This is a genomic window from Crocosphaera watsonii WH 8501, from assembly GCF_000167195.1.
In the GTDB taxonomy this organism is placed as follows: Bacteria; Cyanobacteriota; Cyanobacteriia; order Cyanobacteriales; family Microcystaceae; genus Crocosphaera; species Crocosphaera watsonii.
Map to the genome: position 1 here is coordinate 1 of NZ_AADV02000010.1, position 45,810 is coordinate 45,810.

Genomic DNA, 45,810 nt, shown 5'->3' on the forward strand with positions numbered 1-45,810 from the left:
TTTCTCATTGACGTCTTATGGTTTATAAAGATTATCTATTATTATTTCTGTCTCAATTCTGGCTTGATTTAATATGCCTAAATCCGTTGGGTATTTGATGTCTGCTGGCGCACAAGTCGCATCTAAAATTAGTTTACCTTTATTTTTTATTTTTTCTCCTTTTTCTTGGAGACAATCCTTTTTTTTTACTTCTTTATCACTCTTGTCTATTTCTCTTTTTACTATTTTTTTATTGATTTTGTTTATCAATTCTCCATCAATTCTTTTCCTAAAATGAACTAGCATTGAAGATTCCAGTGGTGGCTCTTGTTGATAACAATTTAAACCTATAAAGTATTGTAGATAAGGATTTTCTCTAATCTGTTCTATAGTTTCTCTATCACTTGTTCCTAATTTTTCCTTAATAATTAATGTCCCTAATGCCATTCTAAATAGTTTGGCTGGCGCACCTTTTTCTGCTGAAAAAAGTTTAGCATATTCTTCCTCAAAATCATCCCAAGGTATCAACTCTGCCATGATTACCCAACGATTATTGGGGGACAATTTGCCCTCGAAAGGTAATTCAAATTTTTCTGGGGGCGGTAAAGGTTGCTCCTCTTTTCGATACATTTGTTCTTGACCAACAACTGGGAGGTGTTTCTACCAATTATAGCGGTTTGTAGCCGACAAAGCTGATCTTTTTTGCGATCGCGAATATGGGTGTAACCTTTTAAAGAATAGGGTTTTGCTTTTATTCAGCAAACCCTACATAAAGTTATACACGAAGTTATACATTGCGTTTACATGAAGTTATACATCCAATGGATAAACTGTAGTTAAGTACATATACACAACATTGAGGAGAATCTTCAAAATGAAAAAAGTTACTTTAGGTCTTATGACAGGCATCGGCTTAATGGCTGCTGCCGCCTCCCCTGCACAAGCTGCATTTTTCGATTTATCCATCCAAAATGGTTTATCTTCTGGTGGTGGAACTATGACAGGGACTTTTACTTATGATAGTATTAGCAAAACCTACAGCAACTTTAATATAACAGTTGACCCTGACGCTCTGAGCAAGGCTCCGAATCCTTTTACATATAGTCCTAGTAGTTCTAATTCTGTTACCGCACCCTTTTCTCCTCCTGAGCAGAATTTTCGCGCTTCAGCTAGTAGTGCCACTTCCGGTGTCCTAGAGTCCGATGAGTTCCGTAACCTACTACTAAGATTTGATGCTGCCCTTGATAGCCTTGCTATAGGAGACGAAACTAACTTAGTTGTCAATCTAACTCCAGGATCTGCTGCTTTTGGCTCCAATGACACTTTTATTGAAAATGGTGTTGAGCAAACTGCTTCTGTAACGGGCGGTCTTGTCCGAGTAGAAAACATTCGACCAGTTCCTGAACCTCTAACCATTTTAGGTGCAGGTACAGCCATTGGCTTTGGTACAGCGTTTAAGAAAAAGTTAGGTAAAAACAAAAAGAACAAATAAGTCTAAGTGGCATATATAATGCTCACGAAGGAACTTTAGTGGACTTAAAGGGAAGATATTGGGACTAAACTCAATATCTTCCCTTTTTAGCTTAAGATATATGGGTAACAATTGTGATTCTAGAAGCAAAACTATGCACACCATTCAAACCAAAGTTGAGGTCGGTCAAGACCATATTTTAAATATTGCTTTACCCCATGACATTGCAGAAGGCACTTATCAGGTGGTAATTGTGATGAATTCCCAACCGGAAAACGAACCTGACGACAATGATACTCCTGATGAGGTAATCGTAGAAGGAATTAGAGAAGGACTTAAACAAGCTTTTAGCGATCAAACCATTCCTATAAGTCAAATGTGGGAAGGAATTGATGTCGAATAAATCCCAACCGATTTCAATCTACTTAACATCTCGTTTCAAAAAAGACCTAAGTAAACTAGCAAAACGCTTTCGCTCAATTCGTCAAGACTTAGCACCTCTCATTGACCAATTACAAGGAGGAGAAACCCCAGGTGATCTAATTTCGGGAGTTAAATACCAAATTTTTAAAGTACGTCTGAAAAACAGTGATATTCAAAAAGGTAAAAGTGCAGGTTATCGAATTTTATACTACGTTAAAAAAGAAACTAAAATTGTGCTATGGCAATCAGTTATCAGTTGTGAGAATTAAGTGAATTCTGATCCCCCCTAACCCCCCTTATTAAGGGGGGAACTGAAGGGGGGATCTCGAAGTTCTCATGAATCATTCCTGATTGCTATAGTTACAATTTACGCTAAATCCGATCAAGCAGATATTGATAATAAAGTAATCGAGTCTATTATCGAACAATTTGAACAAGAAAATTAAATTATTTTACTGTTCAATAATACCCCCACCAAGAACAATCTCCCCATCATAGAAAACAGCAGCTTGTCCTGGGGTAATACCAAATTGAGGCTCATTAAATTGTAATTTTACCCGATGATCTTCCAGAGGAATAATAGTCACCCGAACGGCTTTAGAACGATAACGCACCTGTACCTCTGCCGTAATAGGTGAAGCAGGTTCTGGGATAGAAACCCAGTTTAACCGTCCTACGGTACAATCAGAACGCCCTCCATCGGCACGGTTGCCCACAATAACCCGATTCATCACTGCATCTAATTTAACCACATATAAGGGTTCTGGGGCAGCAATACCTAACCCTCTACGTTGTCCAATGGTATAGTGATGAACCCCTTGGTGAGTCCCTAAAACTTTGCCCTCAAGATCCACAATTTCCCCTTCTTTGGGTTTAATATATTGATCGAGAAAGGTGGACATGGAGCCATGAGCTTCAATGAGACATAAATCTTGACTTTCTGGTTTACTGGCAGTTTTTAGGTCAAATTCTGCGGCAATACGTCGGGTTTCTTCTTTGGTTTGTTCTCCCAAAGGAAAAATAGTTCCTTTTAAGATATCTTGAGAGAGATCATACAAAAAGTAAGATTGGTCCTTGTTGCGATCAACTGCTCGTAATAGTTGATAGCGTTGGGTTATCTTATCATAGTCAATCCGCGCATAATGGCCAGTGGCGATGCGATCGCAATTTAATTCTGCTTGAGCATAAGCTAACATGGGGCCAAATTTCACCGCACGGTTACACTGAGAACAAGGTAAGGGAGTGACACCAGACTCGTAACCGGAGACCAAATAATCAATAATATTCTCTGTAAATAAATCTCTGGTATCGACAATATGATGAGCAATACCCAACTGTTCACAAATAAAGGCAGCATCTACCATTCCCTCGGAACAGCATTGCCCTTTACCTTTCATTAACCAGAGGGTCAACCCGATCACATCATAACCCTGATGCTGTAAACTAGCAGCAGCAACAGAACTATCCACACCACCCGATAAACCTACAACGACCTTGTTCATCAAAAAATTGGGTTTGAAACCCCGTCCTTCTTGCTCCGTCCCTATGTCTGAGGGAAGCTCAGACGAGGCGGTGCGCTTTTAGGACGGCTTGACCGTTTTAGTCTAGCATACTGATAGGTAGCAACATTATACCTGAAACTCCGTCGAGCGAGAGATAGCCAGTCCGTTTTAACGGCTGGCAGTGGAGCGAGATGATGGTTTTAACCATCAGTATTTAATTTAAGCTTATCAATACACTCCTCTAAAACTTGCGTCATAGTTTTGTCTTTTTGTTGGGCATAAAGTTTTAGTTTAGCTAACCTTTTGTCACTCAATCTAATTGTAAAGTTTTTCTTTACATATTGGCATTGCCATTGCAGAATGCTATAATCATAACATGAAGTATCAAACCCAGAAAATATTGTTAACAGGGAATATAGATGATGAGACTCACGCTTATCTTTTATGGTGTTGTGAGCAGTCTAATAAACTATATAACTCTGTTTTATTTACAATTCGTCAAGATTACTTTGAAAAATGTAATTACAAAACTTGGTTTGACAAAAATGATAATTACAGAAGAAGTCCTCGTTTAAGACGAGTTAAAATCAGTTACGCTCAACTCTGTAAGGATTTCAAGGATGACGTTCATTATCAAGCAATAGGAGGACAACAAGGACAACAGACTATTAAATCAGTAGTGGAAGCCATTAAAGGATATAACAAGCTTCTGCCAATGTGGTTTAGTGGGGAATTAAAAGATACACCTAGAATCCCAAGTTACCGTAAAAGAGGTCTTTATCAAGTTGCTTTTACCTCTCAAAATATTCGTTATGAACCATTAGAGGGAATTTGTTATTTACCTATTCCTAATTCTCAAAGAAAAGAATTAGAAACTCCATCAATTATTATTCCCAGTGGTGTTAATTTCCAATCTGAAGATATAGCAGAGGTTAGGGTTATTCCGAGCAATGGTAAGTTGTGGGCGGAATATGTCTATAAAACCCAGTTGCTTAAAGCTTCTAACCTTGATTATTCTCAGGGGCTAGGAATTGACCACGGTGTTGATAATTGGCTCAGTTGCATATCAACAAAAGGTAAATCCTTTATTGTTAATGGCAGAAAAATTAAGTCAATTAATCAACGGTATAATCGTTTAGTTGCTAAACAGAAACAAGGGAAAAGCCAAGAGTATTGGGATGAAAAATTAGACCAAGCTACCCATAAATGTAATTGTCAAATGAGAGATGCTGTTAATAAAGCAGCAAGATTTATTATCAATTACTGCTTAAAATATCAAATTGGAAACATCGTTTTCGGATGAAATGATGGGCAGAAAGACTCAATTAATATTGGGAAGACTAATAATCAAAACTTTGTCCAAATTCCAACAGCAAGACTTAAAAACCGTATTCAAGAATTAGCAGAGTCAGTAGGTATCGTATTTACTGAAACTGAAGAAGCGTACAGTTCACGAGCAAGCTTTTTAGATGATGATTTAGTCCCGAAGCATGGTGAAAAACCCAAAGGGTACAAGTTTTCAGGAAAGCGAATCAAGCGTGGATTATATCAAACCGCTAGAGGATGGTTAGTCAATGCCGACACTCAAGCCGCAGCGAACTGTTTAAGAAAGGTAGCCACACAGCTAGGAATAAACCTAGCCAGGGTGGGCAAGGAAGTTTTGACTCTTCCCAAACGATATGATCTTAATAGTCTAACTCGATCATATCGTAAGCAAGCGGAAATGTGGCTTCAGCCCATTGAAGCTTAACCGCTTAGAATCCAGGCGTTTTTAAACCCTGGAGAAGTCAAATGACCATAACGCTTGATTTATCTCGCCCATTTTCGCGCGTTGCAATTACGGCAAACATGATAACGATTAGATAAAGCAGTGAGGATGTCAATGTTAAACGTTTCTTAAAAATTGAAAAATTAACTCTATACTTTCTCTAGGCTAACATTTTCAGTATTACAATATTGATTAAACCGAAGAATAACAAAGAAAATTTTTGTTGTTTGTCGGTGTGAGGATGTGTTTATTTCAGGTTTAAATTATGTTTATCAGCAGCGATCGCCTAATTATCAGGACTATTGAGCAGATGGGTAGGTTCCCTTCATACTTAAAACAGTCTTCAACTTGGTTCTGTTTTTGCCTATTAACCGTCGGTTCAACTTCAGTCAGTTTGGCACAAGTCACCTCTAACCGTGAGTTACCCCCACCTCCTGCCCCTAAAATGGTCACTTCTGAGTCTCCTGTTAATCAAATAACTCCTGCTGAAGAGAGTTCAACTCCGATTAAAGAGTACACCTTTTCTGCACCCCAAACCATACCAACTAAACCCCTGACTGAAGATCCAGCACCTTCTGAGATCAAGACTATTAACCCCCAACCTACTCAAAACCCTAATTTTTATCGGGTCGAAGTGACGGGTAAAAACCATTCTTTATTATCTCAAGTTAAAACCATCGAACCTATGGCTTTTATTCGTCAAAGTGAAGGGGTTATTCATGCTGGAGTGTTCCAACATTCTCAACAAGCAGAAGCACGAGTACAAGAACTAAAAAATCAAGGACTTCCTGCAACAGTGGTTCCTGTTTATCAACAGACAAGAACCTCTTTATCTGTAGAAGTTAAACCCTAGTAATTGAACACTTGTCAAAATAATTGTTTTGACCTCACTGACACTACTATGGGCATTTTCCCCTGGCCTTAATTAACTTAACCTACCCACCCCTAACCCCTCCCAGGAGGGTAATAGGAGGGTAAGTTTTGAGCTACGGGGTAGTGTTTATTCTTCTTCTCTCCAGAAAACAATTGAATTATCAAGGGGAATAATTTTTGTTCCAGGGTAATAGAAAGCAAGAATTTTCTCAGGACTCCAACCTAAATTAGCTAAATTATAAGACCCGAATTGACTTAAGCCAACCCCATGGCCAAAACCACCGCCAACAAAGGCATATCCTGTTAATACTTTTTGGCTATTGTAGATAGGATCGAGATAAAAAAGAGTGCTTATTGGTGGATCAAAGGCACTACGTACTTCATTCTTTTGTAATGTAATTGTACCTTGATCCGTTTGCACAATCATAGTTAAAATACGTCCAGAGTCAGAGCGTTCTGTAACTTTCATGGAGCGTATAGTCTTGATGTCTGCTAGGGGATGTTTTCGTCTTTCTAGATATTTCTTTAAATCTCGGGTCAAAGTCACTAAAGTTGCTTGCTTGTTCCAACGGAAAACCCTGCGTCCACTCTCATTAAATCCTTGTCTTAAACGAATAAAATTCCGAAATGTTTCTTCATCAGCTAAGGATGTTTGGGAGAGATCCCAAACATTTTTAGGGGAATCAATGACCGCTGTTAGATAAGGTCTTTCTTCCCCATTCCAAGCATCACTAAAACTCGCTGTTACCCCCCCAGTAGTAGAAGAATAAAGAGCATCTACTAACTCATTATTATGAGTTAAAACTAATCCTTTGGTAGCTGCGATCGCCCGATCAGCTTTCGGACTGGTTCCACTCAACCCATAATAAACTTGACAATGGGTACTTGCACATAATTCATAATTATCAGCTTTAAAACGGCGTAAATTACGTAAAGCATAGGTTCTTGCTATAATTGTTTGCGCTTTGGCTGCATTTTTCGGTGCGTTGGGTCCTATTTCGTGGGGAACTACTCCTCTCAAATAGGTTTCTAAGGGAACATCATTAACTAAAGTATAAGTTCCGTAAGAGTTGGGTTGTAGCTTTAAACTGCCCCCATAACGCCGTGTTTTTTGTTGGGAATGACTAACCTGTATGGGGTTTTTCCCTGGAATAATCTCTAAATAATCACTTTGGTATTGTTTCCCTGCAATGGTAAAATTAGCTTGAGATTTAGAGTTTAAAATAGCCGATTCTAAATAAGCATCATTATACCCTTTTTCTTGGAGATTTTTTAATAATAAACGGCGTAATAAAGGAGTTTCATAAACATCTCTTTTAGCCCATACTTGCCATCTTCCAGGTTGGGTTACTTCTGCTTTTATTCCTTTATCTTTCCATTGATTTGCGCTATCTTCGGCAGTTTCAAAGGTAGCATGATCGCTCAAAACAATGTACTCTTTTAATAGAGATTGGGGTAAAGATTCTTGAACAATATTCAGGGTGAGTTTAGTAGTTGTTAAGGTTTGGATTTCTCCCTGACTATCTTGAAACTTTAGGGTTAAACTGTCTCCACTGGTGGCACTGATGGAGAGTTTTTCGGCTTTTGTTTCCCCGAATCTTTGTATGATACCCACGTCGATATTCACATCTTTGGCCGTACTAGGTAAACCTAAGATTCCTCCCCAGAGAAGCGGAAGGGAAAACAGGGTTAGGAACAAGTGTTTACCCTGAATGGGTTGAGTCGTCTTAGTCATCAGCATATCTCAATATCTTGTTTTTTCGCATTATAGACCTTTTGACCTATAGGGAAGGGGAGTTATGTTAAGATTTTTCTCTTCTTTGCCTTTGTCCTCTGTTCGAGTGTAATAGTTCCCTATTTTAAAAAAATGGTAGGAGAAGAGAATAGCTATCGAATTCGTGTCCAAGATTATCTAATTATCTATGAAGTTTTTGATCAGAGATTAGTTGTTATGGTAATCCGCATTGGTCACAGAAGAGAAGTTTATCGAAAGTAGAAGAAAAAAAGTGTCTTTGATATAATAAAAAGTTGGAAGTTTAAAATACGCTGATAATCATGACCTCAACCCCACGCCGTTACCATATCACTACCTTTGGCTGTCAAATGAATAAAGCTGACTCGGAACGCATGGCCGGTATTCTAGAAGATATGGGGTTTAAATGGTCTCAAGACCCCAACGGGGCTGATTTAATCCTTTATAATACCTGTACCATCCGAGATAATGCCGAACAAAAGGTTTATTCTTATTTGGGAAGACAGGCTAAACGTAAACACAAAAACCCTGATTTAACTTTAGTGGTAGCTGGATGTGTAGCGCAACAGGAAGGGGAAAAAATCTTAAGACGGGTTCCAGAATTAGATTTAGTAATGGGACCCCAACACGCTAACCGCTTAGAAGATTTATTAACACAGGTATTTGATGGCAATCAGGTCATTGCCACCGAACCCATTCATATCGTAGAAGATATCACCAAACCCCGTCGAGATAGTACCGTCACTGCTTGGGTCAATATTATTTATGGTTGCAATGAAAAATGTAGTTATTGTGTGGTTCCTAGTGTTAGAGGTGTGGAACAATCTCGTACTCCTGAAGCTATTTATGCGGAGATGGAACTATTAGCAAAACAAGGGTACAAAGAAGTTACTTTACTGGGACAAAATATTGATGCTTATGGACGAGATTTACCAGGGGTTACTGCAAGCGGAAGACATAAACATACGTTAACAGATTTGTTATACCAAGTACACGATATTCCTGGCATCGAAAGACTAAGATTTGCTACCAGTCATCCCCGTTATTTTACCGAAAGATTAATCAAAGCTTGTGACGAATTGCCTAAAGTTTGTGAACATTTCCATATTCCTTTTCAATCAGGAGATAATGATGTTTTAAAGGCGATGAAAAGGGGTTACACTCATCAAAAATATCGTAAAATTATCGATAAAATTCGTGAATATATGCCCGATGCTTCTATCAGTGCAGATGCCATTGTGGGTTTTCCAGAAGAAACCGAAGAACAGTTTGAAAACACTTTAAAGTTAGTGGATGATATCGGCTTTGATCAACTCAATACTGCTGCTTATTCTCCTCGCCCTGGAACCCCGGCAGCCCTTTGGGAGCAGCAATTAAGCGAAGAAGTGAAAAGCGATCGCCTACAAAGATTAAACCATTTAGTAGCACAAAAAGCTGCACAACGTTCTCAACGTTATTTAGGAAGAATAGAAGAGGTATTAGTAGAAGATCAAAACCCTAAAGATAATAGTCAAGTTATGGGAAGAACTCAAGGCAATCGTTTAACCTTTTGTAAGGGAAATATCGATGAATTAAAAGGACAATTAATCAAGGTGGAAATTACGGAAGTTCGTGCTTTTAGTTTGACAGGAGAAGCGATTGTTAGTATTTGTAATGCTTAAACTAAGGTAAATATAGAAAAAATTAGAATATCTTGCTTTATAATCAAGGAGTGTATTCAAAATATATGAAATGCTAGAACCTAAAATTCTCAAAGATATAGAGTCAGCATTTAGACAGTTTGGCTACGAAGCAGAAGATGTTTTCAATGCAATTGCTTATATATATAGTAACATTTTTAGCATTAAAGCCTCTGAAAAACTTAGTGGGGTTCTTGAAAAGGGAAAATTGATTTCAGATATTGTATTTCAAGATGATTGCTTAAAAAAAACAATTAATTCTTATGTCAAAAAAGACAAAGATGGAGAAAACTTAACTATTTTTTATCAATATTTCCTCGCCAAAAGATTTCGAGATATTAGTGGAAAATTTTTCACTCCACATCCAATAGCGATGCAAATGGTTAAAATGCTTCCAGTTAAAGCAAATGCTGTAATTATAGATCCTACTTGTGGTGGTGGAACGTTTTTGAAGACAGTTAGAGAACAATGGAAAAATATACCTTGTCATTTAATTGGAAATGATGTTGACCAAATGTTAATTTGCTTAACTGAATTAGTATTAAAAATAAATAAAAATCATCAAGAAAATACTTCTTTATTGACATCGAATATTTATCAACCAAATTCACAAATACAATCATTTTTTGGACAAATAGACTATATTTTAGCTAATCCACCTTTTTCACTACCTGTAGATATTTTTACCTCTAATAGTAGATTATTTGAGTCAGGATATAGAAATAGTGATGCGTTGTTGATTGATTTATCTTTTAAATTATTAAAGCCTGGTGGTCGTTTAGTTTGCCTACTACCCCATTCAATTATCTCTAATAAAGAGTATCAAAATTTAAGAGAAATTGTTGAAAAAGATTGGTACTTAACCGCAGTTATTATCTTACCAGAAGGTATTTTTAAATCAACAGCAAGCACAACAACTCGTGCTGACATTATTGTTTTAGATAAGAAGAAAAATGAGCAAGTAGATAGAAATAGAAAAACCATTTTCGCTAATATTTCTTCTTTGGATATCCCATTAAATCATAGACAGAAACAAGTTACAACTAACGACCTAGAAAATTTATTGAAAAATAGTAAAGTATCAGAAATTCTAGGAATTTAAAATCATTAAGAATATTAACCATGAAAAAAAACGGTTACACATTTTTTACAATAGCCAATACTTGTCAAATAGAATCAGGGGTCTGGAATCCTTATCATTATAAGGAAAATAAATCTAATGATACTTTATCCGACTTTGCTAATATTAAAAAAATAAAAAATAATAAACAAGACATTAGTATTTCCGAATTTGCTCCTATTGAATATAAAAATATTCCCAAAGGTGAATTACTAACATTCTCGTTAGAAGATAATTCTTTAGAAGAAGGGCGTTATAGTCTGGTTGGTGAACAGGTTTTATTATTTGGTACTATGCGTGCTTATCTCGGTAATGTTTTAGTAACACCAAAAGCAAATTGGATAGGCAAAAGAAGCCCTTTATTTTACCCTATTAATTCTGAGTTTGTTCAGATCATTCCTAAAGATAAATTACTCTATTTTTGGTGGGGATATTTAAAGTCATCGTTATTTCTTAATCAAATTCCTACAGGAAGTGGTGGTACTCGTCCAAGAGTTAGTGTTGATAATTTAGAAAAAATACCTATAAGCGTTCCCATATTAAGGGAACGTGAGAAAATTAATAATAGTTTAATAGAAATCGCCGAACAATCTTGGATTAACTTTATGACTTGTAGAAAAATTATCAAACAAACTAATTCGTTGGATGAGCATTATGCCTGAGATTTCACACCAAAAATTTCAAGAATTACGAAATACTTTTGCTCCACTGATTGGGATTAAAATAGACTGGTTAACTATTCCTGATCGAGCTTTACAAGGTTTTGAACCTAGTCAAATTGCTGTGATCATTAATACGCTTTTAGATGGAATTTTACCTCAGATTCAACTCATTTCAACCAATGAGCAAAACCAAGAAAAACTAAAAAATATTGGATTACAAAAATCACCTAGTAACATAGGGGAAAGGGAAAGTTATCCTGACTATATTCATGTTTCTGGGACAAGAGTAGAGTTAAAAGGTTTATTTGTAGATAATATTACTCTCAAATTGAAAAGACCACCAACTCGAAGAGAACCTTCAGCAAGGTTAAAAGAAAATATAACAATAGATACGATAGATAGTGAAAGAGATGTTTTATTAATTGCAGCTATCCAACTTAGAGAAGATAATGGATTTTGCTCACCTTTCATTGTTGATATTGAAGTTATTTCAATGGTAGAGTGTATTAGGGCAAGAGATAAACGATTGTTAGATACTGGTGGTAAGTGGATTAATGGTATTCCTAAAGTAGTGAGTCAAAAAGGTAGAAAAAAACTACAATTAGGTCAAACACTAATGGACAATGACTACGAAAAAGATACTAATTTTGGTAAACTCAAGAGAATACCATATCAGCCACTACAAGATTTTTTGAATAAGTGGACTATCAGATAAAGTTTTTTTGGACTCTTTCAAAAATAAGCCTGAGAGATTTCCTAACTTAACTAACCCTGATAATATCTTAAGCTAATCACTCAGCTAGTGATCCAATGCTTGAAATAGCTTATATAACTGGGTTAGAGCAATTTTTAAGTTTAATTGCTTAACTTCTGGCTTAACTCCCTAAACTTAGGTTGTATCTTCAAGAGATAAGTTTAATCATATAAGTGGTTAGGGAACAACAGTGGAGCAGTTAGTTCACCTGCTAAAAGTGAAGTCCGTTAAAAGTTTGTCGCCTAAACCATGACAAACTTGGGGATTAAGTCACATTACCCCAAAGTAAAATGACCATTCCATCGGATTAATCTTGCAGAAACTACTAACTGTTTTTTCCTTATCTAAAGTGGTTTGCAACAATTTTGATACTAGGGGATGTGAGCAGGATGCTCACTGTCCTAACAATAACTAGAATATTCATCATATAAAGTCCCTCGTTGCTGATAGGGACGGTTAAGGGAAGCGATCGCTTCTTGTAAGGTTTCTACTTCCATACAGGTTCCCCCCATAGCCCCTGCCATCGTAGTAATATGTTCTTCCATGAGGGTCCCACCAATATCGTTACAACCCCATCGCAAGGCTTCTTTTGCACCGTCTAAGCCCAATTTTACCCAACTTGGTTGATGGTTAGGAATCCATTTTCCGAGGAAAATTCTAGACACTGCGGTTAATAATAAGGTATCTTTTACACTAGGTTGCTCTCGTTTTACACGCTTTCTTAGGGGTAAAGGCGCATCTTTTCCAACGAAAGGTAAGATAATAAATTCTGTTATTCTGGCTGGATAATTGTTTTCAATAGCTATTTTTTGTAGGTTTCTTAATTGACTTAAATGCTGTATTTGTTGTTGGGGGGTTTCGATATGTCCAGATAATAGGGTACTGGTGGTGTATAAACCCAAAGAATGGGCTAAACTAATAATCTCTAACCAGGTTTTGCTATTGATTTTTTCGGGACAAATAATACGTCTTACTTTATCGTCTAAGACTTCGGCTGCTGTCCCTGGCATCGACCCTAAACCAGCATTTTTTAAGGTCATAATCACCTCAGTATAACTAATTTTATCTTCCCTGGCAATAAATTGAATTTCTTGGGGGGAAAAAGCGTGTAAATGGAGGTTAGGAAATGTTTGTTTGAGACTGATAATTAATTGTTGATAATATTGTAGAGAACTTCCTCTTATTTTAGCTTCGGGGTTTAAACCTCCCTGCATACAAATTTCTGTTGCCCCTCTTTTGACTGCATCTGTTGCCTTTTTGATAATTTGTTCTGTATTTAGCCAAAATGCTCCGTCATCCCCTGCATTTCGCCGAAAAGCACAAAAGTTACAATGTTGCTCACAAATGTTGGTAAAGTTTATATTACGGTTGATAATATATGTTACTGTCTTTCCTACTTGCTTTTGACGAAGTTTATCTGCTGTTTGACGAATGGCATTAATTATGGTTTCATCGCTTTGAGATAGAAGCATAAACCCATCGCTTTGAGATAGTTCCCTATCATTTTCTACATCTTCTAAAATATGTTGTATTGTTTTTATTTGATTAATCATAGGAGGATACAAAATTTTAAATAAATAAGTATTCTTAACCCATTATATCAAATATTGGATTATTGTAAAAAGGTTAATTAATTGATGAAAATTTCGACTAAAACTATTAATATCATTCTTTTCGCTGCGATCGCTTGTGCTGTTATTCTCAGGATAATTAATTTAGGAAGTCGAGAATTTTGGTACGATGAGGTCTTATCTCTACTATTATCCACTGGACAAAAAGGACAATATCAAAACCCTCAAGATATCCCTGTTATCTTAGCAGATTATACCCGTTTATTAAACATTCCTGTTGAAAATAGCTTTTCTGAAAGGATTGGTGGCTGAGCCTCATCCTTTTCTTTTCTTTTTAGAACAACATTTTTGGTTAAGAATATGGGGTAATTCTGAAGCAGCAATGCGCAGTATTATTGTATTATTTAGTCTAGGCTCTATGGGGTGTGCTTATGGTTTAGGAAGAAGATTATTAGGTTTTCAAGGGGGTTTATTATTTGCTGCTTTATTAGGATTAAATCCTTATTATCTATTCCATTCTTTAAATATCAGGATGTATTGTTCATTGGTATTTTGGGTTTTACTTAGTAGTTTATCTTTACTAGAATTAATTACCCTAAATACTTCAGAAACTAAAAATAGTTATTCTAATAAATCTAAGATTTTTTTGACAATATCATTGATTTTATCCGCAGCGTCAGGGTTGATGACATTTTACTATTTTGGTGTGTTCTTTTTGATCTTTGCTACCTTAGTTTTGTGGTTAGACCGACAAAAATGGTGGCAGTATGCCTTGTATTTAATCAGTAGTATTATTATTACCATTCCTTGGGTTTGGTGGGGAACGAGGCAACAATTAAGGAATGCTGACTTAGGAAGGTTTTCCAGTCAAGATAGTTTTATAGCTGCTATGACTAGACATTTACAAGAATTTCTTGATGTGCTAGGCATTCATTTATTAGTTGGTGATTGGTCGAGTATTTTACCTGATTATCTAGTGACAATTGCTGGATTATTTGTTTTTATTGGTTTGGTTTATTGTATATGGCAACTATATAAAAATAATCAAAATAAATTATTAATTATTAGCTTATTATTAGGTTTATTTCCTTTATTATTAATGTTGCTTTTAGATATTGTAACGAGAAAATTTACCTTGGCTTTCGGGTTTGGTCGTTCCGTTATTTTTGTGTTACCTGGATGCTTGTTATTGTTAGCAACTTTCCTAGAAAAAGGAGTTATTAAATTTAAAAATATTACTATTTTAAGCTTAATATTATTGTGTTTAGTAATTAATATGGCCGATTTTAGTTTACGTTCTCGTCAAATGTTCCATCAAATAGCTGATATTATTAATGAACAGCCCAATCAACCTACTTTAATTATTATGAATTCTCAAGCTTGGGGTCATGTGTTAAGATTAGCTTATTATCTACCTACCACTTTCCCTATTAGTTTACTAGCGCAAAACTCTGATAATTTATCCCCTATTTTAGCAGAAAACTTAAGTAAAGATTCTGAGCAGTATCAACGAATTCTCTGGTTAGATAGCGAACGACCTGTGTGGGGAAAACCAAGCACAGAAGAGCAAAAACAAGGGGTTAAAACTGTCTTAGATGACAATTATAATTTACAGTTTTTTCAAAGATTAGTAGGAACATGGAAGTTAGATAATTTTATGATGAATGTTTATGAAAAAATAGAGTAAGTTACAAAAACAAAACCCCTTTATAGGGGTTTAAATCAACTCATAATATTATTATATTCCCAAGGCTAAAAGCCATAAGTATAATTTAGAATAACAGGAATAATACTCGTGTTATTCTTCCTTTTCGTTTAACTTTGAGTTTGACTTGCGACGACTCACTAAACCGAGAGCCGTAACTGTCAATAACCCGGCAATAGTACCTGGTTCAGAAACGGTTTCTGCGGTATTGGCAGGAGGTAGATCAGTAGATTCTCTGATAATATCATCCAGTTCTGTAATACCAGTTGATTCATTAGACAAATCAAGAAACCACTGGGTATTCTCTGGTAGTTCTACAAGAACACTATCTGGGGGATTGAAAGTGAATGTAACGTCACCAGTGAAGATCACCTTCTCCTCTTCGAACCACTCGCCCAACATACTCATGAATTCGCCGATATATTGATTTTCTACAAAGAATTCATTCTTGTTTTCTGGGTCTCGCGTGAAATCAAAGGCTATAGCAGTAGAACTCATGGTTGCTGCAATAGCTACTCCGGAAGCAAGAGATACAACTGTTTTTAAGATTGGTTTCATAGACTTCTCGGTTATGACAGGAATAGTGCCACTTAATCTTATGATAGGTAAAATTAAGGGACTTCTTGAATAATGATAGCAGTAATTTTACTTAATTTTACTTAATTATGGGTTAAGAATCTTTATATAGAAATCAGGTTTTAGTTGTGAGAAAATCAAGAGCAGGGTTTAACAAAGTCTTTAACCCCCTATAATACTATTTTCATCAACTGAGACTACATATGTTAAGGTTGTAGGGGTCAACGGCCGTTGACACCTACGGAAATTTGTAGCTTAACTTTAGGAAACTATTTAGATTTTAGCTTCTTCTTTGACTAATTTTTCCCAACCTAATTCTTTGAGGTTATTATTACGACGGAGGGGACGAGTTGCTAGTTCTAATATGTCTCTTGCATTGGTAAACCCGTGAATTTGTGCAAAGGTAAATTCTACTGACCATTTAGTATTTATTCCTCTTGCTTCTAAAGGGTTGGCGTGTGCCATTCCTGTGATAACTAGGTCAGGTTTTAATTCATAAATACGTTGAATTTGATTATAATTATCAGGTTTCTCGACAATCTTAGGCACAGGTACACCCATTTCTTTACAGGTTTTTTCTAGAAAATCTAATTCTGCTTTTTGGTAACGTTTGTCCATATAAGGAATACCAATTTCTGGACAAGTCATCCCACAACGAATTAAGAAACGGGCTAAAGAAATCTCTAACAAATTATCACCCATAAAGAAAACAGACTTACCTCGAATAAGTTTAATATAGTCTTCTAGACTCTCCCAAATTTTGGCTTCTCTTTCTTCTAACCCTTGGGGTTCAATATTGAAAACGGAGCATATTTTTTCTATCCAAGCACGAGTACCATCGGGACCAATGGGGAAGGGTGCGCCGATTAATTTACACTTACGACGACGCATTAAAGTAGTAGCAGTTCGGGATAAAAATGGGTTAACTCCACTAACATAATAACCTTCATCAATTACGGGTAATTCTGTATATCTTTTTGCGGGTAACCAACCATCAATTTTTATGCCTTGTTTCTTCAATTCTAGGGTTAAATTGGTAACAACTGGATCTGGTAAAGAGCCAAATAAAACTAAGGAAGGATGTTCTTTATATTCAGATTCTTCTTGTTTAATATCTTCTTTTTTTCTGCCGAAATTTAATAGTTTATGGATAGCATTTCTTTCTTCTTTTTCTGATTCTACTTTGACATTTTTAGGACATTTATGAGCCATAGCAGCCAAGACTGTATCTTCTCCTTGAGTGAAGGCATAATCTAAACCATTGGCTCTTGCTGTAACAATAGGAATACCGATTTCAGACTCTAGTTGAGGGGCTAATCCTTCTAAGTCCATTTTGATGATTTCTGTGGTACAAGTACCGATCCAAACGATTACACTGGGGTTGCGATCGCGTTTTATTTGTAAACACAATCTTTTCAGTTCTTCGTAATCTTTTAATTGAGCAGAAATATCTCCTTCTTCTAATTCTGCCATAGCATAACGGGGTTCGGCAAAAATCATCACTCCCATGGCATTTTGTAGGAAGTAACCACATGTTTTTGTGCCGATAACTAAGAAGAAACTATCTTCTATTTTTTGGTATAACCAAGCGACACAACTAATAGGGCAAAAAGTGTGATAATTGCCACTTTCGCAGTCAAATTGTAAGGATGTGGGTTCTTGTAAGGCAGTCATAATTTAGAGTTCTCCTTTTTGTAATTGTTGTCTAATGCGTTCAATTTCGTCAGTATCTGAAGAGTTTAATTGTGGATTTTTGGCTCTTTCTTCTTCCCTTTTTTTGAGTTCAGTTTCAGGATTAAAATTTAAACCTAGAACTTTAATGAGGTTGTTGTAATCAGAACTGAGTTCACAAAAGGGTGGCATCCAAAAAGATAATTTTGGTTCTAAAGCTGTAATAGCTCCTAAAATGATTTCAGCAGAAGGTCTTTTCCCACCATCAGGAGTGTTATACCAACAATTTTTAGAGTCCATTAAAGGTTGAATCCAACACCGATTAATTTGATAATAATCTAACCATTTATCAGATAAAGTTGCCTTGATTTGTTCAAAAGTCATCATCAATTTAATCCTAAGCACAAAAGTTACTATAGACAGTATTCCCTTATTAGTTAGGATAGATATCATTTAAGTGAACAAATCAAAAAGTTTCGTTTCGTAGTAGGGTCTTTAGACCCTAACTAACGCTAAAGCGTTGACGACGGAGCCTAAACCATCATCAAATCTAACTCTTCCTCTTCTGTTTTTGGAGCTTGAGGATTAAGATAGAAATCAGATAACAAGCTGAATAATTCTCTGTCTTGAGCATCATTAGGAACCACCCCTTCTGGTAGAGCTAATAACTGATCCGCAATGTTTAAATAGTAGTTACAAACATAGTCAAGAGAAGGGTCATTATCTGCCATTTCAAACAAGGTTTGTCCCTTAACCCGTGATACCCTAATATCCTCAATTAAGGGTAGAATTTCTAACACTGGCATAGGAACCCTTTGTACATATTTGTCGATTAAATCACGTTTAGAAGTACGATTACCAATTAACCCGGCCAACCGTAAAGGATGGGTACGTGCTTTTTCCCTCACCGATGCAGCAATACGGTTAGCAGCAAACAACGCATCAAACCCATTATCCGTGACAATTAAACAATATTGAGCATAGTTTAAAGGTGCAGCAAACCCACCACAAACTACGTCCCCTAATACGTCAAATAAAATGACATCGTACTCATCAAACGCATTCAGTTCCTTTAGTAGTTTAACCGTTTCTCCTACCACATAACCACCACAACCAGCCCCTGCTGGAGGCCCCCCTGCTTCTACACAGTCAACCCCTGCATATCCTTTGTAGATAACGTCTTCGGGCCAGATATTTTCGTAGTGAAAGTCTTGCTCTTGTAGGGTATCAATAATGGTGGGAATAAGAAAACCTGTCAGAGTAAATGTACTATCATGTTTGGGATCGCAGCCAATTTGTAGTACCTTTTTACCTCGTTTAGCCAATGCTGTAGAGATGTTGCAACTGGTGGTTGATTTTCCGATCCCACCTTTTCCGTAAACTGCGAGTGTTAAAGTCAAGGGTTTAGTCTCCTGCGTTCAAAATAATGCTTGTTATGACTGGGTTGTAACCTGAGTCTGTTTGTCAACCTCATTACTCGCATTATGGAACAACTAGCTATGAATTCCAAGAGGAGTTCAGAATAAATAGGCTAGTATTATCAAGTATTATTTTATAAATAAGATTAAAATAGTAAAAATTGCCTTTAAAAACTTTAAAACTCTGAAAAAGATCTTAAATAAAATTTTGTCTTCCGCATTTTAATAATTAGGAACAATATGAAAATTTTATAATTGAAGCGATCGCATATCTTCAAGACAAAATCACTAAAACTATGATTATATAAAGCTTATAGAAGTTTACTGTTGCCATAATTTTTTAGTACAAAACAGCTAAAAATTAAGTAATGTAACAAAAAAGGGTTATTTTCCCTCAGTTAAGGGACAAAAAATGATCTCAAAAAGAATTTTATAAAGAATAGTTACGATTTCTTTTCTGGGGATCAACGGCCGTTAAGCTATTATGATTATGATTATCAACACAAAAGAAAACTGTAATTTTGCCTACCTAATAGTTAGTTATATATAGGGTTTGTTGGACTCATGAGGTAAACTTAATATCTAACTCCAAACTCCTAAAACTAGAAAAATCTAGGGAGCATCCCATTTTTGTATTTAGACAGTTTAAAAGGATGCAGATACTTCGCGAAACTTATTCGCGAATAAGTTTAAATATTTACCTTCCATCAATTAATTCTGACATAATGGGGGTGTAAACATTGAGAATTATCTCATTATGACTCCATTAGAAAGACTTGAACTTGAAGCTTGTATAAACAGAGCAAGTGAAATACTTTATAAAAATGCAGACCCTGACTCTTTAGAGACTCTTGAAGACATCGAAACTGCTGTGAGGGAGCATGTTTTAGAGAATGTTAGTCCACAAATAGCCCGTCTTGGTGCGCCTTCCCTTGCGCCGTAAGACGACGCGGGTTCGCACCGCTTTTTTTATCGAAAGAAAAACAAAAACGAGAAAAGGAAGAAATCGGAAAATAAAAAGTTGTGTGGGACAATTAAAAATAACTGAAAAACAATGTGACCGCTTAGGCGTTAATCCTTATACTCGTCATAGTCCCCTTCTAGAAAAGTGTTGTTTGCTCTTAAGTGCCAATGAATCTTATCAGAATGCGGAGAAGGATATGTTATTATTAATGGGCTTTAAAGTTGGACATTCAACCCATCATCGAAAAGTCCAGAGAATCGACAATTTATTACCAGAAGTAAAACAAGGCTGTTCAGAGGTTGCTGTAGATGGAGGGAAAATCAGATTAAGAGGAGAAGACGGGGAAAAAAGTTATTGGAAAGAATATAAAACTGCTAGATTACAAGGAATATATTACGGTGCTTTTTTTCAGGATAATCAATCTTTAATCGATTGGGTTAATAGTCAGAAGTTAACTAATCCGCTTTATTATTTAGGAGATGGTCATGATGGAATTTGGAACATAATTGCTGAAATTGGGGATGAAAACCAAAGAATAGAGATTATTGACTGGTATCATTTAATGGAAAATCTCTACAAAGTTGAGGGAAAAAGATACCAACTTGAACAAGTTAAAGCTTATTTATGGATGGGGCAAACCTCGTCAGCTATTAGCTATTTACGTAACCAGGACCCGGTGGGAGGTAATCAGTTTTGCAACTATCTGATTAAACGAAAATATCGCATCATTAATTATCATTATTATAGCTGGCAAAAAATTTGTTCAATTGGCAGTGGAGCCGTAGAGTCAGCCGTAAAACAAATAGCACATCGTGTGAAAATAACTGGCGCACAATGGAAAGCTAAAACCGTTAATAATATTCTATCAATAAGTTGTGCCTATCTCAATGGTCAACTAGCTATTTAATTCTAATTAAATAATAAAAATGAAGACAAGTAGAGTAGAACTTCGCGTATTATAGTAGCGAATTAATTTCGCATGGAGTTCAATATTTATGGGACGTAGAGGATATGTCGAGACTGAACAGGACAAATTAGATAGAATACAAAGATTAACCGAAGCTATTGCTGAAATAGAGTCATATTTACAGTTTTTTGATGATAAGGGAAAACAAGCTGAAGATGGTTGTTGGGTAGTTCGTTATCAAGTGAGGCAAAAAGAAAAAATTTATTGGTATTACAAGTTACAAGCAGATAGACCCATATTTGAACAGAAAAATGGTGAATCTCTCAGTAAATATCAACATTTGGGCAAAGGTGGCACAATTGCCCATGTCGATGCTGTCATGGGAGTCCTCAGAAGAACCATTGTTAACGAATTACAGTCTTCCCTTGTTTCTTTGAAAAGCTGTGTCGTTGATATCGCTTATGATGAAGAACATAAAAGTAGATAATCAAAAAATTATTTCGCGATTAAATTCCGCGAATAATGCTTTATTTCTCCAAAAATGGGATGCTCCCTTTTAGCCTCGAAGAAATATTAGACAAAAACTTCCTCCCCAATGATCAAAGAACAGTCTTATTAGAAAATGAAGTTTCTAATTCAAAAACAACCAAGGATGATTAACTATCAATAATTAAAAATGACCTTGGCCTGATATCTTCACTATGCTATATGTTAAATTAATCAATTATTAATTGACAACTTAGGTAAGGGAAAATAGTTCAACGCTGCATCTGCATCTCGTACAATATCCTCAACTTTTTGATAATTTTCCTTACTGGTAGTCATCCCCATAGTGACACTAATATAAACTTCGTAATCATTCAATTGAAAGGGACGAGAAAAACTTTCTTCAATCACCTTTACTACTTCTAAGCTACCCTCTGAATTACTAGAATGGTTTAAGATAACTCCAAATTTATTTCCTCCTAACCGTGCTAAAGTATCTTGAGAGTTGAGATATTTTTTTAATCTGTCTGAAATTTTAGTCAAAAGATTATCTGCCACCAAAGAACCATAAATATTATTAACTATTTCCAAGCTATCCAAGTCTATCAGTAAAACAGAAAAAGAAGAACTTGTATCTTCATGAGTTTTTTGTAAAGACTTTTCTAGTTCTTCAATAAATATTTGTCTGTTGGGTAAACCTGTTAAGTGATCATTACAAAACTCATGGTATAATTTTGCTTCATTATCCTTGATTAATTGTTCAATTTTTTTCACTTCACTGATATCTTTGGCAGTACAAATAATAGCCATAATGTCTTGTTGGTTAGATAAAATTGGTTGATTGGATAAAAACATAGGAACTTTTTGATTGTTTTTCTTGAGATAAGTGGTTTCTATGATTCTGTTGATACTATTCTCAACAAGAGATAAATGAAAATCTTTCTCATTTAAAATGTCAAAAATAGATCGGTTAACCAATTCCTGTTCTGAATAGTCTAATAAATTGAGAGTTGTTTGATTCACCATTAATATTTTATAGTCTTTGTCCAGTAAAATAACACTATCACGAATAGTATTGATTATGGTTTGTGTTTGCGGACAAGTAACAGGGTTGAAATCAGTAAACTCTAGATTAAGTTGTGTTAAAGCCATAAAAAAGTTATTTTTATCTTGAGGAGAGTTATTCATCAGACATAACAAGAAATATTTGCCGTTCTCAGACAGTTATCAATTCTTTCTCCCTTTAATTTTCATTCTGAGATAACCAGGAATACCCTCAAATAAAATATCACATCATTGTTATAGCACATAAAAAATAGTTTGGACAGATAGACGTTGGTAAAAGGGAACAAGGAGCAGTAGGATGTCATAACTGTCCGACTATTAATGCACAGTGTTATAAAACAGCAAAATCAATGAGAAGATGTAATTTTGCAGTTATGTTACTCAGTTAAGAAAACAGGAGCTAAAGAGAAAAACAACTGGTTTTTAACCTTCTATATTTAGTTTATAAATTAATAAATAACTTGTCTGTGAGAAAATAGAATAAAATGTAAGCCATTTTCAAACAGTGAAAAATGTTATCTGAAGAAGAAGCTTTTACTTTCGTAGAAACTATCCTAAAACCGAACTATCTCAACGATCTTCAAGGGTTGGTGTTTCGTCAGTGTTGGTTAGGGAAAACTTATCAAATGATTGCAGAAGAAAATGGCTATGATGCTGATTACATAAAGGTTGCGGGGTCTAGACTCTGGCAACTACTCTCGGATACTCTCGGGGTGAAGATCACAAAAAGTAACATTCAGACGGTTTTGAGACAGTCTTTCAATAAGACACCGTCTCTATCCATAAGTCCTTTGGGTCAACTACCTTTTTCTGATGGCACTGTACCACGAAACTCCCCACTATATATAGAACGTCCTCCCATCGAACAGCGTGCTTATGCTGAAATTATCAAACCAGCAGCTTTATTAAGAATTAAAGCACCCTCTAAAATGGGTAAAACTTCTTTAATGTTGAGAATTTTAGCCTATGCCAAAGAAAATAACTACTATACCGTTCGCTTAAACCTACAACAAGCAAATAACACCTTATTCACCCATTTAGATCCCTTTCTACGTTGGATTTGTGCTAATATTGCTCATCAGTTAAACAAAGAACCGAGACTGGATGACTATTGGGATGAAGAACTAGGGAGCAAAGTTAGTTGTAATGCTTATTTACAAGGATATATTCTCGAATCTCTTGATAATCCTTTGGTTTTAGCTATCGATGAAGTGAATCATCTTTTTGAGTATGGAGATATTGCCCAGGAATTTTTACCTCTGCTGCGTTTTTGGCATGAGGAAGGGAATAATATTGAGATTTGGCAGAATTTACGCTTAATTATTGTCCATTCCACAGAAATTTATATTCCGCTCAAATTACAACAATCTCCTTTTAATGTTGGTATTCCGATCCAACTACCCGAATTTAATTTAGAACAAGTTCAAGCTTTGGCCGAGTTTCATTCTCTTTCAAATATTATCGATAATGAAGGTAGTGAACCTTTAAAAAATTTGATGAAAATGGTGGGGGGACATCCCTATTTAATTCGTCTAGCTCTTTATCATTTATACCAAGATAAAATAACTATGAAACAATTGTTAGAAGAAGCACCCACTCCCACAGGTATCTATGATCATCATCTACAAAATCACCTAATTACTCTACAAAATAATCCTGAGCTAGCTGCTGCTTTTGCTAAAGTAATCAAAGCGAAAAAGCCTATGCAGTTAGAAACAATTATTGCTTATAAACTAGCAAGTATGGGATTAGTTAAATTGCAAGGAAAAGAAGCATTTCCTAGTTGTCAACTCTATTGTTTGTACTTTTCAGTGGTCATTTAGCAAAATAATTGACAATTGATCGTTGATAATTAAGGCTCTGTCGTTTAGACTAAACGAAAGCCCTTATTCATCTCCAGTTTTGACAATTGATCTATGTTCAACAAACCCTATTTCATTTTAATAGCATTGTTGTTAACCATGCCCTTAACCGCTTGTGGAGGAGGTAGTCAAACCTCTGACAACCCCACCCCGACAAGTAGCAGTCGTCTTGATACCATTAAACAACGAGGAACTTTGATCTGTGGGGTGAATGGGGAAGTCCCTGGGTTCAGTTTTGTGGACGAAAATGGTCAATATTCGGGGTTAGATGTGGATGTTTGTCGGGCGATCGCTGCTGCTTTGTTCGATGATCCCGAGAAGGTAGAATACCGCAAATTAAGCGCACAGGAGCGTTTTCCTGCTGTTCAATCGGGAGAAGTAGATGTTCTCAATCGTAACACTACCTGGACTATCAGTCGAGACACCACTAACGGCATGGAATTTGCCCCAACTATCTTTTATGATGGTCAAGGAATTATGGTAACAACAGCTAGTGGTGTGACGGATATACAAGGACTAGCTGGTAAATCCATCTGTGTCTTGGCAGGAACAACTACAGAGCAGAATTTAGCCGACCAAATGCGAAAAAAAGGCATAACTGACTATAATCCTGTTACCTTTGATGATGTGGACGCTCTTTATGCTGCCTATCAACAAGGACGTTGCGAAGGGGTAACAGCCGATCGCTCTCAATTAGTTGCCCGTCGCTCTATTTTACCCAATTCTAATGACCATAATATACTCAATGTGGTCTTATCAAAAGAACCTCTGGGTCCGGCGGTTAAAAATAATGATTCTGATTGGTTTGATGCAGTTAAATGGATCACATTTTCTTTGATTCAAGCCGAAGAATTTGGAATTAATTCTGAAAACTTAGCAACATTTGAAAAGAGCGAAGATCCCAATATCAGACGGTTTTTAGGGTTAGATGATAAATTAGGGGAAGGCATAGGATTACCCAACGATTTCGCTAGTCGTGTTGTTAAGCACGTTGGTAATTATGGAGAAGTTTATGATAGAAATATAGGTAAACCTTTGGGGTTAGAACGCGGACCAAATCAGTTATGGACAGAAGGGGGGTTATTATATTCTCCACCGTTTAGATAATATAGATCAAACATAGTCTTATGTCTAATATTAATCAAGAAAAGATTCCTTTTTGGCGTGATTCACGAATTATTAAAGTTGTTATACAAGTTTTAGTTATTGGTGTTATATTACTGCTCTTAGTTTTTTTTGGGAACAATCTTGTTAATAATTTTAGACAGTTGGGATTAACTTTTGGTTTCGGCTTTATTTTTGATCCTGAGTTAAATTCCCGTTTTAATATTGGTGATAGTCCCATTCCTTATCAACCAACTGATCCCTATTATCGAGCCATTTTAGTTGGCTTATTAAACTCATTAAGAGTTATGATTACTGGGATCATTTTGGCTTTTATTTTAGGGGTGATTATTGGACTAGGACGATTATCAGATAACTGGTTAGTTCAAAAAATAGCGACAGTTTATGTAGAAATAATACGCAATACTCCTTTATTACTACAACTATTTTTTTTGTATTTTGCTGTTTTTCTAAAGTTCCCTAAAATCGATGCACCTCTAATTATATTTAATTCTGTTTTTCTCTCTAATCAAGGAGTTTATGTACCTTTTCCTTTGGCTAATTTACAAACTTTTTTAGCTATCTTAACCTTATTCTTTGGTGGAGTTATTGCTTTTTTGATTTGGCGTAAACAAACCCAAACAATTATACAACAAGGAACAACTGGAAATTTTTATAATCTAGCTTTAATTGTAATTATAATTGTCTCAATTTTAACTATTATCTTAGGTTTTGATTGGGAATTTCCTAGCTATGATTCTCAAATAAAACGTATCCAAGATGGCTTGAATATTTCCCCTGAATTTGCTACCTTATTAGCGGGGTTGACCATTTACACCGCAGGGTTTATTGCTGAAGTAGTGCGCTCGGGTATTCAATCCGTTTCTAAGGGACAATGGGAAGCAGCTAAAGCGTTAGGATTAAACTCGGGTTTAGCTATGCGTTTGGTCATTTTTCCTCAAGCATTACGGGTGATGATTCCTCCTCTAACCAGTGAATTTTTAAACTTAGCTAAGAATTCTAGTTTAGCGGTTGCCATTGGTTATAATGATATTTATGCCGTATCTAATACCATTTCTAATCAAACAGGAAAATCCATCGAAATGTTATTAGTTGTTATGGCAACATATCTGATTTTTAACCTGATTATTTCTACGGTTATGAATTTGTTAAACCGCTCAGTACAACTAAAAGAAAAATAATAGGAGTGATAAAAATTAAGATGAATGAAACCATTAGTTTTCTAGTTAAGCTGACTATTATTTCCCTGATATTATCTCTAGTTATCAAATATTCAGGACTTTTGATTTCTATCCCTCCTACTGATGTTAATGCTCTGATTATAGTCATGATACTTCCCTTGACAGTTGCTTTACTTTTAGGTAAAAAAATGTTGAGTAAGGATTCTGATTCATAAGTAAAAAATAATCTCTGGAGAGGGAGAGGTAGTTTTGAAATTTTCTCAATGGGTTGGTTTTGTAATCTTAGCATTTTGTATTTACCTTCTTTGGAAAATTAGGGAGTTATTACTTTTACTGTTTACTGCTGCCATCATTGCCAATTTTCTTAATCATGGTGTTCAACTATTACAAAGAATGGGAATGAAACGGGGCTATGCAGTATTATCATCTATTCTCTTATTATTAGCAATATTGTCAGCATTTTTCTGGCTCATTATTCCCCCCTTTGCCGAACAATTACCAGAATTATTCAAGTTAGTTGCTTTAGGAATTGATCAATTAATTATCAGCACTAAAGACTTTATATCAAGGCTCGATCCAAAATTAATTGATGCTTTACCAACTAATCAAGAAATTATTGAACCATTACAACCATTATTGAAAAAAATCGCCGGTCAAGGATTATTGGTTTTTTATGCAACTTTAGGTATTCCTTTAACTTTACTATTGTTATTTGCTTTAACCTTTATGTTACTAGCTAATCCTAGTGCTTACCGTCAAGGATTTATTCGTTTATTTCCCTCATTTTATCGCCCAAAAATAAACCATATTTTGAAAGAATGCGATCGCTCATTACAAGGGGTACTAACTAGCATATTATTTCAGATGGTGATGATTTCCTTATTAAGTTTTATTGGTTTATCAATTTTAAGTATGCCCTTAACTTTGGCACAAGCAATGTTAGCAGGAATTTTAACCTTTATTCCCAATATCGGACCTGTGTTGAGTCTTATTCCACCTGTGACTATCGCTTTATTAGAAAACTCTTGGAAGTCCGTTACCGTCTTTATTCTTTATATTATCTTTTATATCGTTATTCAAATGATAGAAAATAAGTTACTAACTCCCTTAGTTATAAAAAATAGAAAATCCATATTACCTGCACTAACCTTACTCTCACAAGTATTTTTTGCTAGTTTCTTCGGTGTTTTGGGCTTCTTTTTAGCCTTACCTTTGGCCTTGGTAAGTCAAGTCTGGTTAAAAGAAGTATTAGTTAAAGATATTTTAGACCGATGGAAGGTTCACAATTCATAATTGAAAATTGAAAATTACTCTTTATCAAGCAAATAAAATACCCTGACAGCAATGCGAACAATTTCAGAAATAAACGAAAAAATTAACCAAAAAAAGGCAACAGTTTGGACTGTAGAAGAACTAAAAACACGGGTTAAAGAAATAGGAATTGATGAAGCTTTTAAAACCGTTGATGTTTTATGTAGCGGTACTTTTGAACCGATGGAGTCATCTGGGGCTATTCTTAACTTAGGTCACACCGATCCCCCCATTAAGATACGGCAATGTTGGTTAGACGGGGTTCCTGCTTATGCCGGGTTTGGGGCGGTGGATCTCTATCTAGGGGCTACTGCTATGCTTGATTATAAGGTCATCGCTGAGATCAATGATAATGATAGCCGTTCAGGAAGTGTTACTGTGGAAAGGGGTGGAGGCCATGTCATCGAAGACTTAATCGCAGGAAAACCAGTCAATCTCAAAGCTATTGGTCAAGTTACCGACTGTTATCCTCGATCCTCTTTTGAAACAACCATTACCCGTAAAACCATCAACCAGTTTTATCTATATAACCCTCGTAACCTTTATCAAAACTTTATTGTGGGGGTTAATGGTGGCGATCGCCTTCTTCATACCTATCTAGGTCCACTGCAACCCAGTTTAGGTAATGCTGTCTATTCTAACCCAGGTGCGATCGCCCCTTTATTCAACGATCCTGACTTAGAATTAATTGGCATCGGTAGTCGTATTTTTTTGGGGGGTGGTGTGGGTTATATTGCTTGGGAAGGTACTCAACATTTCCCGTTACAGAAACGCCTATCTAACCGTACCCCTATCGGTCCGGCCGCCACTTTAGCCTTAGTTGGGGATGCCAAAACCATGTCACCTGAATGGGTGAGAGGGTGTTATTTTAAGCATTATGGTCCTTCGTTGATGTTGGGGGTGGGTATTCCTTTTCCTGTGTTGGATCGTAAAGTGATCGAACATTGTGCCGTTGGGGATAAAGATGTGGTTGCACCGGTGATTGATTTTTCTATTCCCCGTCGGGTACGTCCTACCTTTGGTTTAGTCAGTTATGGTCAACTAAAAACAGGCCGTATGACTATTGAAGGGAGAAGTATTCGGGTTGCACCCTTAGCGAGTATTGCCTTATCTCGTAAAGTAGCGCAAGAGTTGAAAAGTTGGATTGAAAAAGGAGAGTTTACTTTAACCGATCCCGTTGCTCCTTTGCCCAAAGATCGGACATTTATGGCACAAGATTTATGGGGATCTAAAATGACTTTAGATTAGATTGGGAATCACTTCCATTACCGAAAAAACCTCCCATCACCCTGTCAAACCTCAAAGTAATGTTTTTGGTTTCAATAACACCGAAGCACACGAAATATTTCCTCAAGGTGGAGCATTAACACAGATTGTCATCCCTATTGAGACTTTTGATACTTATGCAGATCAACTACAACGCCACGATATAGACGATGATTTTCGGAGTAAAAATCATGTGAATTTGTTACCAACTGGGATGAAAGAAATTAAAGATTATCTAAAACAAATATTGGCCTTAGCAATATACAACCCAACTTGGTTACAACAACCTCATATTGAGCAACTGATAAGCGATGATTTTGTTCCTTTGTTAATTAGTCAGATTCCCATCAAATTGAATTCCAAGTCTTTCGTAAAACCTTCCCGAAGAGCAAAGTTGATTATCCAAGCAGAAAAACAAATATTAAACAGTTTAGAAAAACCTCTCACCTTAAAACAACTAGCTGAAAACTTAGGATCTAGCAGTTCCGCCTTATCCTATGGGTTTAAGGACTTATTTGGGATGAGTCCCATGCGCTATATTAAAGTTAGACGACTTAATGCAGTACGACAACACCTGAAGGTAAGGGATCGAAAACGAATTACTATCGCTAGAGTTGCTAATCAGTTTGGTTTCTGGAGTTTAGGTCATTTTATTAGAGATTATCAAGCTATGTTTGGGGAGTTACCATCACAAACAGAACAAAACTAGACAGTTTTTAATCATTTTTCTCATCTTTTCCCTGTTCCCTTATATTCATAGTTAATGCTCACAACTGATAACTATTAGAGAGTATTTGTTAAGTCAATCTTAAGTCTTTTGATCCCCCCTAACCCCCCTACTCCCCTCTGTAAGGGGGGAACTAAAGGGGGGATCACTAAGGGGGCAAATGATGAAACTTCCCCCTTAGTAAGGGGGATTGAGGGGGATCATTTTTTCTTTACAAATACTCTCTTAAACCTGTTTTTGATAGGCTAAATAAACCGCTTCTAAAAAAAGATTGCTAGTAGTTCCTTCTGGTATTTCTTGAAGACCAATAATATCTTTAACTTGATAGGCTAATTTTCGTGCTAATTCCATTCTCGCCTCAGTAAACATTTCATCTCTTCGTTGTAAATATCTGCGAAGGGCGGCAAAATCTTCAGGTAATAATCTAGATAAATCTGTGTTATTTTGTAGATATTTAGTTAAGTTTTCTGCCTCTTGTGAAACAGTTAAATCTGTGCCTTTTTTGCCTTTTGCTTCTTGAATAATCAGGGTTCCTGCTACCCAGTCGCCAATGCGTTTTTCTCGTTTACCCAAAATTACAAACAACAGCCCCAAAAAGAATAAATCATCAACGGGTTTGAATAAAGCGCGTAGGGTTGCTTGTTGTAAAGTAATAGGTCTACCATTATCTTGAATTACTCGAATTTTAACAAACCTTTTTCCTGGAGTTTCACCTTGCCATAGGGTTTCAAACAAAACAAAATAACCCACATAAGTTGCAAAAATAATGAAAAATTGAATCGCTAAGATCCATAGACTAACTTGTTCTTCTTCGATACCAAAAAGACTAGAAATAATAGGAATATTGAATAAAAAGAAAGCAGCAATAATCAATAAGATCGTGATAATTAGACCTAAAATAATCATATCAATGACGAAAGCATAGACACGGTTGCCAATTCCTGCTAAGGTAAACTCTAACTCAACACTTTCGGGAGTTTCTATTTTAAATTGATTGAAAAAATCCATAGTTTTGAAGATATATTAGTAAGAATAGTTGAGAGCATACCACTTTTTTAGGAATTAAATTGAATCACGAAGTTGTATATCAATCCCTTCTTTACGAGTCCGTAAATCGTAATAAAGTACAGCTTTAATTGCTTGCCAAAAAGGAACTAAGAAAGCAGAGAAAGAAAAAGAAAGTATTAAAGATAAGGGTAAATAAATAAGTCCGAAAATAGTAGAATCAGGGGTAAAAACTGCCATTAGTAGCAAGCGTATCAAACTATCAATTAATTGTAGCACTAAGGAGACAGGAATCGCTATTAAAAAAGCAATAAAAGTAATTAATATAATTCGCCCAATAAATTGTTTAGTTAGTTGCCAACTACGATTGATTGCCTTAGTTGATGAAGATTGATTTTCAACAGCTATAGCTAAATCTGCTAGATATAATCGAGAATTAAGCCAGAATAAACTAACAATAAAAATCATCAATGCTAGTATTCCAAAAATACCAAAAAATACCCACAAAAACCAGGAATTAATCTGAGTAGCAATCGCTACTAAAATACCAAAAATAAATAAAAAGGATATATACCATCCCAAGAAGATTAAACCAATTAAGAATGCAGTTCCAAAAAACGTCCACAAACGGGGATTAATATGACGACGCGCGTCTCTAACACTTTCTGGTTGTCCACTAACTTCTCCATAAGCTAAACGGGATAATAAACCAGAAATAGCCATGAATTTTGCCCATCCATAAATGGGGACAATTAACCAACAATAGGCAAGTAGGCCTAACCTATAATAGACAACAAAGCGATCGCGATAAATACGAGCAGCAGCATTAATGATATTACCAACACTCAAAGGGCCAGGAGATTGGTAATCTGGAGAAGGGTTAGACATCAGAGATAATCAGGAAAAAAATGCAGAAAAGCAACCTATGATTATGTTAAGGCAAGTTACTTTGACATACTCCCCCGTTACAACGCAGTTTAACGGGGGATTCTTTCCACATCGCTGTTGGAAATTCCTTGTTCAACGAGACGACTTAAATCCTTAATGTTGCCATTAAGAACCCAGAGGTCGGACTCTCCCAAGGCGTTGGGGTCGGTTTGTGTATGCCCTACACTACCGTTGAGATAATTTCCCAAATATTTCAACCCTTTTTTTAGAATATTAATTGCTGCGTTATGATCCCTATCTAAGACTGCTTTACAGTTAGGACATTGATGAGTTCTGGTACTTAATGATTTTTGAACTCTTGTGCTACAAACTGAACAATCTTGAGTTGTAAAATGGGGAGGCACAGCAACACAAACGACGCGATAAATCTTCGCAAAATAATTCAACCATTCAGTGAATTGATACCAAGACGCATCACTAATTGATTTAGCAAGTTTACGGTTTTTAACCAAGTTTCTAACTTTTAAAGCTTCATAGACCACCAGATCATTAGACTGGACTAACGCCAAAGCATCTTTAATTGCTCTGTCTTTACGTTGTCTTGATACTTTAAGATGAAGCTTGGCAACTTTAACCCGTTGCTTGTGATAGTTGTTAGACTGTTTCTTTCCTTTACGGAACCGTTTTGATAATCGTCTTTGTGCTTTTTTAAGACGCTTTTCTGACTTTCTTAAATAGCGTGGATTATCAACAGTATTACCTTGGGCATCAGTATAAAACTCTTTTAAGCCCAAGTCAATTCCTGTTACTTGTCCCGTTGGTTCATGGTTTTCTTGACGTTCTACATCAATAAGAAACTGGCAATAATAACCGTCACAACGTCTCACAACTCTTACCCGTCTAATCTGTTGTTCTGAATAATAAACTAACGTTCTTTGACTACACCATAGATCAAATTCCCCTGCTTTAAATCCATCGGTGAATTTAATTTTACGTCTGTCATCAGATAGCTTATATCCCGTTAGTTTATACTCAACAGAACGAGTGTATTTTTTAAACCGAGGAAAACCTTTTTTGCCTGATATCTTGGCACGACAATTTTGATAAAATCTATTAATAGACTGCCATGCCCGATCAGCAGCGGATTGACGGGCTTGAGAGTTTAATAAAGTCACCCAAGGGGTGTCTTTATTTTTCGCTAATTGAGAACAAAGCTTTTGGAGGTCATTACGGGTTGTCCCTTTATTATCCATCCAATAACGAACACAGGTATTCCGCACAAACTGAGACGTTCTAATGGCTTCATCCAGTCTCTGGTATTGCTGTGGTGTTCCGTTTTTCAGTTTAGCTTCTACAACTAGCATTTATGAATCTTCGACCTTGGATAAACTAAGTTTAACACAGTTTACATAAAAGTGCAAGAATTAAAATCGTTGCTTTGCGTTAATTTATTGGTCGGATTTCATCCCCCGCTAATTTTAGTTAGCATTTTGTGGAAAAATGTAGCAGGGGCATTCATCCGACATTTTAGGTAAATTTAGGAAAAATATAATGAAAATTCAACTTTGGATTGCACGACGGGAACCCTATTGGCAAAGACTGGATTTCCTGTTAAAAAAAATCGAAAAAAAAGGCATTAAATCTTTAAAAGCCTCAGAAATTCAAGAACTATCAGCACTGTATCGCTCTGTATCCGCCGATCTCGCCCGTGCTAAAACCTTCAAAGTCGGGACTATTCTCATTGAAGACTTACACAAGTTAACCACCCGTGCTTATAGTCAAGTTTACCAAGCACCCCGTGGTCAAGACTGGGGGGGTATTTGGAGATTTTACCGTTGGGGTTTCCCTGAAACGGTGCAGAAAACCTGGCCATATACAACGATCGCAACTCTCACCTTTATTGTCGGTGGGTTGATCGCTTGGTGGTATGCTTGGAGCGATCCTAATTTTATCGCGATGGTAGCTCCTCCAGAGTTAATCACCAAAGTTCGGGATGATCAAGAGTTATGGATGGGATCAATTATTGGGGTGGAACCCCTAGCCTCCAGTGGCATCATGATTAATAATATGTCAGTGTCCTTTAGAGTGGTTAGTGGTGGTATTGTTGCTGGTATTTTGACCCTATTTATTCTGTTTTATAACGGTTTACTCATCGGCACCATTGCCACGCTTGTGGGACAAAATAATTTAGCCTATCCTTTCTGGGCCTTTGTCTTTCCTCATGGTTCCCTGGAATTACCCGCCATCTTTTTATCAGGAGGGGCCGGCTTATTGATTGCTAGAGCGTTACTGTTTCCAGGGCAATATAAACGGGCCGATGCCTTGAAAATCTACGGATTACAAGCAGCACAACTGGTTTTTGGGATTGTTCCTCTATTATTCATTGCAGGAATTATTGAGGGCTTTTTTTCCCCTAACCCTTCTGTCCCCGATCCCCTTAAATATGTTGCTGGTTTACTGTTGTTTATACTTTTGATCCAATATTGTAGTTTAAGCAAAGGCACGAGTAGCAGTTCAATTACTCCGCAGTGACTGACGGGGAGAGGGTTTAGCTTAACTATAATGGGTAGTGCTATGAATCGCCCTAGTGCAGCTTGGCGAAAGTAATCCACCAGATTTTTACAGAAACTTTCGTGACTAGCCACGACAATGTGTTTCAATGAAACTAACGGAAGAATCTCGAAGTTGATGTCCATGATAAAAGCATTGCCAATTAACCTCTCCAACCTACAGAAAACAGTACTCCAACAAATAGTGAGAGGGACAACAAACCCCTATCGCCTTGTTAGACGAGCCAAGCTAATCTTAGCCGCAGCATCAGGAGAGAGCAATAGTTCGATTAGTCGAAGATTAGAATTAGACCGAGTACAAGTGCGTCAGTGGCGATCGCGATGGTTTGAGGAGAGAGAAAAACTGAGTGCCGCCGAAGAACAACAGGTAACGGAGAAAGCATTAATGGTCTTGATCAAAGGAATTTTAAGCGATCGCCCAAGACCTGGAACAACAAAATCCTTTACGGTCGAACAAGTAGTCCAGATTGTAGCGATCGCTTGTGAAGAATGTGAAAAATCAGACAGACCAGTGAGCCATTGGACACCTTCAGAGTTGGCGGATGAAGCCATAAAAAGAGGAATTGTCGAAAAGATTTCCCCCCGTAGTGTGGGGCGTTTTTTAAAAAGAAGCGACATTACACCACATCTCGTTCGTTACTGGTTAAATGCCAAAATTGATGATCCCTTAAAATTTAAAAAGCAAGTCAAATATATCTGTGAACTTCATCAAGAAGCTAAAACTTTGTTAGAACAAGGAATTCATTTAATTAGTACAGATGAAATGACAGGGATTCAAGCTCTTGAGAGATTATTTCCGAACAAAAGAATCAAGCCTAAACAAGTAGAAAAAATCGAATTTGAATATGAAAGACACGGAACTTTAAGCTTGATTGCGAACTGGGATGTGGCAAGAGGAAAAGTTGTTAGTCCCTCTATTGGACCGACAAGAACAGAACAAGATTTTTCTGAACATATCCAGAGAACGATTAAGATTGATGAAAAAGCAGAATGGATTTTTATTGTAGATAAACTCAACACTCATAAATCGGAAAGCTTAGTCAAATTAGTAGCAGAAAGCTGTGGAATTACTATTGATTTGGGGAGAAAAGGAAAGGAGGGGATTTTGCAATCTATGGACAGCAGAGCAGATTTTTTATCAGATGAATCTCATCGAATTCGCTTTGTTTATATTCCCAAACATACATCGTGGCTTAATCAAATTGAGTGTTGGTTTTCGATCTTAGTCCGGCGTTTACTCAAAAGAATTACTGTCCGTTCAACTGAAGAACTATCCCAAAAAATTCTCAATTTTATTGATTACTTTAATCAACATTTTGCTAAGCCGTTCGTTTGGAAATTTAAGGGCTTTAAAGATCATAAGTGACTGGTAGATTATTTTTGCTAAGCTGCACTAGCCAGAATGTACCAAAAAATTCAGCTACATATTTTTTGTTCATGATTCAATTTTCTATGAACTTTCGTTGAAATTGACTACAAGTTATCAGTAATTTTCCTTAAATGCAAGGTCATTAATGATTTTTCCAGATTTCTTTAACATTCAGTCATATCGAAGGGCTTTTTAGGTTAAGAAATAAGTTATTATGTTAATTTTTTATTAATCAACTATTTACCAATACAAAAACGACTAAAAATCCTGTCTAAAACAGATTCTGTGATCTCTTCTCCTGTAATTTCTCCTAATGCTTGAATAGCGGAGCGTAAGTCAATAGTCCAGAAATCTAAGGGTAATTCTTCCTTGATAGTGGTTTGTACTTGTTCTAGGGAAATTTTGGCACGGGTTAGGGCTGCCGATTGTCTTTGGTTAATGGCAAAGTCTAGGTTACTAGCTGTTAATTTATCCTGATGTATGGCTTTTAAAATAGCTGTTTCTAAGGCTTCGATTCCTTGATTATTGGCAGCAGAAGTCTTGACAATTTCGCTAATTTGTGTTGGAAATTGAGCTAAATCTGGGGTGGCTAAATCAATTTTGTTAATTACTAAAATAACGGGACGATGCTCTATTGCCTGATAAATTTCATTGTCTTGATTACTCCATACCACAGTAGCATCAACGGTGAGTAAAACGAGATCCGCTTGACTGGCCGCTAACTGCGATCGCTCAACCCCTATTTTTTCTACTTGATCCGTTGTTTGACGGATACCTGCTGTGTCTAAGACTTGGATGGGGATACCCCCTACCACTAACTGGGACTCGATAACATCCCTGGTTGTGCCTGGTAAGTCGGTGACAATGGCGCGATCGCTACGACTCCAAGCGTTTAATAAGCTTGATTTTCCCACATTGGGACGACCAACTATAGCTACTTTTAAACCATTGCGCAATAGTTCCCCTCGCTCTGCGGTGTTTAAAATGGTCTGTACTTGCTCTAAAATCGTCTCTAAGCCCTGAGAGATGGCTTTTTTATCTAAAGGTGGTAAATCTTCTTCAAAGTCGATCCTGGCCTCAATTTCGGCGAGAATATCTAGGCAATGATGGCGTAATTTTTGCAGGGGTTGAGCGAGTTTTCCCTGTAACCCGGCCAGTGCCATTTGGGATGCTTGTTGTGATCGCGCGCCGACTAATTCGCTGATGCTTTCAGCCTGGGTGAGATCGATTCTACCATTTAGGAAAGCACGCAAGGTAAATTCTCCGGGTTGGGCTAAGGTAGCACCTTGTTCAATACATAACTGTAACACCTGTTGCACGGGCATAATACCCCCATGACAGTGAAACTCTATCACATCTTCACGGGTGTAGGAACGAGGAGCTAACATGATTAATAGTAAGGCTTCATCGATCACCTGTTGGCTTTGGGGATGACGAATATAACCGTAAAGGATGGAATGAGACTGCCATTTTGGGTTTCCTGGGGCGATAAATAGGGTTTTAGCGATACTCAGAGCTTTATTTCCCGATAAACGAATGATACCAATGCTTCCCTGTTGAGGGACAATGGCCGTGGCGATCGCTGCGATGGTTTCTCCTTGAGTTATAATTTTTGTCATTATTGAAGTAAAAATATTATCTAAAAATGTCTATGTTTAAAGAAGAAAACCCCTTAAAAGGAGAAGCTTTGATTAAAGAAGTTTGTCGTCGTATTCGAGTTGCCAGAAGCTACTGGGATGCTCATAATAATAGAGCTTGTCGACGAGAAAGAGAAAAGGCATTACTATTATATAATCGTTTAAGTAAACAAGAAAAAGAAAAAATACCCCAAGTGTTGAGAGTTTGGCTGCGTTATCGGAGTGAAAAGTATTTTGGCTCTCATCAAACCCCACCACGAAAAAAGAAGAAGAAGAGAAAATGAGGCAATAAGTATTAAAAATAAAAAAGCTTGTAGTGAAGGCTTAAGCCTTCACTACAAGCTTTTTCTGTCCTAAAGGACTTACTACAGACATAGGTTAATTTGTGTTTATCTAGTCCATGATAAAATAATAATATATAATACTTTAATTCCAATTTTATTGATAAATTAATTAATAAAACTAACAGGATAATAAATCCATTGTTGATTTTCCTTGTTTAATTTTCCTTGTATAAATTTTGCTCCTTTTAAGTCTTTTAAACAGTAGTTTATCATAGAAATAGGACGATTTAAGCGAGCGCTCAATATTTTTGCAGTTATCCCTTCAGGATGGGTTGAGACTAAGTTCATAACTCTCTCTTTTGTTGTGAGACCGGGGGTTGAAGAAATAATAGTAAATGACAAGGTTAAGTCTACTAATTTGTTCAAATAGTACAGTTTCTATGACATCTAAAATTTTCACAATGTTCCAAATTAATTAATTAATGAACAGGGATAAATAATCAACAACTTCATGATAGACTAAGATAAACTTATTTTTGTTCCTGGCATGAATTACAAAATCAATAGTGTTGACCAATACCTTTAATACTTAGTCGATAATCACAGTTTGCTTGTTTTAAAATCCACTTAACATAGGTATTACTATTAGGGCCGGGAAAGTATCGATAAGAGTAATTATAAGGATAAATAATCGGACTATTTTCAATAGTTTCAGCTAGTTTATTCCCTAAAGTATCTGTCCAGATAGTTTCGCACCAACTTGCCCCATTACCAACCCCATTTTCAGAGGGCATTAAATTTTTATGTAAGTGACCCCAACTATCTTGAGAAAGAGACTGAGTTTGCCAAACTTCCCATCGATCTTTTTGCTTTCCTCTGATAATAACATACCAGTAATGAACGGCAATAAAACCAATAAAAGGTATTTTAGCGGCTCGTAGTTCAACAACTGTTTCCATAGTCTTTTGAGGGTGAAAGGTTAAAGATACGTTATTAATTAGAATATCATCTTTTCCATAATAATATCCCGATATTCCCTGTGTTACTCAACCTTTGTTAATGATATAATAGAGATACTGGTAACCAATAAAGTTGAGCAAAGATTTATGAGCTTAAATGTTGTTAATTTAGTGGGACGTGTCGGCTTTGATCCCGAAGTCAGATATTTTGAATCAGGAAAAGTAAAATGTACTTTTACCTTAGCAGTTAATCGTCGTTCTCGTAATAGTGATGAGCCGGACTGGTTTAATTTAGAGATGTGGGATAAAACAGCAGAAGTAGCAGCTAATTATGTCAAGAAAGGTCGTTTAATTGCTGTTCAAGGTTCCTTAAAAATCGAAAAATGGACAGATAGAAACACAAATGCTGAACGTTCTAAACCTGTTATTAATGTTTCTCGTTTAGATTTATTGGGTTCTAAAAGAGATAATGAGCCTGGTTTAGTCAGTGGTTATTCAGGAGGAAACGATGAGTTTTAATGGATAAAAAATATCTGAATTTTCTAACTATCTAAAACAAAGTAAATAGTATAAATAAGACTCATATTTTCAAAAATTTTATTTATACTATTTCATAATAGATGGTTAATGTTGGTGTATTATCCTAAGCTAATACACCCTACAATTATCTTAAAATTTACTGTATTTATTGAATAATTTACTAATTTTTATTTTCTATGAGACATCTAAATACTGGAGAAAATCTCCAAAATGGACGTTATACAATTAATTCTATTTTAGGTGCTGGTGGTTTTGGGATTACTTATCTAGCAACAGAAAACCCATCAAATGAGCAAATAGCTATTAAAACATTAAATGCAACAGTACAAGGAAAAGACAACTTTCTCGATTTACAAAATAAGTTTATTAAAGAAGCTTTTTTATTAGCAAAATGTAGTCACCCTCATATTGTTAGCGTTCATAATGTATTTGAGAAGGATGGATTTTGGTATATGGTCATGGAATATATCAAAGGGGATGATTTAGCGGTTTACTTACAAAAAAACGGTGTGTTTAATGAAGCGAGTTCTTTACCAATTATTCAACAAATAGGAGAAGCATTAAGTTATATTCATTCTCAAGGTTTTTTGCATCGAGATGTGAAACCCAATAATATTTTATTGTCTATAAATACTGTTAAATTAATTGATTTTGGTATAGCGAGGGAGTTTACCGCAGGAGAAACCAAAACCCATACTAATTATAGAAAGGATGGTTATTCGCCTCCTGAGCAATACGAAGAACGAGCAAAAAGAGGCATTTATACAGATGTTTATGCTTTAGCAGCAACCTTATATAACTTATTAACCGATGAGGTTCCTCTTCCTGCACAGTTTCGTAGTTATGCTACTTTACCTCCTCCCCAACAGTTTAATAATAAAATAAGCGATCGCGTTAATAATGCTATTCTTAAAGGGATGGAATTAAAACCCGAAAGTCGTCCGCAAACCATTCAAGAATTTTTATATTTATTATTACCTAAACCTGTACAAATACCTCAACCCAAAAAGGATGATTTATCATCAGATAGGGGTGTAGATTATAGTAAGTTAAGAGACTTATTAAAAGCAGGAAAATGGGAAGAAGCAGATATATGTACGGTGGGAGTGATCTATAAAGCAACAAATCGCAAAGGTGTGAACGCTAGATGGCATAAGGATATAGATAACCTGCCCTGTACTGATTTACGCACCATCAATCAGCTTTGGTTAGACTATAGTGGGGGTAAGTTTGGCTTTTCTGTCCAAAAGGAAATTTACCACCGTTTAGGAGGCACAAGACACTATAACGAGGAAATATGGATAGCCTTCGGTGATGCGGTAGGATGGTGTAAAGGAGGAAGTTGGTTGTGGCACGATCATATTACATATAATACATCAGCACCAGTGGGACACCTTCCGAGTTTTAGATTTTTTTTCTATTTTATAGTCGAAGTAGGTGGTGATGGAGGTTTTATCACATCTCTTCTCTCGCGTGAAGACTTGTAAAGTTTAGCATATAAGGCTTGTAGATGAATTTTAAGAATATATGTTTGTAGGGGCATAATATTATTATCGAAAATAGTTGGGTCTAAAACCCCGCCTTTTAAGGCGCATAGTTTTTGAAGCGGAGCATAAATCTCTGTTTCAAAAACAACTTCTGACTTCTGACTTCTGACTTCTGACTTCGTTAAGCCCATCATTTTATGTGTTGTCTATCAGGGGTTAATTCTGATTAATATTTGATCGTGTTGTATAATAATAGTATTTAGAATCATTTGTTTATATAATTTTATTAATTATAATGAAAAACATTAAATTGGATGAGTTAACAAAAGAAGCTTTATTAACACAAAAAGAACCTATCTCTATCGAGCATAACGGAAAATTTGTAGGCTATTATTATCCTGCTATTGATCATGATAAAGTTAAAGTAGCTAAAGAAAAATTAGATACTATTATGGAAAAAGTATTAGCTAAGACAGGTTTAACTGAAGATGAATATCTTTCAATGTTTATGAATGTACAAGAAAACTCATACCTTTAGTTGTTGATACAAATATCTTAATATCTGAACTTCTGAGAAAGCGAGGAAGAGACTTGATTAGTTCAGATTTGCTAGACTTATTTTTAGCTGAAAAGATGAGAAATGAAGTTGAATATGCGCTAAAAAAGCGGATAAAAATTATAGTTAATAAAACAGATTTAACGGAATATTTAGGTTAATTACAGTTAGAAACATCTTTAACTTTAATTAATCAGAAAATAACGACTATTCCCTTATCTTATTATCAATCTTTTGAAGAAGAAGCTAGAAAACGCATTCCCAGAGATCCTAATGACTGGGAAACAGTTGCTTTATCTTTAGCGTTACCAGCATCCATTTGGACACAGGATTATGATTTTTTCGGGTGTGGATGTCCAACTTGGACGACTCAAACGTTATTAAGTCAACTTTCCTAAAAAAATATATTGTATAATTAAACTTAAAAGCAGCCAAAATAAAAATTAACGATGAATACTAAAGAAAAAATCATAGTAGAAATCGAAGCATTACCGGAGTCTAGTTTATCTGTTGAAAGTATTCGTTATCAAATTCTCAGACATCATCAAAAAATTGCTGATGAAGAAAAGAAAGAGTCTCCTTATCACAACTTAATTAATTATTGTAGAAAAGAAATTATGGGATTAGAAAAAAGTATCGCACAAGCAGAAAAAAGATTAAAAAGAGGTAAATAATGCTATCTAATATTGATGGAAAACCCTTAAAAGTAAATTCAAAACTAGCAACTTTATTATTAGAATTAGGAGAAGAATGTGAAACAGTTTTATTTTTACTCAGTCAACTAAGACTGTCCAATCTTACCGATGATCAAAAAGGTGATATCTTAGCAGAATTAACTGGTGCAATCACTCATTTAAAAGTACATACCGAAAATCTACCTGATTTAATTGGAGATGAAATTTTAACCTTACCTGATGATTAAAAAAGAACAATGAATAAAGTAAAATTAACAATAATTGAAGGAAAGTTAAAAGGAAAAACCTTTGAATTTACAGATCGAACAACTTGTATTATAGGTCGACATCTTGACTGTTATCCCAAACTTCCTGATGATGCAGATCATAACACAATTTCTCGTTATCATTGTTTATTAGATATTAATCCCCCCGATATTCGAGTACGAGACTTTGGGAGTAAAAATGGGACTTATGTTAACAATAAAAAAATAGGACAACGAGAAGCAAACCAAACCCCAGAAGAAGCAGCAAAAATAAAATTTCCTGAATATGATTTAAAAAGAGGAGATGAGTTAAAACTAAGTAAAACTATTTTTCAAGTCTCTATAGAAATAGAAAAGAAAATCGCTACAACTTGGAAACCTGATCCCATAGAAAACTCAAATAAATTTAACTTTTTCAACTTCTTACAAAATCTCTTAAAACGTGCGCAAACAGAAGAAAATTTAAGCAATTTAAAAGAATATTAAATTATCGAAAAAATAGGAGAAGGGGGTTTTAGTGAAGTATTTTTAGCTAGGAATAAACAGACGGGAGAAAAGGTTGCTTTAAAAATGCTCTTACCCAAGTTGCTGCTAATGATTATGCTGTACAATCATTCCTAAGAGAAGCAGAAAATACTAAAGCTTTAAACCATCCCAATATTGTACAATTACGAGATACAGGATATGATCAAGGAACCTTTTTCTTTACCCTAGAATATTGCAATGGGGGAACAGTAGAAGACTTAATGCAGCAACGAGGTGGTAAACTAAATATTGAGGAAGCATTCAACATTATTTATCAGGTTTTGGATGCTTTAATTTATGCTCATCATGCAGATATTCCTAACATAAAACAAGCTGATGGAAGCATCAAACAAGGTCAAAGTTTAGTTCATCGAGATATTAAACCTGCTAACATATTTTTAGTAAAAAGTCAAGGCAAAAATATAGTAAAATTAGCAGATTATGGATTATCAAAAGTCTTTGATTTAGCTGGTTTAAGCGGACGAACAATGACGGGAAATAAAGCAGGGACTCCCCTATTTATGTGTCGTCAACAGGTGTTAAACTTCAAATATGTACAACCAGAAGTGGATATTTGGGCGACGGCAGCAACTCTGTATTATATGTTAACAGGATACTTTCCCCGTGACTTAAATAATAAAGATCCTTTTCTAGCTATTTTACAAGATTCTCCGGTGTCTATTCGTCAAAGAAATGTTAATATTCCTGATGTTTTAGCTAATATTATTGATCTTGCTTTACAGGATAATCCTGAATTACATTTTAAAGAGGCAGAAACTTTTAAACAAGCATTGATTAATAACTTATGATTTGTTATTATATTATCTATTATGCTTAGGAAGTTACTGAGATTCCTCGTTCCTCGGAATGACAATTATTCATTGTTAATTGTTAAAGAGATTCCTCGTTCTTCGGAATGACAATTAAAAATTTGATAGAATGATTAAAAGAAAAGAGTTGGACATAAGCCGGATTCTGTTCAATGGAGAGTTATCTATCTGGGACGTATGTTACCAAACGCCTCATGCGGTACACCTAAAACGGGACAGGAAAAAGACCAACCTTTTGCCCCTCCGACCTTGCTCCCAACCGGGGTTTACCGAGCCAGTACCTCACGATACTGCTGGTGCGCTCTTACCGACACCTTTGCACCCTTACCTACGTTGCCATAGGCGGTATTTTTCTGTGGCACTATCCTCACGCTCACGCGCACTGGGAATTATCCAGCAAGTCTGATCTTTCGGGAGTCCGGACTTTCCTCGAATGGGTTAAAATGACCCATGCGCAACTCTCGCGCCAACTCTTTTCTAATTCTATCTTAATTGTTGCGCCTTGGACTCCCGTTGAGCGCGTAGCTTAACGGCGAGACGGGGCTGTGGGCGGAACCACTTCCGCCCACAGCCCCTCATGAATAGCAACCAATAAATAAACCAACCAACGGGAGACGATTTACACGGTTTTAAATATCGTGTAGATTATGATAAGCTAATAAAAGCATGATTACGGGGTCGAGAAATTGCTAACCTTAACTTACGAGTACAAGCTCATTCCAGACAGGCAGCAAATTGAGGTCATAGAACACACCTTAAACGTTTGCCGTTTCGTCTGGAATCATGCTTTGCGTGAGCGTAAGGATTGGTTAAACTCTAGAAAATCTCCTGTACAGCAATGCTCTTCTTAGCAAGAGTATATTATACCTCCAGATACTCCTTATCCTAGCTACCACAATCAAGCCTTAGCCCTAACAAAAGCTAAGAAAAATAACGAGCTTCTTAAGTCAGTTAACGCCCAAGTTCTACAGCAAGTTCTTAGAGCTTTAGACAGGGCTTTTGATGATATGAAGTCGAAAAACTTTGGCTTTCCTCGTTTTAAGAATAGGTATAGAATGCGGTCTTTTGTTTACCCTCAGATGCTAAAAGATTGTCTCAAGGGTAATCAGATTAAGTTACCGCAGATAGGGTGGATAAAGTTTCGAAAATCTAGAAAGATACCTGATGGTTTTGAGATAAAACAAGCTCGTATTGTTAGGAAGGCATCGGGCTACTTTGTGATGCTCTCCATGCAATTAGATGTCAATATTCCATCCCCCCTAACCCCCCTTATGAAGGGGGGAATGAAAGGGGGGATTGGACACCCATTAGGTATTGACTTAGGTTTAGATAAATTCTTAGTTACTTCAGATGGAGAACTTGTTGATAGACCTCGCTTCTTAAACCGACTACAACGCAAGCGGAAGTTGCTGCAACGTAGATTAAGGAATAAGAAAAAAGGCTCTAATAATAGACACAAGTTAAACCTAAAGATAGCTAGATCCCAGATTCCGCACTTCAAAAAGTAGCATTAAATACTACAAGCCTGGGGTTAATAATTAAGTATAATTGCTTAAGCTCTTGAAGACAAAAAAGTGGGATAATTGCTTAAGTTGTTTCCTCTGTAAAAAAAGAGCGAAAAATGTCTTATTTAGAAGAAATACAAGTTAAAAATTTAGACCATTTAGGGATAGTAACTGGTTTAATTGATGAAATAGGAATAGTCAAAATAATTAATAATAAATTAGGAATAGATGTTAGAGAAAAAATCTCAGCAGGTACAGTAGTTAAGTCTATTTTAATCAATGGACTAGGATTTGTTTCAAGACCTCTATCTTTATTCAGTCAGTTTTTTCAAGATAAAGCCATTGAGAAATTGTTAGGAGAAAGAATTAAACCTGATTACCTTAATGATGATAAAATTGGGAGAGTAATGGATGAATTATATAAATATGGACTAAATGATATTTTTATTGAAGTAGTTTTAGAAGTAATTAAAAAATTTAAAATAGACCTTAAATACTCCCATTTAGATTCCACATCATTTCATTTAGATGGAGAATATAAAAGGGAAGAAGATAAAGAGAAACAGGAAGAAGAAAAAATTATTAAAGAAAGACCAATTTTTATTAAGAAAGGATATTCTCGGGATCATAGACCAGACTTAAAACAATGTGTCTTGGATTTAATAACAAGCCAAGATGGAGATATTCCATTATTTGTGAGAGTAGGAGATGGAAATGAATCTGATAAAGCTGTATTTGGAAAAGTTTTAGTAGAATTCAAAAAGCAAATAAAGTTTGATAGTATCATGGTTTGTGATAGTGCTTTATATGGTCAAGAAATCTCCAACTAATCCAACATTTAAAATGTACAAGGGTCCTGCTAGATCGACCTGCAGCATGCAGCTGCCCTGCCGTCC

42 protein-coding genes, 1 other RNA gene and 7 pseudogenes are annotated in these 45,810 nt (G+C 35.9%); 34 read left to right on the top strand and 16 right to left on the bottom strand.

The genetic code is table 11. From position 1 onward, the window contains the following. Window positions 1-18 precede the first annotated feature (18 nt). Window positions 19-609, bottom strand: a pseudogene (locus tag CWATDRAFT_RS12345) (IS5 family transposase); the annotation flags it as partial. 244 nt (window positions 610-853) lie between these two features. Here CWATDRAFT_RS12345 and CWATDRAFT_RS39745 point away from each other — a divergent pair. The 3 genes from CWATDRAFT_RS39745 (at window position 854) to CWATDRAFT_RS12360 (ending at window position 2,142) form a co-directional block, all read left to right on the top strand. Then, window positions 854-1,471, top strand: a complete 618-nt coding sequence (locus tag CWATDRAFT_RS39745) for a PEP-CTERM sorting domain-containing protein (RefSeq protein WP_007305331.1) — start codon at window positions 854-856, stop codon at window positions 1,469-1,471. Between the two features lie 133 nt (window positions 1,472-1,604). Then, window positions 1,605-1,853 carry a type II toxin-antitoxin system RelN family antitoxin gene (locus tag CWATDRAFT_RS12355; protein WP_007310580.1) on the top strand — a complete coding sequence of 83 codons (249 nt, stop codon included), beginning with the start codon at window positions 1,605-1,607 and terminating at the stop codon, window positions 1,851-1,853. Then, the gene (locus CWATDRAFT_RS12360) at window positions 1,843-2,142 is read left to right on the top strand and encodes a type II toxin-antitoxin system RelE family toxin (RefSeq protein WP_007305333.1); all 300 of its coding nucleotides are present in this window, start codon (window positions 1,843-1,845) and stop codon (window positions 2,140-2,142) included. The genes CWATDRAFT_RS12355 and CWATDRAFT_RS12360 overlap by 11 nt, the downstream gene beginning before the upstream one ends. Window positions 2,143-2,325: 183 nt before the next feature. Here the strand turns inward: CWATDRAFT_RS12360 and mnmA are convergent, their stop codons facing one another. After that, window positions 2,326-3,375 carry a tRNA 2-thiouridine(34) synthase MnmA gene (gene mnmA / locus CWATDRAFT_RS12365; RefSeq protein WP_007305334.1) on the bottom strand — a complete coding sequence of 350 codons (1,050 nt, stop codon included), beginning with the start codon at window positions 3,373-3,375 and terminating at the stop codon, window positions 2,326-2,328. Window positions 3,376-3,751: 376 nt separating this feature from the next. Between mnmA and CWATDRAFT_RS12370 the strand changes: the two genes are divergently transcribed. Together CWATDRAFT_RS12370 and CWATDRAFT_RS12375 are read left to right on the top strand one after the other, a co-directional pair. Next, the gene (locus CWATDRAFT_RS12370; RefSeq protein ID WP_007305335.1) at window positions 3,752-4,678 is read left to right on the top strand and encodes a transposase; all 927 of its coding nucleotides are present in this window, start codon (window positions 3,752-3,754) and stop codon (window positions 4,676-4,678) included. A 730-nt stretch (window positions 4,679-5,408) separates the two neighbouring features. Further along, window positions 5,409-5,996 (top strand): SPOR domain-containing protein, encoded by a 588-nt coding sequence (locus tag CWATDRAFT_RS12375; RefSeq protein WP_021830415.1) that lies wholly within the window; start codon window positions 5,409-5,411, stop codon window positions 5,994-5,996. A 147-nt stretch (window positions 5,997-6,143) separates the two neighbouring features. Here CWATDRAFT_RS12375 and CWATDRAFT_RS12380 read toward each other — a convergent pair whose 3' ends face one another. Beyond that, entirely contained in the window at window positions 6,144-7,757 is a 1,614-nt protein-coding gene (locus CWATDRAFT_RS12380) for a SpoIID/LytB domain-containing protein (RefSeq protein ID WP_007305337.1), read from the bottom strand. A 126-nt stretch (window positions 7,758-7,883) separates the two neighbouring features. Here CWATDRAFT_RS12380 and CWATDRAFT_RS33535 point away from each other — a divergent pair, with 126 nt between their 5' ends. The 5 genes from CWATDRAFT_RS33535 to CWATDRAFT_RS12405 all read left to right on the top strand — a co-directional run bounded on the left by CWATDRAFT_RS33535 (window position 7,884) and on the right by CWATDRAFT_RS12405 (window position 11,945). Further along, window positions 7,884-8,012, top strand: coding sequence for a type II toxin-antitoxin system RelE family toxin (locus CWATDRAFT_RS33535; RefSeq protein WP_021830413.1), 129 nt, complete (start codon window positions 7,884-7,886; stop codon window positions 8,010-8,012). Window positions 8,013-8,065: 53 nt separating this feature from the next. Next, entirely contained in the window at window positions 8,066-9,430 is a 1,365-nt protein-coding gene (miaB, locus tag CWATDRAFT_RS12390; RefSeq protein ID WP_198138980.1) for a tRNA (N6-isopentenyl adenosine(37)-C2)-methylthiotransferase MiaB, read from the top strand. A gap of 70 nt (window positions 9,431-9,500) precedes the next feature. Beyond that, on the top strand, window positions 9,501-10,550 hold the full coding sequence (locus tag CWATDRAFT_RS12395; protein ID WP_007305339.1) for an HsdM family class I SAM-dependent methyltransferase: 1,050 nt from the start codon (window positions 9,501-9,503) through the stop codon (window positions 10,548-10,550). Window positions 10,551-10,570: 20 nt separating this feature from the next. Further along, a complete protein-coding gene (locus CWATDRAFT_RS12400) occupies window positions 10,571-11,230 on the top strand; it encodes a restriction endonuclease subunit S (RefSeq protein ID WP_007305340.1) in 660 nt (219 codons plus the stop codon). After that, entirely contained in the window at window positions 11,214-11,945 is a 732-nt protein-coding gene (locus CWATDRAFT_RS12405) for a hypothetical protein (RefSeq protein WP_007305341.1), read from the top strand. The genes CWATDRAFT_RS12400 and CWATDRAFT_RS12405 overlap by 17 nt, the downstream gene beginning before the upstream one ends. Window positions 11,946-12,385: 440 nt before the next feature. Here CWATDRAFT_RS12405 and cofH read toward each other — a convergent pair whose 3' ends face one another. Then, window positions 12,386-13,537: a 7,8-didemethyl-8-hydroxy-5-deazariboflavin synthase subunit CofH gene (gene cofH / locus CWATDRAFT_RS12410; RefSeq protein ID WP_007305342.1), complete on the bottom strand. Its 1,152-nt coding sequence runs from the start codon at window positions 13,535-13,537 to the stop codon at window positions 12,386-12,388. A gap of 84 nt (window positions 13,538-13,621) precedes the next feature. Here cofH and CWATDRAFT_RS39750 point away from each other — a divergent pair, with 84 nt between their 5' ends. Together CWATDRAFT_RS39750 and CWATDRAFT_RS12415 are read left to right on the top strand one after the other, a co-directional pair. Next, on the top strand, window positions 13,622-13,867 hold the full coding sequence (locus CWATDRAFT_RS39750) for a hypothetical protein (RefSeq protein WP_007305343.1): 246 nt from the start codon (window positions 13,622-13,624) through the stop codon (window positions 13,865-13,867). Continuing rightward, window positions 13,860-15,242 (top strand): glycosyltransferase family 39 protein, encoded by a 1,383-nt coding sequence (locus tag CWATDRAFT_RS12415; RefSeq protein WP_232287086.1) that lies wholly within the window; start codon window positions 13,860-13,862, stop codon window positions 15,240-15,242. Before CWATDRAFT_RS39750 ends, CWATDRAFT_RS12415 begins: the two co-directional genes overlap by 8 nt. Before the next feature lie 111 nt (window positions 15,243-15,353). On the opposite strand, the gene CWATDRAFT_RS12420 is transcribed toward CWATDRAFT_RS12415, so the two are convergent. From CWATDRAFT_RS12420 to bchL, 4 genes are all read right to left on the bottom strand, one after another. Next, window positions 15,354-15,818, bottom strand: a complete 465-nt coding sequence (locus CWATDRAFT_RS12420; protein WP_007305345.1) for a PEP-CTERM sorting domain-containing protein — start codon at window positions 15,816-15,818, stop codon at window positions 15,354-15,356. Between the two features lie 291 nt (window positions 15,819-16,109). Then, window positions 16,110-17,510 (bottom strand): ferredoxin:protochlorophyllide reductase (ATP-dependent) subunit N, encoded by a 1,401-nt coding sequence (locus tag CWATDRAFT_RS12425; RefSeq protein ID WP_007305346.1) that lies wholly within the window; start codon window positions 17,508-17,510, stop codon window positions 16,110-16,112. Between the two features lie 3 nt (window positions 17,511-17,513). After that, the gene (locus tag CWATDRAFT_RS12430; protein ID WP_007305347.1) at window positions 17,514-17,894 is read right to left on the bottom strand and encodes a DUF5331 domain-containing protein; all 381 of its coding nucleotides are present in this window, start codon (window positions 17,892-17,894) and stop codon (window positions 17,514-17,516) included. 146 nt (window positions 17,895-18,040) lie between these two features. Next, window positions 18,041-18,907, bottom strand: a complete 867-nt coding sequence (bchL, locus tag CWATDRAFT_RS12435) for a ferredoxin:protochlorophyllide reductase (ATP-dependent) iron-sulfur ATP-binding protein (protein WP_007305348.1) — start codon at window positions 18,905-18,907, stop codon at window positions 18,041-18,043. A gap of 775 nt (window positions 18,908-19,682) precedes the next feature. On the opposite strand from bchL, the pseudogene CWATDRAFT_RS12445 reads away from it, so the two are divergent. After that, a pseudogene (locus CWATDRAFT_RS12445) lies at window positions 19,683-20,796 on the top strand (ISKra4 family transposase). 88 nt (window positions 20,797-20,884) lie between these two features. Further along, complete coding sequence (locus tag CWATDRAFT_RS12450; protein WP_007305350.1) at window positions 20,885-21,283, top strand: hypothetical protein; 399 nt, start codon at window positions 20,885-20,887, stop codon at window positions 21,281-21,283. Between the two features lie 233 nt (window positions 21,284-21,516). Here CWATDRAFT_RS12450 and CWATDRAFT_RS12455 read toward each other — a convergent pair whose 3' ends face one another. After that, complete coding sequence (locus CWATDRAFT_RS12455; RefSeq protein WP_007305351.1) at window positions 21,517-22,470, bottom strand: sensor domain-containing diguanylate cyclase; 954 nt, start codon at window positions 22,468-22,470, stop codon at window positions 21,517-21,519. A gap of 389 nt (window positions 22,471-22,859) precedes the next feature. Here CWATDRAFT_RS12455 and CWATDRAFT_RS12460 point away from each other — a divergent pair, with 389 nt between their 5' ends. The 6 genes from CWATDRAFT_RS12460 (at window position 22,860) to CWATDRAFT_RS12490 (ending at window position 29,801) form a co-directional block, all read left to right on the top strand. Then, a complete protein-coding gene (locus CWATDRAFT_RS12460; RefSeq protein WP_007305352.1) occupies window positions 22,860-24,170 on the top strand; it encodes an AAA-like domain-containing protein in 1,311 nt (436 codons plus the stop codon). Between the two features lie 93 nt (window positions 24,171-24,263). Beyond that, entirely contained in the window at window positions 24,264-25,316 is a 1,053-nt protein-coding gene (locus tag CWATDRAFT_RS12465; RefSeq protein WP_007305353.1) for an amino acid ABC transporter substrate-binding protein, read from the top strand. Between the two features lie 20 nt (window positions 25,317-25,336). Then, window positions 25,337-26,515 carry an amino acid ABC transporter permease gene (locus tag CWATDRAFT_RS12470; protein ID WP_007305354.1) on the top strand — a complete coding sequence of 393 codons (1,179 nt, stop codon included), beginning with the start codon at window positions 25,337-25,339 and terminating at the stop codon, window positions 26,513-26,515. A 249-nt stretch (window positions 26,516-26,764) separates the two neighbouring features. After that, the gene (locus CWATDRAFT_RS12480) at window positions 26,765-27,808 is read left to right on the top strand and encodes an AI-2E family transporter (RefSeq protein ID WP_007305355.1); all 1,044 of its coding nucleotides are present in this window, start codon (window positions 26,765-26,767) and stop codon (window positions 27,806-27,808) included. A 51-nt stretch (window positions 27,809-27,859) separates the two neighbouring features. Further along, complete coding sequence (locus CWATDRAFT_RS12485) at window positions 27,860-29,074, top strand: homocysteine biosynthesis protein (RefSeq protein ID WP_007305356.1); 1,215 nt, start codon at window positions 27,860-27,862, stop codon at window positions 29,072-29,074. Window position 29,075: 1 nt separating this feature from the next. Then, window positions 29,076-29,801: a helix-turn-helix domain-containing protein gene (locus CWATDRAFT_RS12490; RefSeq protein WP_007305357.1), complete on the top strand. Its 726-nt coding sequence runs from the start codon at window positions 29,076-29,078 to the stop codon at window positions 29,799-29,801. A 243-nt stretch (window positions 29,802-30,044) separates the two neighbouring features. Here the strand turns inward: CWATDRAFT_RS12490 and CWATDRAFT_RS12495 are convergent, their stop codons facing one another. From CWATDRAFT_RS12495 to CWATDRAFT_RS12505, 3 genes are all read right to left on the bottom strand, one after another. Continuing rightward, window positions 30,045-30,827 (bottom strand): RDD family protein, encoded by a 783-nt coding sequence (locus CWATDRAFT_RS12495; RefSeq protein WP_007305358.1) that lies wholly within the window; start codon window positions 30,825-30,827, stop codon window positions 30,045-30,047. Window positions 30,828-30,881: 54 nt separating this feature from the next. Continuing rightward, window positions 30,882-31,712: a hypothetical protein gene (locus CWATDRAFT_RS12500; protein ID WP_007305359.1), complete on the bottom strand. Its 831-nt coding sequence runs from the start codon at window positions 31,710-31,712 to the stop codon at window positions 30,882-30,884. An 89-nt stretch (window positions 31,713-31,801) separates the two neighbouring features. Continuing rightward, window positions 31,802-33,076, bottom strand: a complete 1,275-nt coding sequence (locus tag CWATDRAFT_RS12505) for an RNA-guided endonuclease InsQ/TnpB family protein (RefSeq protein WP_007305360.1) — start codon at window positions 33,074-33,076, stop codon at window positions 31,802-31,804. A gap of 187 nt (window positions 33,077-33,263) precedes the next feature. On the opposite strand from CWATDRAFT_RS12505, the gene CWATDRAFT_RS12510 reads away from it, so the two are divergent. The 3 genes and pseudogenes from CWATDRAFT_RS12510 (at window position 33,264) to CWATDRAFT_RS39760 (ending at window position 35,648) form a co-directional block, all read left to right on the top strand. After that, window positions 33,264-34,244: a stage II sporulation protein M gene (locus tag CWATDRAFT_RS12510; RefSeq protein ID WP_007305361.1), complete on the top strand. Its 981-nt coding sequence runs from the start codon at window positions 33,264-33,266 to the stop codon at window positions 34,242-34,244. Between the two features lie 117 nt (window positions 34,245-34,361). Further along, window positions 34,362-34,942: pseudogene (locus CWATDRAFT_RS39755) on the top strand (helix-turn-helix domain-containing protein). Window positions 34,943-35,006: 64 nt separating this feature from the next. Next, a complete protein-coding gene (locus CWATDRAFT_RS39760; protein WP_007303468.1) occupies window positions 35,007-35,648 on the top strand; it encodes a transposase in 642 nt (213 codons plus the stop codon). A 239-nt stretch (window positions 35,649-35,887) separates the two neighbouring features. Here CWATDRAFT_RS39760 and mnmE read toward each other — a convergent pair whose 3' ends face one another. After that, a complete protein-coding gene (mnmE, locus tag CWATDRAFT_RS12520; protein WP_007305363.1) occupies window positions 35,888-37,270 on the bottom strand; it encodes a tRNA uridine-5-carboxymethylaminomethyl(34) synthesis GTPase MnmE in 1,383 nt (460 codons plus the stop codon). 26 nt (window positions 37,271-37,296) lie between these two features. On the opposite strand from mnmE, the gene CWATDRAFT_RS12525 reads away from it, so the two are divergent. After that, the gene (locus CWATDRAFT_RS12525) at window positions 37,297-37,572 is read left to right on the top strand and encodes a hypothetical protein (protein ID WP_007305364.1); all 276 of its coding nucleotides are present in this window, start codon (window positions 37,297-37,299) and stop codon (window positions 37,570-37,572) included. A 165-nt stretch (window positions 37,573-37,737) separates the two neighbouring features. Here the strand turns inward: CWATDRAFT_RS12525 and CWATDRAFT_RS12530 are convergent, their stop codons facing one another. Continuing rightward, window positions 37,738-37,920, bottom strand: a complete 183-nt coding sequence (locus tag CWATDRAFT_RS12530) for a hypothetical protein (RefSeq protein WP_007310775.1) — start codon at window positions 37,918-37,920, stop codon at window positions 37,738-37,740. 212 nt (window positions 37,921-38,132) lie between these two features. Further along, entirely contained in the window at window positions 38,133-38,531 is a 399-nt protein-coding gene (locus tag CWATDRAFT_RS12535; RefSeq protein ID WP_007305366.1) for a DUF3750 domain-containing protein, read from the bottom strand. A gap of 147 nt (window positions 38,532-38,678) precedes the next feature. Here CWATDRAFT_RS12535 and CWATDRAFT_RS12540 point away from each other — a divergent pair, with 147 nt between their 5' ends. The 8 genes and pseudogenes from CWATDRAFT_RS12540 to CWATDRAFT_RS38550 all read left to right on the top strand — a co-directional run. Then, window positions 38,679-39,050, top strand: a complete 372-nt coding sequence (locus CWATDRAFT_RS12540; protein ID WP_007305367.1) for a single-stranded DNA-binding protein — start codon at window positions 38,679-38,681, stop codon at window positions 39,048-39,050. A 197-nt stretch (window positions 39,051-39,247) separates the two neighbouring features. Continuing rightward, the gene (locus tag CWATDRAFT_RS12545) at window positions 39,248-40,558 is read left to right on the top strand and encodes a serine/threonine-protein kinase (RefSeq protein ID WP_007305368.1); all 1,311 of its coding nucleotides are present in this window, start codon (window positions 39,248-39,250) and stop codon (window positions 40,556-40,558) included. Between the two features lie 310 nt (window positions 40,559-40,868). After that, window positions 40,869-41,096, top strand: a complete 228-nt coding sequence (locus CWATDRAFT_RS12550) for a hypothetical protein (RefSeq protein WP_157134075.1) — start codon at window positions 40,869-40,871, stop codon at window positions 41,094-41,096. Beyond that, window positions 41,087-41,512: pseudogene (locus tag CWATDRAFT_RS39765) on the top strand (putative toxin-antitoxin system toxin component, PIN family). The gene CWATDRAFT_RS12550 and the pseudogene CWATDRAFT_RS39765 overlap by 10 nt, the downstream one beginning before the upstream one ends. Before the next feature lie 51 nt (window positions 41,513-41,563). Next, a complete protein-coding gene (locus CWATDRAFT_RS12555; protein ID WP_007310626.1) occupies window positions 41,564-41,788 on the top strand; it encodes a hypothetical protein in 225 nt (74 codons plus the stop codon). Beyond that, window positions 41,788-42,036, top strand: a complete 249-nt coding sequence (locus CWATDRAFT_RS12560) for a hypothetical protein (RefSeq protein ID WP_007305370.1) — start codon at window positions 41,788-41,790, stop codon at window positions 42,034-42,036. Before CWATDRAFT_RS12555 ends, CWATDRAFT_RS12560 begins: the two co-directional genes overlap by 1 nt. Before the next feature lie 9 nt (window positions 42,037-42,045). Then, window positions 42,046-42,540 (top strand): FHA domain-containing protein, encoded by a 495-nt coding sequence (locus CWATDRAFT_RS38545; protein ID WP_007305371.1) that lies wholly within the window; start codon window positions 42,046-42,048, stop codon window positions 42,538-42,540. A 146-nt stretch (window positions 42,541-42,686) separates the two neighbouring features. Then, a pseudogene (locus tag CWATDRAFT_RS38550) lies at window positions 42,687-43,388 on the top strand (serine/threonine-protein kinase); the annotation flags it as partial. 140 nt (window positions 43,389-43,528) lie between these two features. On the opposite strand, the gene rnpB reads toward CWATDRAFT_RS38550, so the two are convergent. Then, window positions 43,529-43,883: RNase P RNA component class A (rnpB, locus tag CWATDRAFT_RS31730), an RNA gene on the bottom strand. 212 nt (window positions 43,884-44,095) lie between these two features. Between rnpB and CWATDRAFT_RS12570 the strand changes: the two are divergent. Beyond that, window positions 44,096-44,890 (top strand): annotated as a pseudogene (locus CWATDRAFT_RS12570) (RNA-guided endonuclease InsQ/TnpB family protein); the annotation flags it as partial. Window positions 44,891-45,030: 140 nt separating this feature from the next. Continuing rightward, window positions 45,031-45,810: pseudogene (locus CWATDRAFT_RS12575) on the top strand (IS1634 family transposase); the annotation flags it as partial.

Bases quoted from the DNA above. Each gene is read 5' to 3' on its own strand.
- CWATDRAFT_RS39745 (WP_007305331.1), top strand. From the start codon at position 854: ATGAAAAAAGTTACTTTAGGTCTTATGACAGGCATCGGCTTAATGGCT.
- CWATDRAFT_RS12355 (WP_007310580.1), top strand. From the start codon at position 1,605: ATGCACACCATTCAAACCAAAGTTGAGGTCGGTCAAGACCATATTTTA.
- CWATDRAFT_RS12360 (WP_007305333.1), top strand. From the start codon at position 1,843: ATGTCGAATAAATCCCAACCGATTTCAATCTACTTAACATCTCGTTTC.
- mnmA (WP_007305334.1), bottom strand. From the start codon at position 3,375: ATGAACAAGGTCGTTGTAGGTTTATCGGGTGGTGTGGATAGTTCTGTT.
- CWATDRAFT_RS12370 (WP_007305335.1), top strand. From the start codon at position 3,752: ATGAAGTATCAAACCCAGAAAATATTGTTAACAGGGAATATAGATGAT.
- CWATDRAFT_RS12375 (WP_021830415.1), top strand. From the start codon at position 5,409: ATGTTTATCAGCAGCGATCGCCTAATTATCAGGACTATTGAGCAGATG.
- CWATDRAFT_RS12380 (WP_007305337.1), bottom strand. From the start codon at position 7,757: ATGCTGATGACTAAGACGACTCAACCCATTCAGGGTAAACACTTGTTC.
- CWATDRAFT_RS33535 (WP_021830413.1), top strand. From the start codon at position 7,884: ATGGTAGGAGAAGAGAATAGCTATCGAATTCGTGTCCAAGATTATCTA.
- CWATDRAFT_RS12395 (WP_007305339.1), top strand. From the start codon at position 9,501: ATGCTAGAACCTAAAATTCTCAAAGATATAGAGTCAGCATTTAGACAG.
- CWATDRAFT_RS12400 (WP_007305340.1), top strand. From the start codon at position 10,571: ATGAAAAAAAACGGTTACACATTTTTTACAATAGCCAATACTTGTCAA.
- CWATDRAFT_RS12405 (WP_007305341.1), top strand. From the start codon at position 11,214: ATGAGCATTATGCCTGAGATTTCACACCAAAAATTTCAAGAATTACGA.
- cofH (WP_007305342.1), bottom strand. From the start codon at position 13,537: ATGATTAATCAAATAAAAACAATACAACATATTTTAGAAGATGTAGAA.
- CWATDRAFT_RS39750 (WP_007305343.1), top strand. From the start codon at position 13,622: ATGAAAATTTCGACTAAAACTATTAATATCATTCTTTTCGCTGCGATC.
- CWATDRAFT_RS12420 (WP_007305345.1), bottom strand. From the start codon at position 15,818: ATGAAACCAATCTTAAAAACAGTTGTATCTCTTGCTTCCGGAGTAGCT.
- CWATDRAFT_RS12425 (WP_007305346.1), bottom strand. From the start codon at position 17,510: ATGACTGCCTTACAAGAACCCACATCCTTACAATTTGACTGCGAAAGT.
- CWATDRAFT_RS12430 (WP_007305347.1), bottom strand. From the start codon at position 17,894: ATGATGACTTTTGAACAAATCAAGGCAACTTTATCTGATAAATGGTTA.
- CWATDRAFT_RS12450 (WP_007305350.1), top strand. From the start codon at position 20,885: ATGGGACGTAGAGGATATGTCGAGACTGAACAGGACAAATTAGATAGA.
- CWATDRAFT_RS12455 (WP_007305351.1), bottom strand. From the start codon at position 22,470: ATGAATAACTCTCCTCAAGATAAAAATAACTTTTTTATGGCTTTAACA.
- CWATDRAFT_RS12460 (WP_007305352.1), top strand. From the start codon at position 22,860: ATGTTATCTGAAGAAGAAGCTTTTACTTTCGTAGAAACTATCCTAAAA.
- CWATDRAFT_RS12465 (WP_007305353.1), top strand. From the start codon at position 24,264: ATGTTCAACAAACCCTATTTCATTTTAATAGCATTGTTGTTAACCATG.
- CWATDRAFT_RS12470 (WP_007305354.1), top strand. From the start codon at position 25,337: ATGTCTAATATTAATCAAGAAAAGATTCCTTTTTGGCGTGATTCACGA.
- CWATDRAFT_RS12485 (WP_007305356.1), top strand. From the start codon at position 27,860: ATGCGAACAATTTCAGAAATAAACGAAAAAATTAACCAAAAAAAGGCA.
- CWATDRAFT_RS12495 (WP_007305358.1), bottom strand. From the start codon at position 30,827: ATGGATTTTTTCAATCAATTTAAAATAGAAACTCCCGAAAGTGTTGAG.
- CWATDRAFT_RS12500 (WP_007305359.1), bottom strand. From the start codon at position 31,712: ATGTCTAACCCTTCTCCAGATTACCAATCTCCTGGCCCTTTGAGTGTT.
- CWATDRAFT_RS12505 (WP_007305360.1), bottom strand. From the start codon at position 33,076: ATGCTAGTTGTAGAAGCTAAACTGAAAAACGGAACACCACAGCAATAC.
- CWATDRAFT_RS12510 (WP_007305361.1), top strand. From the start codon at position 33,264: ATGAAAATTCAACTTTGGATTGCACGACGGGAACCCTATTGGCAAAGA.
- mnmE (WP_007305363.1), bottom strand. From the start codon at position 37,270: ATGACAAAAATTATAACTCAAGGAGAAACCATCGCAGCGATCGCCACG.
- CWATDRAFT_RS12525 (WP_007305364.1), top strand. From the start codon at position 37,297: ATGTCTATGTTTAAAGAAGAAAACCCCTTAAAAGGAGAAGCTTTGATT.
- CWATDRAFT_RS12530 (WP_007310775.1), bottom strand. From the start codon at position 37,920: ATGAACTTAGTCTCAACCCATCCTGAAGGGATAACTGCAAAAATATTG.
- CWATDRAFT_RS12535 (WP_007305366.1), bottom strand. From the start codon at position 38,531: ATGGAAACAGTTGTTGAACTACGAGCCGCTAAAATACCTTTTATTGGT.
- CWATDRAFT_RS12540 (WP_007305367.1), top strand. From the start codon at position 38,679: ATGAGCTTAAATGTTGTTAATTTAGTGGGACGTGTCGGCTTTGATCCC.
- CWATDRAFT_RS12545 (WP_007305368.1), top strand. From the start codon at position 39,248: ATGAGACATCTAAATACTGGAGAAAATCTCCAAAATGGACGTTATACA.
- CWATDRAFT_RS12555 (WP_007310626.1), top strand. From the start codon at position 41,564: ATGAATACTAAAGAAAAAATCATAGTAGAAATCGAAGCATTACCGGAG.
- CWATDRAFT_RS12560 (WP_007305370.1), top strand. From the start codon at position 41,788: ATGCTATCTAATATTGATGGAAAACCCTTAAAAGTAAATTCAAAACTA.
- CWATDRAFT_RS38545 (WP_007305371.1), top strand. From the start codon at position 42,046: ATGAATAAAGTAAAATTAACAATAATTGAAGGAAAGTTAAAAGGAAAA.